We start from the raw sequence: 55,863 nt of genomic DNA on the forward strand, positions 1-55,863 counted from the left end.
CCACGTAATGCAGGACGTCCTCGTGCACCGTCACCTGCTCGACCGATTCCCGCATCGCCAGCAGGTCGTGCGCGTCCACCACCTCGTCGACGGTCGGCTCGGCCGAACCGCGTTCGAGGCGCCGGCGCAGCATCGAGGTCTCGTCGCGCTCGGAGAGGTAGCGCAGCTCCAGCCGGATCGCGAACCGATCCAGCTGCGCCTCCGGCAGTGGATAGGTGCCCTCGTACTCGATCGGGTTGTCGGTCGCCAGCACGATGAATGGTGTTGGCAGCTTATGGGTTTCGCCGTCGATGCTCACCTGGCCTTCGGCCATCGCCTCCAGCAGCGCCGCCTGGGTCTTGGGCGGAGTGCGGTTGATCTCGTCGGCGAGCAGCAGGTTGGTGAAGATGGGCCCGGCGCGGAACTCGAAGCGGCCGGACTGCATGTCGTAGATCGTCGATCCCAACAGGTCCGCGGGCAGCAGGTCCGGGGTGAACTGCACCCGGGTGAATCGCAGTCCCAGCGCCGCGGCGAAGGATCGGGCGATCAGCGTCTTGCCGAGGCCGGGCAGGTCCTCGATGAGCACGTGGCCGCGCGCCAGGACCGCGGTGAGGATCAGGGTGAGCGCGGAGCGCTTCCCCACCACCACCCGTTCGATTTCGTCGAGCACCGCCTCACAGTGCGCGGTGGTCGTGGCGGCCGGCATCGTTGTCATACTTGTTCCAACCTCTGCAGGATCTCTTCGAACGCCGCACGGCCGGGACCGGGCCGGTGGTCACCGCCGCGCGCGACGTTGTTGGGGTTCACCCATTCCCACAGTTGGTCGCCGAACAGCATTTGTCCGGTCGAGTGAAACGCCACGGGGTCCTTGGATTGCTTTTGGCCCGTTGCCATTTCGTATCGCCGCGCAAGCATCGGGCGCAGGTGCCGGTCCCAGTCGGATCGGGTGGACTCCGACCAGCGGATCGTGGTCTCGGTGGTGGCGAGCCAGCGGCGCAACGAATCCCCCAGATCGTCGGGGTCCGGCTCGCCGGTGGATCCCATCCCGTGTCCGAGGACGCGACGGACGCTGAGCAGGACCAGCGCCAGCGCGACACCCGATGCCACCAGCACGAACTTGCGATCGTGCACGATCAGCGTCAGCAGCTCGATCCCGACGATGAGGCAAACACCCAGGGAGATAAGCTTTTTCATACCGGGCTCCGCAGATCCGCGAGGACCAGCCGCAGCACCCGCACCGCCGTCTCGCGATGCCCCTCGTTCATCACGTGCGGACTGAATCGTGCCTCCTCGAACAGGTTCACCAGCTGCACCGCGTTATCGACCTGCAGCGCATGGTTTTCGACGGCCCGGCCCACCACCTCGGTCGGGGTGTCGAACTCCTGGGGGGCGGCGCCCGGAACGTGGGCGAGCTCCCGTTCCATCGCGGCATAGCACGCGATGATCGCCTCGCGAGGTTCGCGGTCGAGGTCACCGATCTCGGCCAGCCCGAGTTCGGCCGCCCGCGCAAGCGATTCCGAGGGTTTGGGCGGAGGCGCAGGCTCGACGTGGTCGTCGACGACGGTGACAGGTTTGGACGCCTTCCACCGCCGCAGCGCCATGGTTGCCGACCCCGCGACGATGATCAACAACAACGGAACCGTGGCGGCGAGCAGGATTCCGAGCATGTCCCCGTTGTCGTCTTGCGGGTGCGGCTGTTGCGGCGGCTGCGGGTTGACGCGCGCCGAGGGCGGCGCGCCGGCGGCCGGGTTCTGCGGCGGCGGGGTGACCTGGTGCGGGGCGAACACCCGGGACAGCAGCATCGCGACCAGCAGCCAGGCCACGATCACGCCGAGCCCGATCAGCAGCACCCGCCAATTCGGCCGTCCCCTGCCGGTGCCGAGCATTTCGGACAGGTCCCGGTTGTAGGGCGCAAGCGCACGCGGGTCGCGCAATCGGGCGATGACCGCGAAGCCCACCAGCGCGACCGCCACGCCGAGGGCCGCGGCGACGAACACCAGGGCCGCCCGGTTGGCGCCCGCCTCGGAGCGCGCCGCGTGTTCGTGAGCCGGAAGGTATCCCCGCAGCGCGGCCGCGACGACGATCAGCAGCACGATCAGCGCGACAACGCGCCCCGTGGGCTTGTCAATACCGGGCATCGGCACACCACTCGACCGGTTCGCCTGCCGCCGTTGCGGTACAGGCCTTTCCTCATACTTGCACGTCAGGCACGTGCAACGCCAGAAACGGCGCCGACGCGCCTGGGTTATCCACAGTCGCTGTTTCATCCACAGTGCGCGGTCGTATGCCGGGCGAACGTTGCGCAGTTCGTACACACGTTCGATAGATTTGGGGCATGGGTCTCCCGATCGGTGGTGAGCAGGCACGTGAGCGGATCCGCGCCGCTCTCGATGCGATCGACGCTGCCCAGCTGGTGCTGCGCGAGACCCCCTCGGATGTCGTCGGCAACGATTTCCGCGTCGGGGTCGCCGAGCGGTTGGAAACCCAGGATCGCACCAATCGCGGGCTGATGTATCGGTTCTTCGGCGAGATCGCCGACCCGCCCGACGGGACCGGATTCGTGCCCGCGGTGCGCGACCTGCTTTGGGCGCGGCTGCGCATCACTCCACAAGAGATCACGCGCCGGTTCAAACTGGCCGCCCGGATTCGGCCGCGGCGTTCGCTGACCGGCCCGCCGCTGCCACCCGACTTGCCCGAGTTGGCGGCCGCGGCGGAGGCCGGCGCGGTCGGCGAGGACCACATCCGCGTCGTGTGCCGCGCGGTCGATGTCCTGCCGGGCAGTGTATCGCCCACCGACGTGGCCGAGGCCGAGCGCACGCTCGTCGAGCATGCCAGAAAGCTCGACGCCCGCGTCGTGACCAGGCTGGGCCAGCGCATCGCCGACTACCTCAATCCCGACGGGCTGTTCACCGACGAGGACCGGGCGCGGCGGCGCGGGCTACAGCTGGGCCCGCAGGGGCCGGATGGGATGTCGCGGCTGTCGGGATTGCTGGACCCCGAGGCCCGCGCCTACTTCGAAGCGATCGAGGCCGCGGTGCGGCCCGGGCGCCACCAGCCCGAGGCCGCCGGGCCCGAGCAGCGCGATCAGCGCAGCGCCGCCCAACGCTGCCACGACGCGCTCAAACTCGCCCTGCAGACCGCCATCGGCTCGGGTGAGCTCGGAACCCACCGCGGTCACCCGGTCACCGTCGTCGCCACCACCACCCTGGCCGAACTCGACCGCGCCGCCCACGCCGCGCTCGACCCGTCGATCCCGACGCCCGCACCGGCGAGCACCGGCGGCGGGTCCAGGCTGCCGATGCCGGACCTGATCCGCATGGCCGCCAAGGCCATTCACTACCTCGCGGTGTTCGACGACCACACCGGCCGGCCGCTGTATCTGGGTCGCCAAAAACGCATCGCCACCGCCGACCAGAGGCTGATCTGCTACGCCCGCGACCGCGGCTGCACCCGCCCCAACTGCCTGCAACCCGGCTACCGCTGCGAGGTGCACCACGCCCCCGACTGGATAGCGGGCGGCCGCACCGATGCGGACAAGCTGTTTTTCGCCTGCGGCTGCGACCACGGCGCGGCCAGCCGCGGCGAATATCACACCGAGGTCACCGAGAACGGGCGCCTCGGGTGGACCGACGGCAGTGGGCCACCACAAATCAACCACGCCCACCACCCCGAGGAACTTCTCCGCGGCGACCCCGACCCACCGGATCCGCACGAAGGTTGAGCACCGGGTTGCTTCCACGATCGCAGCTGCCGAGACTTGATTCGTGCCGCCCTACCGTGACCTGGCGGCGTTCGATGATCGAGCGCCCCAATACGACCGCGGCTGGCGTGGCCGGCTGCACCATGAGATTTCGGATCGAACCGCCGCTCTCGCCGTTGCGACCGCCTCCTCTCCCAGACACGTGCTGGACGTGGGGTGCGGCACGGGTTACCTGCTGCGCACCCTCGCTGGCCGTTATCCGGACGCGAGACAGCTCTGCGGAATCGATGCCGCGCCTCAAATGATCGCGACAGCAAGTGCTTTCACTCCCGATGATCGATTGACCTTCACCGTCGGGGTGGCCGAAGAGATTCCCTACCCCGACGCCACTTTCGACCTCATCGTCAGCACCACATCGTTCGACCACTGGACCGATCAGCAGGCGGGACTCGTGGAATGCGCGCGAGTCCTGCGCCCCGGAGGCCGATTGGTGCTCGTCGACCAGTTCTCGCGGTGGCTGCTGCCGACCTTGGCTACCAGCCGTCGCGGCAAGGCCCGCACCAAGGCCCGCGCCGGCAACCTCGTCCTGCACGCGGGGTTCCGTTCCCTGCAATGGCACACGGTGTACGCCACGATCATCAGAGCAGTGACCGCGACCAAGCCGAGCCCTAACCGAGCGTGAAGGGCCGGAAGCTGCCGTCGAGGACGTCGAGATGGCCGATCGTGCGACCGGTGACCACGCCCGGGTCCACCAGTGCCAATTGCACTGCGGCACGGGCGAATTCATCCGCGGGGGCGGTGTCGACGAACTCGCGGGCGTAGTACGCCAGCCCCGGGGTGAGGATCGGTTTCGACGGCGACAGCGCGTTGACCGCGATGTTGTGGTCGGCCAGGTCGTACGCCGCGCACTGGGTGAGATGCTCGAGTGCCGCCTTGGACCCGCCGTACCCGGGCAGGACCCCGCCGCTGCGGTCGGGGTAGGGCCCGTTGCCGGGCATCCGGGACGCGACCGAGGTGATGTTGACGATCGAGCCGCCGCCCGCCTCGATCATGTCCGGGCACACCAGTTGCATCAGCTCGTAGGCGGCGAAGACCGCGATGTCGAAGTGCCGCCGATACGCGTGCAGCGGGGTGCTGACGAAACCCGGCCAGCCGGGCTTGGCACCCGAGACGGACTCGGGCTTGGCTTGCTTGGGGCGCGGCTGCGCGCCGGGCGCCGGCGGGCGGCCGGGCGCCGTGAAGGCGGCGTTGTTGACCAGAATGGTGATGGGGCCCAACGCTTCTCGCGCCTCGTTCACCAAGCGCGCGACGTCCTCGCGGTCGGTCAGGTCGGCGCGGACCGGCACCGCGCGCCCGCCGGCCGCCTCGATGTCGGCGACCGTCTCCCCGATGGTTCCCGGCAACCGGTCGTCCCACACCCGCTCGGTGCGCCCCGCGACGGCCACCGCCGCGCCGTCGGCCGCCAGCGCCAGCGCGATCGCCCGGCCCAGGCCGCGGCTGCCGCCGGTGACGATCGCGGTCCGGCCCGCGAGCCGCCCGGTCATCCCGTCACCCCGTGCACCACGATCGCGGTGGTTTGATCCACCCACGCATCGTCCAGCTTTTCGTCCGGGCGCAGCAGCATCCGAAGCATCGTCGCTCCCCCGATCAACTCGATCAACCGGTCCGGATCCACCTCGGGATGGGCCTCACCGCGGTCGATGGCCTCGCGCAGCCGCACCCGCACCGCCAGGAACACGTCGGCGAAGCGCGACATCACCCGGGCGTTCAGGGCGGGATCGGCCGTCATGTCCGCCAACAGCCCGGGCAATGCGGCCCGCACCACCGGGGTGGTGAACACGTCGCGGGTGGCCTCGATCATCATCCGGACGTCGGCCGCGATGTCGCCGGCCGGGGCCTCCAGCGCGGTGGGCGCCGTCGGGAACGCCGCCTCGTGCACCAATTCGGCCTTGCTCGACCACCGCCGGTACAGCGCCGATTTCGTGGTCCCGGCGCGCTCGGCCACCGCGGCCAGGCTGAGGTTCGAATAGCCGATCTCCACAAGCAGTTCCGCGGTCGCCGCTAGGATGGCCGCGTCGATGCGCGGATCCCGGGGCCGCCCGGCGCCCGGGGCCTTGTCAAGGTAGGACGGGTCTGCTTTCATAACGCTACCTACCGTATCGTAATTGCCGCGAGAACGTGTCGAAGAATGGAGGCACCAGTGGCAAGTGAACCGGCGCTCGACAACGTCGACCGACTTCAGCGCTCCAGCCGCGACGTCACCACCCTGCCCGCCGTCATGTCGCAATGGCTGTCCACGGTCCTGCCCGGCGGCGCCAAGCCCGAGGTCATCGTGGAAAGCGGCGTGGACTCGACGGGCATGTCGTCGGAAACCATCATCCTGACCGCCCGCTGGCGGCATGACGGGCAACCGGTCGAGCAGAAACTCGTGGCCCGGGTCGCGCCCAGCGCCGAGGACGTCCAGGTCTTCCCGACCTATCGCCTGGACCACCAATTCGAGGTCATCCGCAAGGTCGGCGAGCTCACCGACGTGCCCGTCCCCCGGGTGCGCTGGCTGGAGAACACCGGCGAGGTGCTGGGGACGCCCTTCTTCCTCATGGACTACGTCGACGGCGTGGTTCCCCCCGATGTCATGCCCTACACCTTCGGCGGCAACTGGTTCGCCGACGCACCCGCCGAGCGCCAGCGTCAACTGCAGGATGCCACCGTGGCGGTGCTGGCGAAGCTGCACTCGATTCCCAACGCGGCGAACACGTTTGGCTTCCTCACGCAGGGGCAGACCGGCGACACCGCGCTGCGCCGGCACTTCAACTGGGTGCGCTCCTGGTACGACTTCGCGGTGCCCGACATCGGCCCCTCGCCACTGCTGGAGCGGACCTTCGGCTGGCTGGAAGACAATTGGCCGCACGAGGTGGCCGCGCAAGAGCCCGTGCTGCTGTGGGGCGACGCCCGGGTGGGCAACGTGCTGTACCGCGACTTCGCCCCGGTGGCGGTGCTGGACTGGGAGATGGTGACACTGGGGCCGCGTGAGCTCGATGTCGCGTGGATGATCTTCGCGCACATGGTGTTTCAAGAGCTCGCCGGTTTGGCGACGCTGCCGGGCCTGCCCGAGGTGATGCGTGAGGACGACGTCCGCGCCACCTACCGACGGCTCACCGGCGTCGAGGTGGGCGACCTGCACTGGTTCTACGTCTACTCGGGTGTGATGTGGGCTTGCGTCTTCATGCGCACGGGTGCGCGGCGGGTGCACTTCGGCGAGGTGGAGAAACCCGACGACGTCGAATCGCTGTTCTACCACGCCGGATTGATGAGGCGTCTCATCGGAGAGGAACGCTGATGCTTGGCCCGCTCGACGAGTTCCCGGTCCATCAAATCCCCCAGCCGATCGCGTGGCCGGGCTCCTCGGACCGCAACTTCTACGACCGCTCCTACTTCAACGCCCACGACCGCACCGGGGACATCTTCGTGATCAGCGGCATCGGCTACTACCCCAACCTCGGGGTCAAGGACGCGTTCCTGCTGGTGCGGCGCGGGGACACGCAGACCGCGGTGCACCTGTCCGACGCCATCGATCAGGACCGGCTGAACCAGAACGTCAACGGCTATCGGATCGAGGTGATCGATCCGCTGCGCAAACTCCGGCTGGTCCTCGACGAAACCGAAGGCATCGCAGCCGATCTCACCTGGGAAGGCCTGTTCGACGTGGTGCAGGAGCAGCCGCACATCCTGCGGTCCGGCAACCGGGTGACGCTGGACGCGCAGCGGTTCGCCCAGCTCGGCAGCTGGAGCGGCCGCATCGCCATCGACGGCGAGGAGATCGCCGTCGACCCCGCGACCTGGCTGGGCAGCCGCGACCGGTCCTGGGGCATCCGGCCGATCGGTGAGCCCGAGCCGGCGGGCCGGCCCGCCGACCCGCCGTTCGAGGGCATGTGGTGGCTGTATGTGCCGATGGCGTTCGATGAGTTCGCGATCGTGCTGATCATCCAGGAGGAGCCCAACGGGTTCCGCTCGCTCAACGACTGCACCCGGATCTGGCGCGACGGCCGCGTCGAGCAACTGGGCTGGCCGCGCGTCAAGATCCACTACCGCTCCGGCACCCGCATCCCGACCGGCGCCACGATCGACGCGACCGCCCCCGACGGCACCCCGGTCCGCTTCGACGTGGAGTCCAAGCTGCCGGTTCCCATCCACGTCGGCGGTGGCTACGGCGGCGACTCGGACTGGCTGCACGGCATGTGGAAGGGCGAGAAGTTCGTCGAGCGCCTGACCTACGACATGACCGACCCGGCGATCGTCGCGCGATCCGGTTTCGGCGTGATCGACCATGTGGGCCGCGCGGTGTGCCGCGACGGCGATGCAGATCCGGTAGAGGGCTGGGGCCTGTACGAGCACGGCGCGCTGGGCCGCCACGACCCGTCCGGGTTCAAAGACTGGTTGACGGTGGCGCCGTAGCTAATTCAGCTCGTCGACGATCGCGGCCAGGGTCTCCAGTCCGATGGGCGTGGGCTGATACAGGAACACGGTGTCGCCGACGCCGTCGACCCGGTCCCGGATGTGCGCGGCGATCTGCGCGGGGGTACCGCAGCCGGCCAGCGTGTGCAGGATCTCGTCGTCGATCAGGCTGGCCATCTCCTGCCAGCGGCCCTGTTTGGACATCGCGTTGAGCTCGGGCTGCAGGTCCTGCCAGCCGTGGGCGGCCAACACCGGCCGATACGCCGGCGTGGACCCGTAGAACGCCAACAGCTTTCGCGTGCTCGCGTGCCCGTCCTCCTCGCTCGCCGACACGATGATTTCGGGAATGACGGCGAACTCGTCGGGCCGCCGGCCACCGGCCCGCAGCCCGTCGCGCACCGCGGGCATCGTGCTGTCGTGCAGAAAACGCTTGGACCCGAACGGCATCACCAGCAGGCCGTCGGCGTGCTCGGCGGTGGCCCGGGTCAGCTTCGGCCCGAGGGCGCCGACGTAGATGGGCGGCGGACCGTACGGGTTCGGGCCGGGATCGAACGTCGGCGTCATCAGCGTGTGCCGGTAGTACTCGCCCCGAAAGTCCAGGCGGGCACCGGAATTCCACGCGTCGAAAATCGCGCGCAGGGCGGCGATCATCTCCGTCATGCGGACCACCGGATGGTCGAACTGCGCCCCGAACCGCTTCTCGATCTGCGGGCGCACCTGCGTGCCGAGACCGAGGATGAATCGGCCGCCGCTGAGCAGCTGGTGATCGTTGGCCTGATGCGCCAGGTGGATCGGGTTCCGCGGAAACGCGATCGCCACGTTCGTCATCAGGTCCAGTCCGCCCACCGCCGCGGCCAGCGTCAGCGGGGCGAACACGTCGTGCGGTCCCTCGAAGGTGGCGACACCGCTGGCTCCGGCGTCCCGCAGGGCCCGCGCGCGCTCGGCCGCGTCGGTGAGTCCGTAGAGCGCGGTGAAGACTTTCAAAACACCTGCCTGAGCACTGCTGACGACCGCCCGGGGAGGCCGGGCAACGGAATTTACCCTACGAGTCGGTGAAATGCGGTTGACTAGGGGACGTGACAGACCCGCCGCGGATTGTCGACGTCGTCGTGGTGGGCGCTGGCTTTGCCGGGTTGACCGCGGCCCGCGAGCTCACGCGACAGGGCCATGACGTGGTGGTCTTCGAGGGCCGCGACCGCGTCGGCGGGCGCTCGTTCACCGGGAGCGTCGCCGGACTGCCCGCAGACCTGGGCGGCACGTTCGTCGGCCCGACCCAGGACGCGGTCCTGGCGCTGGCGTCCGAGCTCGACGTCGCGACCACCCCGACCCACCACGACGGCAAGAACGTCATCCACTGGCGCGGCTGGGCAAAGTCCTACCGCGGCACCATCCCCAAGCTTTCGCTGACCGGGCTGGTCGACATCGGCCGGTTGCGTTGGCAATTCGACCGAATCGCCCGCAGCATCCCGCTGGCGGCCCCCTGGGACGCGCGCCGCGCCCGCGAACTCGACGGCCTGTCGCTCGGCGACTGGTTGCGCTCGGTGCGCGCCACCGCCTCGTCCCGCGACCTGCTGGCCATCGTGTCCCGGGTGACCTGGGGGTGCGAGCCCGACGACGTGTCGATGCTGCACGCGGCGCGCTACACGCACGCGGCCGGCGGCCTGGACCGGCTGCTCGACGTCGAAAACGGCGCCCAGCAGGATCGTTTCCCCGGCGGCACCCAGCAGATCGCCGAGGCGGCGGCCGCCGAACTGGGCACCCGGGTGGTGCTCAACGCGCCGGTGTGGCGGATCGATCGGCACGGTGGGGGCGTGACCGTCTTCTCCGATCGCGGCCAGACCGAGGCCGGGTTCGTCATCGTCGCCATCCCCCCGGCCCATCGCGCTTCCATCGAATTCGCTCCCCCGCTGCCGGCCGAGTACACCGAACTCGCCAAGCATTGGCCCCAGGGCCGGCTCAGCAAGGCCTACGCGGCCTACTCCACGCCGTTCTGGCGCAACGACGGGTTCTCGGGTCAGGCGCTGTCCGACGAGGGCCCGGTGTTCATCACCTTCGACGTCAGCCCGGACGCCGACGGGCCGGGCATCCTGATGGGTTTCGTCGACGCCCGCGCGTTCGACTCGCTGCCCACCGACCAGCGCCGCCGCGACGCGTTGCGCTGCTTCGCCCAGCTGTTTGGTGACGACGCGCTCAAGCCCCTCGACTATGTCGACCACCGTTGGGGCACAGAGGATTTCGCTCCGGGAGGCCCGACGGCCGCGGTGCCGCCGGGGTCGTGGACGCGATACGGGCCGTGGTTGCGCGAGCCGGTCGGGCCGATTCACTGGGCCGGCACCGAGACCGCGGACGAGTGGACCGGGTTTCTCGACGGCGCGGTGCGGTCCGGCCAGCGGGCGGCCGCCGAGATCGCCGCCCGGTTGCTGTGAGCTGAACTGCTAGGAGCTGATCCGCCGGATCCCGACGTCGGCCGCCGATTCGGCAAGTGCCCGCAGCCGGCCGTTGACCTCTTGGGGATGTTCCAGCATCGAGCAGTGGCCGCCGGGCAGTTCGACGAGGCCGACGACGTTGGGCGCCGTGCGAGCGATCCTGCGGGACTGGCCGATCGGCGTCAGCCGATCGCGTTCGCTGCCGATGACCAGGGTGGGCACGGTCAAACCGTCCAGATCGAGGTACCGCGACCCCAGCGCGTCGACGAGCATCTTCGCGCAGCCGCCGCGCCCGGCCGGCGCCGTCTGGGCGAACAGCTCGTGGATCAGCCGCGCGGCGCTCGGGTCGGCGTCCCTGCCGACCGCCAGCATCGCGATGATGTAGCGGCTGGGCATCCGGGTCACCTTCGGCAGCGGAAACCCGCCGAACGCGCCGATCAGTCCCCGCGCGGCCAGGACCCGGGCCTCGGAGAACCGGCGCAACTCGCTCGGCACCGACAGCAGCTTCACCTCGCGCACCAGGTCGCCGGTGGTGGTGTTGATCAGCGCGACCGCGTCGGCGCGCCGATGGACCTTGTGCCGGTAGCGCGCCGACCACGCGGCGATGGTGATGCCGCCCATCGAGTGCCCGGCCAACACCGCCCGTTCGTGCGGCGCCAACGTCGCCTCCAGCACCGAATCCAGGTCGGACGCAAGGTGTTTGAGGCTATAGCCGCCACGCCGCGGGACGCCGCTTCGGCCGTGACCGCGATGGTCGAACGCGATCACCCGATAGTCGGTGGACAGGTCCGCGATCTGGTACGACCACGCGCGAATGGCGCAGGTGATGCCGTGCGTCAAAACGATGGGATAGCCGTCGGGCGGCCCGAACACCTCCGCGTGCAGCGGGGTGCCGTCGGCCGCGCGGACGGTCAGCGTGCGGCTCGGGGGCAGTGCGTCGGGCAGCCGCTGGGCCATGCGGGTCGATCGCCGAGCGCTCATCGCTGCACCCCCCTCGAACACGGCACCGTCGCCGCACGCTGGATGTGGCGAGTTTACCCGCGGTCAACGACGAAGCGGGCCGAATCGGCCCAATACACGCCGCTAATTTCCGGACGGCCGTCCAACAATCGCGGCGCCAAAGCGGGCCCCGCCCGACGGGGTGTGAGACGCTGGCCATCGTGGCCCCGATGTCGCGTCGGGAGTTTTTCGCGGCCACGACGGGCGTGGTCGGCGCGGGGCTGGCGGCCGCCTGCGCGCCGGACACGGGACCACCATCGTCGGCGCCGGCGGACACCAAATCGGTCCTCGTCGTCGGCGCGGGGATGGCCGGCCTGGCCGCCGCGCGCAGCCTCGCCGACGCGGGGTGGCCGGTGCGCGTGATCGAGGCCCGCGCCCGCATCGGCGGCAGGGTGGCCACCAACCGCGATTGGGGCACCCCGCTCGAGATGGGCGCGTCCTGGATCCACGGCACCACCGACAACCCGCTGATGGATCTGGCGCAACGGGCGCGGGCACAGCTTGTCCCGACCGACTATCACGGGTGGGCGAAGCTCGCGGTCGACCCGCGACTGCCGCCCCTGGACTATCGCCCGGGGCGCTGGAGCGAGTTCGTCGAACGGGCCCGCGACCGCGCCGACGGCGGGAGTCTGCGCGCCGCCGTCGACGCCGCGGCCGCCGGCCTTTCGGATTCCGACCGCGCCCAGCTGAACTTCTACATCGCCAGCGAGATCGAGGACGAGTACGCCGCGGGCGCGGATCAACTGTCCGCCAAGACATTTGACATGGGCGAGTACGCCGGCGGCGACCAGGACGTGATCACCAGCGGCTACGATGCGCTGCCGCGGTTGCTGGCCGACGGGCTCCAGATCGTGCTGAACGCCCCGGTGACCGCGATCGCGCGACGGGACGGCTCCGTCGTCGTGCGGACGAAGGACCGCTCCTTCGAGGGGCCCGCGGCGATCGTCACCGTTTCGCTCGGCGTGCTGAAATCCGGTGCCATCGCGTTCGACCCGCCGCTTCCCGACGGACACACCCGCGCGGTGAACGCGCTCGGATTCGGCGTGCTGTCCAAGAGCTATTTCCGCTTCGCCCGGCGCAGCTGGGACGCGGAGAACGCCTTCTACCTGTTCCTCGGGACCGACGCCGGCGCGTGGTCGCAGTGGTTCACCCTGCCGCGCGCCGCGGGCCCGATTGCGTTGGCGTTCAACGCCGGTGACCGCGGCCGCTGGGTGGAGTCGTCCTCGCCGAGGGACGTGATGGTCAGCGCGCTGCCCGTCGCGCGACAACTGTTCGGCGACGACGCCGCGCCGGTCGAGGTCGCGACGTCGGCCTGGGCCGCCGACCCCTACGCCCGTGGCGCCTACTCGTTCCACGCGCCCGGCTCCGGCCTCGAGGACCGGCGGCGGCTGCAGGAGCCGGTCGGCGACCGGCTGTACCTGGCGGGTGAGGCCGTCGGCGTCAGCAATCCGGCCACCGTGACCGGCGCCGTGCTCAGCGGCCGTCACGCCGCGGCCCAATTGATGCGCCGGCTGGGCGGTTAGCGCTCCAGCGCCCTCGCGCAGCCGTCGAGGACCGCGAGGAAGCTGGAACGCAGCACCCGATAGCTGATCGCCTCCAGCACCCTGCCCCCGGCCCGGGCCGGATGGGTGTAGTGGCTCAGCCAGTCGACGTGGGTGCCGCCGTCGGCGGCGGTGAACGTCAGCGTCCCGCCCTCGTGGTTGAACGGGGGGAACGACCGGACGATGAGGTAGGAGTAGCTGTGCGGCCGATCGTAGGCGGTGATCTCCTCGCGAAACCACGTGCCGGCGCCGACCACCTCGCGCACCGCGCCCGCGCCGGGCGGAGGCGAGTCCTTCGCCCAACCGGCCCGCAGCGCCAGGGGGGCGGCGGTCAGGTTGACCGGATCGGCCAGCCAATCGAAGACCCGGTCCACGGGCGCCGCGATCGTCCGTTCCAAGTGAATCTCGACCATCAACACATGGTAGCCGGGCGCTCGCCGAGGAGCCAACTCGCCTGTGCCCCAGGGGATTTCCGGCGGTTTAGGGGCGGGCGCCGACCGCGTCCTCGACGAGCTGCAAAGCCTCCGGAATCGAATCGACGATCGGCAGTCCGTGGTCGGCCACCACCCGAGTGAGCCGGCGCAGCGTCGGGCCGCCGACCACCTCGCAGAGCCGCTCGGCTTCCTGGTTCTCGCGGTTGACGGCGATCAGTGCCCGAAGACCCGTCACATCGAGGAAGTCCAGGTGACACAGGTCGAGGATCAGCGGGGCCTGCTGCCGCGAGATGCGCCGGATCGCCCGGGCCACCAGGGCGGCGTTGGCAGCGTCGATTTCACCTTCGATGCGCACGACGGTGGCCAGGCTGCGCGCGTGAATGCACAGTTGCGCACCGGCGCAATCGATCGGACAGCGCAAGCGCGCTGGTAAGGCTGCCATGGGCCGCGCCCCATCAACTCAACGTGAGGTACAGCGTACGCCGGGCGGGCACGGCGAGCGGCCCAACCGGGGCCGCGCACGCCATCGGATGGTCGCAAATGACCAGTCGCACAGGCGATTTCGGGGCGTGCCGCGGCGACCGGGCTGCGATGGGGGATTTCGTTTCGCGGCTCAACCGCTTCGCTTGTCGCCGGTATTGTCCCGGGGGCGAAGCGATCTGCGCGGAAGCTCACTGTTTGAGCGTGGTGTGCGGGCTCTGGCCGTAGGCCTGCCGGTACAGCACCGCGAACCGGCCCGTGTGGGCGAAGCCCCAGCGCTGCGCGACCTCGGTGACGGTGGTCGCGGTCCGGTCGCCGTTCGTCAGCTCCTGATGCGCGCGGTGCAGCCGGACCCGCCGCAGGTACTCCGTCGGAGTCGTATCGAGCCGCTGGCGGAACAGGTATTGCACGGCCCTGGGCGTGAGATGCACCGCGGCCGCGACATCGGCGACACCGACGTCGGCGGCGGCATTGCGGTGGATGAACTTCACCGCGTCCTTGAGTGTGTCCGGCACCGCGGGATCGCTCAGCAGGTCCTGCTGCGCGGTCACGTTCGACGGGTAGCACTCGAGCAGCGCCGTGGCCAGCAGGGGGGCCGCCGCGGCGGCGAGCAGCGGTTGCTGGGCGGTGTCCGCGGACGCGAAGGTGGCGGTCACGTAGTCCAGCGCCCGGTGCCAGGCGCGCACCGCGGCGCGCGAGCGCGGGCGCCAGCTGAGGAACTGAATGTGCTGCGGCAACGGGGTGAGGCGGTCCGCGGCGACCTTGTGCAGCACGTCCGCCCCGATGCCGACGACGTCGAACCGGGCCGCGTTCACCTGCATCACGCAGGACATGCCGTGGGCCACCAGCAGCGGGCAGTCGGCAATCGGCAACGGCCCTCCCGTCACGGTCAGCGATCCCGCGCGCGGCTGGATCACCAGGACGGAGTCCGCGGGCGGGACCTCGCACACCATTCGGCCCTGGATCATCACCTCGTCGAAGGTCATCGAGCCCGTTTCGCACCGGCGGTGCACGACGGCCGAGCCCCTCGCGAGACCGGTGACCTGCCAACCCGGCCGGTAGGCGTCGGCGAAGAAACGACGCGCGGCGTCCGGCTCGCTGGTGCGGAATTGCTCGTAGCGGATCGCGGCGGGGCCATGCATCCCGCCGGGATCGCGGGCGCGAGCATGGTTCACGGCGTGGAGGTCGACGTGGATCGCGTTGAGGTCACCGGCGGGGCTCATGGCGGGGCCGGGGGCTGGGGTTTCGGTGATGCTCGTCATCGTGGGGGTCGGCATCGGGGCCTAGTAAAGCCTACAACGCCAAAGGCTACGCCGCTGATGCTCGCCCCGCCCACGCGGCTACCGTGCACCTTGCAGCGACGGCGCCGGCGAGCGTTGCGAATCGACCTGCCGGTAGATGTTCACCGCGTCAAGGGCGATCCGGTCCCAGGTGAAGCGTGACAGCGCCCGGCTGCGCCCCGCCGAGCCCATGCTCTGGCACTGAAATTGTTGCGCCAGAAGGCTTCTCAATGACGTCGCGAATTCGTGCGGGTTACCCGCCAGGACTCCGGTCACCGAATCTATGACGACGTCGGCCAGGACGCCCACGGGCAGCGCGACCACCGCCACGCCACTGGCCATGGCCGCCAGCGCCGGGGCGGGGCGCGGTGGGCGGCGCGGCGTGCACGCGAGGATGTCGGCGGATCGCAACAGCATCGACAATTCGTCGCCGCCGAGGGTGCCGGCGAAGCGCACCCGGTCGGCCACGCCCAATTCCGCGGCGAGGCGTTTGAGGCCGTTGCGCGCCTTGCTGCGGTTGCGATCGGTCGCGTCGGTTTCCGCGATGACGAGCTCCGCGTCCGGGACCTTGGGCATCACCCGGATCGCGATGTCGAAGCCGTTGCCCGGCAAGGGATTCGGCGCCAGGCACAGCACGCGGTGGCGGTCGGTGCGCTCGAGCGCCGGCCCCACGGAAGTGAATTGCTCGACGTCGACCCCGCTCGCCAGGACGGACACCCGCGCGCGGCCGTGACGCAACCTGGCCAGCGGGTCCACGTCGGCACTGCTCTCGACGGTCACCCAGTCCGCGTTGCGGGCCAACAGCGGCTCGAGGCGCTCGCGTTCGGTGACTTTGCGCCGGCGGGCGGCGTTTCGGGGCGGCGACGCCAGGGCCAGGTCCTGGAACGTCTGGACCGTCGGTAGCTGCTGCCGCCGCGCGGCCAGCTGGGCCGCCAGGCCGCCCAGCCACCCGTACGCGTGCACGATGTCCGGCCGGTCCGACGACCAGAGGCGCTCGAGGGTGGCCGCCCACTCGCCGACGAACGGCAACAGCTCGGCATCCTTGCGGGCGCCGGGGGGACCGACCCGGATCCCGACGGCCCGGCAGTCCCCGTGGGGAGCGCCTTCCGGGGGCGGCTGATCGGTTTGCCGGACGTAGGCGGTGACGTCCTGCCCTTGGGCGGCGAGCGCGGCGCCCAGCCGGATCGGGTCCTCACGGACGACGTCGTCGCCGCTGACGAGCGCGAGCTTCATCTCAGCTCCCCTCGGATCTCTTGGAAGCCCCCTTCGGGTATTGCGTTATCGCATGGAGAGTTTATCCATGCAAACTCGTATATACCCGGGCTCGTGCCGGCCAAAACGGCGACGCTTCCGCGTTTCGTCAGGCGTCCCCGGCGCTTCGCATGGTGGACATCCGCGCGGCCCGCGCGGGAGCGGTTCGCTGCCGGGACTGCGGCACAGCCGCCGCCGGGTGGACACTGAAGGAATGGCGGCCCAAGCGCGGCGCCCACGAGTTGAGCTGGTGGTCCTGCTCGCGTCGGCGGGCGGCCTGGACGCGCTGTCGATCGTCCTGCACGACCTGCCGAGGGAGTTTCCCGCCGCCGTCGTCGTGCAGCAACACCTGGGCGGCCATTCCAGCGTGCTGCCCACGATCCTGGGCAGGTGCACCAACCATCGGGTCGCATGGGCCCTCGACGGGCAGGTCGTCGAGCCCGGCCAGGTGATCGTATGTCCGCCGGAAATGCACCTGGAACTGGGGCCGGACGGTTCCTGCCACCTGCACAAGGTGTCGGAGCGCGTCGATCGCCCGTTCGACGCGCTGCTGAAATCGGTGGCCGGCTCGTATGGACCGCGGGCGGTGGCCGTGGTGTTGTCGGGGTCGGGCCGGGACGGGGCCAAGGGCACGGCGGCGATGAGCCGGGCCGGCGCGATCGTGATCGCGCAGAGCGCCGACACCGCCGACTATCCCTCGATGCCGCTCGCGGCGGCGGAGGCCGGCGCCGATATGGTGCTGCCGATTTACGAGATCGGCCGCACCCTGGGCGAAATCGTCGCGGGTCGGCCCGCGGTTGGGCCCGAGCCGCAAACGCATCGCGAGGAACGGGCCGCGGGCGTCGTGTCGGGCACACCGACGGCGCCGACGGGAGGGGGGCCGATGGAGCAGGGCGACGTAGCCGAAGAGCAGCTCGACGGCCGGACCCGGCTGTCGGCCAACCGCACCCCGAACGACCCGGCCGGCCGCGCCGAAATCGCCCGGCTGCGCGCGGCCGAACTGCGGCGCAGGCGCCAGGACCTGGCAGCGGGAATCGGCGCCAGCGAGCAAACCGTGGCGATCGCGCGACGCAGGGCCCAGGAGTCGTTGCGCCGCGCGCAGCTGGCCCACCAGGCGGCCTCGCGCGCGGCCGCGGAATGGGGACACTGACCTTCAGGCCCGGGCGGCGCCTTAGGCCAAAACCTCCATCAGCAGCAACGCCCCGCCGATGGTTCCGTCGCCCGAACGAAACGATGTGCACGTCACCCGCACCCGGGCGGAGCGGCCACGCCGGTTGACCGCCTCCACCACGGCTTCCCCGGAGCCGTCCGCATCGACGAACGCGTTGCCGATCAACGGCCGCACGTCGTCCAGCGGCAGCCCGATGTCCAGGTCGGTCAGCCTGGTGCCCGCCGTCTCGTCGGCCCGCAGCCCCCAGAGGTCTTCGCACCCCCGGTTCCACACCACCACCCGCATTTCCCGGTCCACCACGACCATCCCCAGCCGCACCGAGTTGATCAGCGAATCAAGAAAGTTCTTGGCGTCGTCGAGTTCCACGCTGCGCTCGCGCAGCGTCTCGTTGATGGTGTGCAGCTCGTCGTTGGTGGACTGCAGCTCCTCGTTCATCGTCTCGAGTTCTTCGTTGGTGGACTGCAATTCCTCGTTGGTGGTCTCGAGTTCCTCGACCGTGGACTGCAATTCCTCGTTGGTGGTCTCGAGTTCCTCGTTGGTGGACTGCAGCTCCTCGTAGGCCGCCTCGAGCTGCCGGTTGGTCTGCACCACCTTGTCCAGCAGGGCGCGCGTCGCGGTGACGTCGAAGAACACGATCGACACGCCGAGCAGGCCGTTTTCGGCGTCGATCAGAGGATTTATGTGGATCTCGAACCACACCGTCTCGGCACCGGGCCGCTGCCACTTGACGTCCGGGATCCGCGCCGAACGCCGCTCCACCTTGGCCTGTTCCAGGTAGGCGCGCAGTTCGACCGGGCGATAGGACACCTCCAGGTCGCGCAGCAGCCGGCCGATGTCGCGCGCCGAGAGACCGAAGATGCTCTCGGCCTGCTGGTTGATCATCGCGACGGTGTCCTCGCCGGTGACCACGATCTGGGCCACCGGGCTGGCGCGAAAAGCCAACTCGCGCACCGTCGTCAGGCCCGGCATCTCACCGTGCCGATCGTAGAACGCCGCGGCCGGGTCGTAACGCTGCACGCCGCCGTGGCTTCCGACCGCCTTGCGGAAAATCCGGTTCTTCAGGCTCAGCGGTGTGAACCGGTCCCCGTGGCTGAGCAGCATCTCGGCGTGGCCGAGGAACAGCGTGCCCTGCGGTCCGAGCGCGAAATGCAAGCGGCCCAACACGTTTCGCTGAGTCTCCGCGTTCAGGTACATCAGGGTATTGCGGCACACCAGCAGGTCGACGCGGGATATCGGCGCATCCTTGACCAGGTCGTTGCGGCCGAAGATGACCGCACGACGCAGGTCCTTGTGAAAGACATAGCGGCCGTTGACGTGTTCGAAATAGCGCTGCAACAGCTCCTGCGGCACCGACTCGACGGCCTTGGCGTCGTAGGAGGCGGTGCGCGCCTCGGCGAGCGCATCCTCGTCGATGTCGGTGGCGTAGATCTTGACTCGCTGCCGGAAAGCGTCCGGTCCCAGCGCCTCGGCCAGCAGCATGGCCAGCGTGTAGGCCTCCTGCCCGGACGCGCATCCCGCGCTCCACACCCGGATCGGGTCGTCGGGGCCGCGCTCGGCGAGCATCCGCGGAATGACCTCCGCGCTGATGAATTCCCACGCTTCGGGGTCGCGGAAGAACGAGGTGACGTTGATGAGAATGGTGTTGAACAGGGCCGTGAATTCGTCGGAGCTGGCCTGCAGGTGGTCGAGATATTCGTCGAATGAGGTGTATCCGGCCTGATCCATCCGGTGCCGGACGCGGCGCATCAGCGACGTGCGTTTGTAGCCGGTGAAGTCGAAGCCGCGGGAATCCCGCATATAGCGCAGGAGAGCCTCGAAGGACTCCTCGGTGGTGTCGTCCATGCAGGTCCGCTCGTGCCTCGAATAGTGCTTTGCCGAACGACTTGCACACTACCCGCGCTGCTAAAGCCGGTTTTCGCGACCGACCAACGCCCACACCGTCTTACCCGACGACGTCGGGGTGCTCCCCCACACCCGGCACAGCGCGGCCACGATGGCCAGGCCCGACACGATGTCGGCGCCACGGTCGGGATCTTCGTGCAGGGCCGGCTGCCGGTCGCTGTCGTCCTCGACCGCGACGGTGACGGTGTCGTCGTAGTTCTCGACGATCAGCACGGGCGCGCTGTCGGTGTGCTCGAGGACGTTTTCGACGAAGACGGTCGCCACCGTGGTTGCCGTCGGAATCAACTCGCCCTTGTCCCACTTGGTGAGCCAGTCGGTGACCATGGCGCGGGCGAGGCCGACGCTGACCCGGGTGTCCGAAAGCTGCGCGCGCGCCCGCCGCCGGAGCGGCAGCGACCGGTCGGCGGCGGCGTCGAGCGCCGCTCCGCGGGTGGCATACACCGGCACGTACCGGGAGACCCCGCGGGCGGTGATGGCCCGCAACGAGCGCCCCGGCTCGCACACCAGCAGGATCGGCACGTCCGGCCAGGTGCTGACGTGCCAGCGGGCGCTGGTGAACACCGACCATGCCGAATCGGACGGCACCCGCAGCCGGTTGACGTCGACGATCACGGCGCGTGGCTCGTCCAGCGCGGCCTTGATGACGGTGTCGCGCAGGCCGCGATACGTGCCCGCGTCGAGTTCGCCGGTGACCGTCAGGAACGTGATGTCATGGCGGCGCTCCACGGCGATATGGATGGAGCGGCCGGCTTCAGTCATCGGTCTTACCCCGGCGGGGGGGGCCGACGCCCGACAACCTGTCGCTGAGCACCGCCAACGCCTGTTCGGTTTCCTCGGCCAGGGCGTTGTAGCGGCGATGCATCAGGCCGGGGCCCGTTCTGTCGGCCAGGCGACGGGCCAGCTTGGCCTTCTCCTGGAGGCTGCGCAGGGCGACCCACAGCGCGCCCTCCACCTCCTCGTCCCTCGCGGCGAGCAGGGCATCGGCCGTCCAGGCGTGACCGACGTGGCAACGAAAGTGGCCCTCGCCGATCGACACCAGCGACCCGTTGCAGTCCGGGCACGTGTAGCCGGATGCGGCGCCGAGTTGATCGGTTTCGAAGTCGGTGGAGAAACGCGACTTCATGGCGATACGGTTTTCGAACTCCATCGCGGCGTCCGGCTCCATGTCCAGCTCCTCGATCTCGCGGTGCGACAGCTCCTTGAGGGCCGCGCCGATGTTGGCCGCCGGGACCTCCCGATCCAGCAGGCCGGCGCTGCGCGCGTTGCCCGGCAGCACCGGGAACATTGCGTCCTCGGCCGACTGCCCGATGGTGGCGCCGCCGCGCGCGCGGATCGCGGCCAGGCCCAGGACGCCGTCGTCGAGCACGCCCGAGAGCAGCACCCCGATCGCGTGCGGCCCGAAAGCCAGGGCCACCGAACGAAACAACGCGTTGATCGCGGGCCGGTGTCCGTTCTCGGTGGGCCCCTGCGAGAGCACCACGTGATGGTCGGCGACGAGCAGATGGCGGTCGGGTCGACAGACGTAGATGTGTGCCGGATGCAGTCGCGCGCCGTGTTGGGCGGTGACGGCGGGCAGCGGGCCGCTGCGATCGATGATGCGCGCCAGCAGGCTTGGTGCGCCGGGAGGGATGTGCAGCGTCACCACGTAGGCGTAGGGCACGTCCGGCGACAACCCGCCGGCCAGCTTCGACAGTGCCTCGACGCCCCCCGCCGATGCACCGATCGCCACCACGCCCCGAAGGTCGCCGTCTTTGTCGGTCGCCTCGATCACCACTTTCGACTACCCCTCTCAAGGGTAGGTAACCGCTCAGCCGCTGGATAGGGCGCGCAGCAGTTTGCGCCGGTTTGTCCGGTGGTACCCCACCCGACCGGACGACCCGCGCCGCGATGCCGGGCCAGTGATGCAGGAGGGAACCCATGGGAAGCGACCACACGTCGGATCGCAAGCAGCGGAGCCTGGAGCCGTCCCGGGTTCGTCGCGACACCGGATACCTGACCACCCAACAGGGGGTCCGCGTCGATCACACCGACGATTCGCTGACGGCCGGTGAGCGGGGGCCGACGCTGCTGGAAGATTTCCATGCCCGCGAGAAGATCACCCATTTCGACCACGAGCGCATCCCGGAGCGGGTGGTTCACGCGCGCGGTGCCGGCGCCTACGGCTTCTTCGAACCGTACGACGACTGGCTGGCCGAGTACACCGCGGCGAAGTTCCTGACCACCCCCGGTACCCGAACCCCGGTGTTCGTCCGCTTCTCCACGGTGGCCGGGTCGCGCGGGTCGGCCGACACGGTGCGCGACGTGCGCGGCTTCGCCACCAAATTCTATACGGCACAAGGCAATTACGATCTGGTGGGAAACAATTTCCCGGTGTTCTTCATCCAGGACGGGATCAAGTTTCCCGACTTCGTGCACGCCGTCAAGCCCGAGCCGCACAACGAGATCCCGCAGGCGGCATCGGCGCACGACACGCTGTGGGATTTCGTCTCGCTGCAGCCCGAGACGCTGCACGCGATCATGTGGCTGATGTCGGACCGCGCGTTGCCGCGCAGCTACCGGATGATGCAGGGGTTCGGCGTGCACACGTTCCGGCTGGTGAACGAGCGCGGTGAGGGCACTTTCGTGAAGTTCCACTGGAAGCCGCGCCTCGGGGTGCACTCGCTGATCTGGGACGAATGCCAGAAGATCGCCGGCAAGGACCCCGACTACAACCGCCGCGACCTGTGGGAGGCGATCGAGTCGGGCCAGTACCCGGAATGGGAGCTCGGGGTCCAGCTCGTCGCCGAGGCCGACGAGTTCAAGTTCGACTTCGACCTGCTGGACGCCACGAAAATCATTCCCGAGGAACAGGTTCCGGTCCGGCCCGTGGGCAAGATGGTGCTGAACCGCAACCCGGACAACTTCTTCGCCGAGACCGAGCAGGTGGCGTTTCACACCGCGAACGTGGTTCCGGGGATCGACTTCACCAACGACCCGCTCTTGCAGTTCCGCAACTTCTCCTACCTGGACACCCAGCTGATCCGCCTCGGCGGTCCCAACTTCGCGCAGCTGCCGGTCAACCGTCCGGTCGCCGAGGTGCGCAACAACCAGCAGGACGGCTACGGCCAGCACGCGATCCCGCAGGGGCGGTCCAGCTACTACAAGAACAGCCTCGGCGGCGGGTGTCCGGCGCTGGCGGGCGAGGACGTTTTCCGTCACTACACCCAGCGGATCGACGGCGCCGCGATGCGCAAGCGCGCCAAGTCTTTTGAAAACCACTACAGCCAGGCGCGGATGTTCTGGAAGAGCATGTCGGCGGTCGAGGCCGAACACATCGTCGCCGCGTTCGCCTTCGAGCTCGGCAAGGTCGAGGTGCCCGACATCCGTTCGGCGGTGGTGGGCCAGCTCGCCCGCGTCGACCACGACCTGGCCGGGCAGGTGGCGGCAAAGCTGGGGCTGCCCGAGCCGCCCAGTCAGCCGCTCGACGACGTGCCGGAGTCGCCGGCGCTCTCCCAACTGGCCGACGTCCCCGACACGATCGCGTCCCGCAAGGTGGCGGTGCTGGCCGCCGACGGCGTGGATGTCGCAGGGACGCAGCGCTTCACCGAGCTCATGCGGCGGCGCGGAGCGCTGGTCGAGGTCCTGGCCCCGGTCGCCGGTGGCACCCTGCGCGGCGGATCCGGCGGCGAACTGCCCGTCGACCGCGCGTTCACCACCATGGCCTCGGTGCTCTACGACGCGGTGGTGGTGGCCTGCGGGCCGGATTCCGTGTCGACGCTTTCCGGCGACGGCTACGCGGTGCATTTCGTGGTCGAGGCCTACAAGCACCTCAAACCGATCGGCGCGTACGGCGCCGGCATCGACCTACTGCGCGCGGCGCACATCGACGCGCGCCTTGCCGATGACACCGGCGTCGTCAGCGACCGATCCGTCGTCACCACGACGGCGGCCGCCGACGAGCTTCCGGAGGAGTTCGTCGACGAATTCGCCGCCGCCCTGGCCCAACACCGTTGCTGGCAGCGCCAGACCGACCCGGTTCCGGCCTGACGCTTGCGGGTTTGACCGTCGTCGTGCGGGGCATTCTGCCAACGGCATCCGTCCATGCACAGGAGGTTTATCGTGCCCAGGTCGTCGATCAAGAACGAGAAGATGTACCAGGATCTGCGCAAGAAGGGTGAGTCCAAGGAGAAGGCCGCGCGGATCTCCAACGCGGCCGCCGGCAGGGGCAAGTCCTCGGTGGGCCGCAAGGGCGGCAAGTCCGGGTCCTACGCCGACTGGACGGTCCCGGAATTGAAGAAGAGGGCCAAAGAGCTTGGCATCTCCGGGTATTCGGGCCTGACGAAGGACAAGCTGGTCGCCAAGCTGCGTAACCACTGACCGATCGAGGACTGAGGCGACCTCAGTCGGTGAGCCCCAGCCGCTCGGCCAACACCAGGAACGCGACCGCGTAGTCGTTGTCGGCGGTCTGCGCCCGGATCTCGTCCCAGTCCAGTCGCTCGCGAATCGCCCGCACGGCCGGCAGCAGTTTCGCAAAATCGCAATGATGCTCGCCCAGCGCGCGCAGCTTCTGGACGACCACCATGGTCGGCGGCAGCACCGGCATCGCTATCGCCAGCACGTCGCGCTGCTCGGCGCGGTCCAGGACGGCCGGCCCCACGGGCGCGCCGTTCAGCCGGTGCAGAATGTCCACGACCGTGTCCCCGACGCGGGCCTTGAACAGCCAGTCCTCCGGCGGATGTTCGACGGCGAACCCGGCGTCCCGCAGCGTGGCGGCCGCCGCCGCCGCGTCCTCCTCGGTCACCACCAGGTCCACATCGTGGCTGGGTTCGGGCGCGCCGTAGGCCCACAGGGCGTAGCTGCCCGCCAACGCGAAACGCGGCCCCTTCTCCTTGAGCGCCGAGGCCGCCTCGCGTAGCGCCTCCCGCAACCGCGCGTTTGCGTCCGCGGCCACGTTCGCGTCCGTCTCAGAGGGTTTCATCGTGGACAGGCTGAATACCCGGTGGACGGGATTGCAACCTCCGTTCAGCTCCGTTTAGGGGTCGGCGAAACGGGCAATCGACGAGGTATGTTCTCGCCCGCGCTGCGCGCCTACGACCGGGTCGTCGTGGTCGTTCCCGCGCACAACGAAATAGCCAATCTCCCGGCATGCCTGCGCGCGGTGTTGACCGCGGCGCTGTGCGTGCCGATCTCGGTCTCGATAGTGGTGGTTCTCGATGACAGCGACGACGACAGCGCCAAGTTGGCGGGCGAATACGGGCCCGACGTCCACTTCGTCACCGTCGACGCGCACAACGTCGGTGCCGCGCGGGCGGCGGGTTTCGCTTACGCCCGTTCGTTGTTTGCCGACGACACCAGGTGCTGGTACGCGACCACCGATGCGGACAGCCGAGTCGATCCCGGGTGGTTGATCCATCAGCTCGAGATCGGCACCGACATGGTCCTGGGCAAGGTGCGGGTTGCCAACTGGCGGAACCATTCCGACGATTTTTCCGACGATGTGGACGATGCGGCGGCCCGTCACGTCCACGGGGCGAACATGGGGTTCAGCGCGCGGGCGTACTGGCGCGTTGGCGGGTTTCATGCGCTGGAGTCCGGCGAGGACGCCGATCTGGTGGAGCGCTTCGAGGCCGCCGGCTATTGCGTTCAGCAGGACGCCGAATTGTCGGTCGCCACATCGGCGCGGACCAGTGGCCGCGCGCCGCACGGATTCGCCTCTTACCTCGGGCAACTGGGGAGATCGGCGGCGGGTGACTGCGCGTGACGGCGGGCTTGGTTGCGCACTGGCTGGAGTCGGGACGGCTCGAGTTGCCGTTGCCGGCGTCGGGCCGCACCGCCGAGCGCTGGCAGGGCCTGGCGCGCCTGGCGGAGGAGGACATCGTGGCGGCGCGGATCGCCGAGGCGCACGTCGACGCCGTCGCGATAATGCACGAATTGGGCGGCAAGCCACCGGAATCCGGCCAGCTGTGGGGCGTCTGGGCGGCCGAATCCTCCGACTCGGTGCTGACGGCCACCGACGTCAACGGCGCGTTCACGCTGAACGGCACCAAGGTGTGGTGCTCGGGCGCCGGGTTCTGCACCAATGCGCTCGTCACCGCGCGGCTCGAAGACGGAAGCCGGGGCCTGTTCGCGGTGGCGGTCGTCGACCCCGCGGTCAAACCGTTGCCGACCACGTGGTGGAACGCCGGGATGGCCGGCAGCGACACCCGGCCGGTGCAGTTCACCAACGCCCACGCCATCGCGGTGGGCGAGCCCGGTGACTACCTGAGCCGCCCCGGGTTCTGGCACGGCGCGATCGGCGTGGCCGCGTGCTGGCTCGGCGGCGCGCGCCGGGTCGCCGAGCCGTTATACCGTTGCGCCCGCAGCAAATCGGCGGACGCGTACGCCCTGGCCCATCTCGGCGCGGTGGACGCCGCGCTGGCCGCCGGCGATGCGATGCTGGCCACCGCGGCGGCCGCGATCGACGCCGATCCGTTCGACCGGGCCGACGCCGCCCAGCTGCAGGCGCGCCGGGTCCGCAGCGTCGTGGAGCACGCGGCCGACGAGGCCATCACCCGCACCGGGCGCGCCCTGGGGCCGGGCCCGCTGTGCCAGGACGGCCGGCACGCGCAGCGGGTGGCGGACTTGAGCATCTACATACGGCAGAGCCACGCCGAGCGGGACCTGGCCGAGCTCGGGCGGCTCGCGGGCGATCAGCGCTGAGGACGACCCGTGCGGACCATAACGACAAGCAATTGCGCCAGGTTTGCGGCCAAGCCGCTGACCCGCGGCGGCACCCCGGTCCCGATCTGGCTGGCCGCCCTCGACCGGGGCGCCCCGCCGCCCCTGGACCTGAGCGGCTGCCCGGGCCTGGTCGTCGTCGCGCCCCATCCCGAAGACGAGACCCTCGGCCTGGGCGCGACGATCGCGCAACTGGTCGCCGCGGGCACCGACGTCCGGGTGGTGTCGGTCAGCGACGGCGGGGCCGCCCGGCCCGGCGCCTCGCCGTCCGAACGGCTTCGCCTGGAGGCCACCCGGAGGCACGAAATACGCAGGGCGACAGGGATTTTGGGCATCCCACCGCCGATGTCGCTTGGCCTGCCCGACGGCCGCCTGGCCGACCACGAGGGTGAGCTCGCCGACGCGCTGACCCGCATCCTGGACGGCGCGCCGCCCGGGACCTGGTGCGCGGCGACCTGGCGGGGCGACGGGCATCCCGACCACGAGGCCGTCGGCCGTGCGGCGGCCGACGCGTGCGCGCGCACGGGTGCCGCGCTGCTGGAGTATCCGGTCTGGATGTGGCACTGGGCCCGCCCGGCCGACTCGGAGGTGCCGTGGCAGCGGGCGCATTCGGCGCCGCTGCCCGCGTGGGCGCTGAGCCGCAAACGGCTTGCGGCGCAGTGCTTTCGCAGCCAGCTCGAGCCCGGGCCCGCCGACTCGGCACCCGTGTTGCCGGCGTTCGTGCTGCAGCGACTGCTGGCGGTCGGGGAGCTGGTTTTCCGGTGAGGACGCGGAGCCTGACCCCGCGGAATGGGTAACCGGGAACCCATGCGCGTGGCGACCTTCAACATCCTGCACGGTCGCATCGTCGGCGACGGCGTGGACCCGCAGCGGCTGCGCGAGTGCGTGCGCCGCCTCGACCCCGACGTGCTGGCCCTGCAGGAGGTCGACTTCGAGCAGCCACGCTCGGATCGGGCCGACCTCACCGCGGCGGCGGCCGAGGCCATGGGCGCCGTGGAGCACCGGTTCGTGGCCGCGATCTCGGGCACCCCGGGCGCGACTTGGATGGCCGCCACCGGCCGCGAACAGCCCGGGACCGCCGCGTACGGAATCGCGCTGCTGTCAAGGTATCCCGTGGCCAGTTGGCAGGTAGTGCGACTACCCCGGATCCCGATGCGGTTTCCGATGTACCTGCCGGGACCCAACCGGGTGATGGTCGTCGACGAGGAGCCGCGGGCGGCGGTCATCGCGCAGCTGCACACCCCGCAGGGCGCGATGACGGTTGCCAACACCCACCTGTCCTTCGTGCCCGGCTGGAACCGGCGCCAGCTGCGTCGGCTGATCAACGACCTGCGCGGATTCCCGGGCCCGCGGCTGCTGATGGGAGACCTGAACATGACCCCCAAGGCGGTGCGCCGCTGGTCGGGGATGCGGACCCTGGCCGTGGCCGCGACGTTCCCCGCGGACGCCCCCGGCCGCCAGCTCGACCACATCCTGACCGACGACGCTCACCTGCGCGGCGGCGACACCCAGGCCGAGCTGATGCCGATCTCCGATCACCGCCCGCTCGTGGTCGAGCTCGAACGCGTGTAGCTCCACGGCGGGCGTCAACGAAAATGGTCCGGTCCGACAGCCGGACCGGACCACCTCGGGCTACTGATTTTCCTTTTGCCGTTCTTCGGCGGCCTTCGCGCCGGCGCGGGCGGATTCGGCTTCGGCCTCCTTCTTGCCGGCGTCACGCTGGGCGTCGGCCTTGTCCTGCTGCGCCTGGCCCTCTTCGACGATGTCGTCGCGGCCGGCCAGGGTTCCGCCAACCTCTTTGGCCTTGCCCTTGATGCCTTCGACGACGCCCTGGACCGCTTCTTGTGGTCCGCTCTTCTGATCGCTCATGAGTCGACCTCCCTAGTGGTTGCGAGCTTGCGCTCATCTGGATGCGGATCGGCCGGGCCCGTTGGCTGACCGGGCTAATCAACGCGTCCGCATCTACCGGCTTCCCGCGGCGCGACGTGCCAAACGGGCCCACACCGTCGCGGCTGCTTTCGCCTGGTGGAGCGGCGCGTGTGCTTGATCACGTCGAATCAGGTTGGGTTGCTTCCCAGTCCGGCCGGCGCATGTTTGGACACCGTTTCGGTGGGTATAGCAGCGTTCCCGAGGGCCCAGGACACACAGACCGAAGGCAACCAGCGAAGGGAGCGCGAGACGACCGTCGTCGCTGTCGTCGGGGCAACCGGCACCGCCGGGTCCCGCGTCATTGCCAGGCTGAAGGGCCGCGGTGTCTCCGTGGTCGGGGTGGCCCGCGCGCACGGCGTCGATCTGGTCTCCGGACGCGGCCTGACCGAGGCGCTGGACGGGGTCGACGTCGTCATCGACGCGTCCAACCCGATGCCGCCCGACGGCCGCGCCGACATCGCCGACACCGTCGCGACCGCGACCCACAACCTGGTGGGCGCGTGCGCCGCGCACGAGGTGCAGCAGCTGGTGGTGTTGACGCCGTCCGGCGCGGAGGACCCGACGCTCGACGGACTTCCCTACTACGCGGCCAAACGCGCGGCGAAGGAGATCGTGCTGGACGGCCCGGTGCCGGCGACCATCGTAAAGTCCACGCAGTGGCACGAATTCGCCACCAACCCGGCCGCGGTGACCTGTGACGGCGACGAGGTGGTGGCCGAGGACTGGCTGATTCAACCCATCGCCGCCGACACCGTCGCCGACGTGCTGGTCGAGGCGGCCCTGTGCCAGACTCGCGCCCCGCGCACCATCGCCGGCCCGCAGGACATCCGGCTGCCCGAGCTCACGTCGAAACTGCTCGCATCGCAGGGCGATGGCCGCCGCGTGCGCGCGGTGCAACCGGCCGTGACCGCACTCGCCGGGGGCGCGCTGCTGGCCCCGACCAACGCCACGGTCCTCGGCCCGGATGTCGACACGTGGCTGGAAACGGTGGCAACGGACGGCGCAAACGAGCTGTCGGCCGAGGAAACCAAATGCTGACCGACCGAAATTCGGGTCACGGCTTTATTACGATCGCGATCACGATTTCCTAAGAGGAAGTCGGATTGTCTGAGAGTTCTCAGTATTGCCGCGTTTGTTTGGCCGTTCGCTCAGCACACCAGCCTCACTTTGCGCATCTGATCACGGGGCCGACTGCACGGGTTATTCGCGTTCGTTTTGCGCGCGCGTCGGCGCTGTTCGCCTCGGCTACTTTGGATTTCGGGCCTCGGGAGCCTCGGCGAATCACTTGATCGAAGGACAATCACTGAAATGAAAATCAGCAGTATCGCCGCGCGTCGGCGAATGGCCGGTATCGGCGCCGGCTGCCTGCTCGGGGGAATGGCCGTGGGCATCGTCGCCGCTCCGTCGGCGGCCGCGGCACCCGACTGCAGCCCCGCCGGCGTCAACGCCACCGTTTCCTCGGTGACCGGCTCGGCCCAGCAGTACCTGGCCGGGCATCCGGATGCCAACCAGGTGGTCACGGCGGCCTACGGGCAGCCGCGCGCGCAGGCCGCATCCAACCTGCGCGACTATTTCACCGCGCACCCGCAGGAGTACTACGACCTGCGCGGCATCCTGGCACCCATCGGCGACACCGAGCGTCAGTGCAACGTGACGGCGCTGCCGCCGAACCTGGAGTCGGCCTACCAGGAGTTCATGGCCGGCTGACACCCGGCTGACACCGACGAGAAGCGACCCGCCACACCGCCGTGGCGGGTCGTTTCCGTGTGAACGGCTCGCCGGGCGGGTAGATGTCCAGCCAGACAACGGGACTGGGAAGGGCTGGGAGGCGAGGATGCGGCTGCGTCGCAGCGTGCTCGGCGCGCCGGGGATCACCCGCAAGCGCCGGGGCAAGGGTTTCGCCTACTACGGCCCCGACGGCGAGCGACTGGACGACGAGCGCACGCTGCAGCGGATCAAGGAGCTGGTGATCCCGCCGGCGTGGAAGAAAGTATGGATCTCACCGCATCCCGCGGGCCACATTCAGGCCGTGGGCACCGACGCGGCCGGCCGGCGCCAGTATCTCTACCACGAGGCCTGGCACCAGGAGCGCGCCGAGGAGAAGTTCGACCGCGTGCTGGAACTGTCCACGCGACTGCCGGCGTGGCGCGACCGCATCGCCGCGGACCTCGCGGGGCGGGGCCTGACGCGCGAGCGCGTGCTGGCGCTGGCGCTGCGCCTGCTCGATCGAGGTTACTTTCGCGCGGGCGGCGAGCAGTACGCCGAGGAAAACGAGTCCTATGGCATCGCCACCCTGCTGTGTGAGCACGTGACGGTGCGCCGGGACGCGGTCGAATTCGACTATCCGGCCAAGAGCGGGGTGCGGCGAACCCTTGAGGTCGAGGATCCCGCGGTGGTGCGCGCGGTGCGCGCACTGATGCGGCGAACCGGGCGCACCGAACGATTGCTGGTGTGCCGCACCGCATCCGGTTGGGTCGACATCCGGGCGGACGATCTCAATGCCCGGTTCAAGGAGCTCGTGGGCGACGAGTACACCGTCAAGGACCTGCGGACCTGGCACGGGACGGTGCTGGCCGCCGCGGCGTTCGCCGATGCGGACCCCGCCGTCTCGCAGCGGGTGGCGAAGCGCGTCGAGGCGGCGGTCATGCGCGAGGTCGCCGAGGAGCTGGGCAACACCCCGGCCGTCGCCCGCGGCTCCTACGTGGATCCGCGGGTCGTCACCGGCTACCGGCAGGGGCAGACGATCGCCGCGGCGGCACGTCGCGCCGGGCGCACCCGCCGGCCCGAGACCGCTCAGGAAATCCTGGAGAAGGCCACCCGCCTGCTGATCCGACGCGTGGCCAAGGACGACAGCGCATCCGGCTTGGCCACGCTGGCCAAGAGCGCGTGACCCATCTCGGCTTGGCGATTCCACAACGACGGTCGTAAGAAATCGTCCCGGTGACGAATAGCCGCCGAAAATGCGGGTATCACGTCAGCTTGTGGGGAGCGGAGAGGGCGCGCGCGCGAGTCAGACGGTGGTGGTCACCGGTGCCAGCGGCGGCATCGGGCGCGCGACGGCCACCGCGTTCGGGGCGCGGGGCGCCCACGTCGGCCTGCTGGCCCGCGGCGAGGAGGGGCTGCGCGCCGCGGCCCGCGACGTCGAGGCCGCCGGGGGCAAGGCCTGCGTGATACCCACCGACGTGGCCGACGCCGACCAGTGCGAGGCCGCCGCCGAGGAGGTCGAACGGACCTTCGGGCCCATAGACGTGTGGGTGAACGTCGCGTTCACTTCGGTTTTCGCCCCGTTCTGGGAAATCACGCCCGCGGAGTTCCGACGCGTCACCGAGGTCAGCTACCTCGGCTTCGTGTACGGCACCATGGCGGCGCTGCGCCGGATGAGGCCCCGCAACGCCGGCACCGTCGTGCAGGTCGGGTCCGCGCTCGCCTACCGGGGCATCCCGCTGCAAAGCGCCTACTGCGGTGCCAAGCACGCGATCCAGGGTTTCAACGAGGCCCTGCGCTGCGAGCTGCTGCACGAACGCAGCAAGGTCCGCGTCACCATGGTGCAGCTGCCGGCGGTCAACACCCCGCAGTTCTCCTGGGTGCTGTCGCGCCTGCCCAGGCAGGCCCAGCCGGTCCCGCCGATCTACCAGCCCGAGGTCTGTGCGCGGGCGGTGCTGCACGCCGCGGATCACCCACGGCGACGCGAGTATTGGGTGGGCGGCTCCACCGTGGGAACCCTGGCCGCCAACGCGATAGCGCCCGGCGTGCTGGATCGCTATCTCGCCCGCACCGGCTTCGACTCACAGCAGACCGACGACCCCCGCCCGCCCGACCAGCCGGTGAACCTGTGGGAACCCGCCGACGCGAGCCGGGATTACGGCGCCCACGGCATCTTCGACGACCGGTCCACGAGCAGCAGCATCCAACTCTGGGGCTCCCAGCACCACGGCGTGCTGGGCGGCGCGGCGACGGCGGCCCTGGCCACCGCGGCCGGGGCGGCGGCGCGGCGGCTACGACGATGGCGCCGGTAACCGGGCGCACGCGACTTCCGAATCTTTCGAACCCTGTTGTCTAGGAGGGAAATTAATGTCCAAACAAGAGGTCGGCGACTACCTGCTGGAGCGGTTGCGGGCATGGGACGTCAAGCACGTCTTCGCCTATCCCGGCGACGGGATCAACGGCATCCTCGCGGCCTGGGGCCGGGCGGACAACCAGCCGAAGTTCATCCAGTCGCGCCACGAGGAGATGAGCGCGTTCGAAGCGGTCGGTTATGCGAAATTCACCGGGCGCGTCGGGGTCTGCATGGCCACGTCGGGGCCCGGAGCGATTCACCTGCTCAACGGCCTGTACGACGCCAAACTCGACCACGTGCCGGTGGTGGCGATCGTCGGGCAGACCAACCGCAGCGCCATGGGCGGGTCCTACCAACAGGAGGTCGACCTGCTCAGCCTGTACAAGGACGTCGCCAGTGACTACGTCCAAATGGTCACCGTCCCAGAGCAATTGCCCAACTGCCTGGACCGCGCCATCCGGGTGGCGGTGAGCCAGCGCGCCCCGACCGCGCTGATCATCCCGTCCGATGTGCAGGAACTGGAGTACTCGCCGCCCACCCACGCCTTCAAGATGGTGCCCTCCAGTCTGGGCATCGAATGGCCGGCCGTCTCCCCCGACGACGAGGCGATCGCGCGCGCGGCGCAGATCCTCAACGAGGGCACCAGGGTCGCGATGCTGGTGGGCCAGGGCGCGCGGGAGGCGCGCGACGAGCTCATCGAGGTTGCCGACCTACTCGGCGCCGGCGCCGCCAAAGCGCTGCTGGGTAAGGACGTGCTGCCCGACGAATTGCCTTGGGTCACAGGCGCTATCGGGCTGCTGGGCACGCGGCCGAGTTACGAGCTGATGCGCGACTGCGACACCCTGCTCACGGTGGGGTCCAGCTTCCCCTACACCCAATTCATGCCCGAATTCGGGCAAGCCAAGGCCGTGCAGATCGACATCGACGGCCGGATGATCGGGATGCGCTACCCCTACGCGATTAACGTGGTCGCCGACGCGAAATCCGCACTGCGGGCGCTGATCCCGCACCTGCGCCGCAAGGAGGACCGGTCCTGGCGCGAGGGCATCGAGGCCAACGTGGCCCGGTGGTGGGAAACCATGGAGATGGAGGCGCACGTCGCCGCCCACCCGATCAACCCGCTGCGGCTGTTCTCCGAGCTGTCCCCGCAGCTGCCCGACGACGCGATCGTCACCGCCGATTCCGGCTCGTCCGCCAACTGGTACGCCCGAAACCTGCGGTTTCGCGGAAACATCCGCGGTTCGCTGTCGGGCAACCTCGCCACGATGGGCCCCGGCGTCCCGTACGCCATCGGGGCGAAATTCGCCCACCCGGGGCGGCCGGTCATCGCGTTCGCCGGCGACGGCGCCATGCAGATGAACGGCATGGCCGAACTGATCACGATCAAACGGTACTGGCAGGAGTGGGACGATCCCCGACTGATCGTCGCGGTCCTGCACAACCACGACCTCAACCAGGTCACCTGGGAAATGCGCGCCATGGCTGGTGCACCCAAATTCGTTGAGTCCCAAGCGCTTCCCGACGTCGACTTCGCGGCGTTCGCGGCCAGCCTTGGCCTCAACGCGTTGTCCATCAAGGACCCGGAGGAACTCGGAGACGCCTGGCGGGAGGCGCTATCGGCCGACCGCCCGACCGTGATGGACGTCTTCACCGACCCGGATATGCCCCCGATCCCGCCGCACGCCGAATGGGACCAGTTCAAGTCCCTCACCGCGGCCGTGCTGGGCGGCGACGAAAACCGCACCGGCTTCGCCAAGGTCGGCCTCAAGACCAAGATGCAAGAGTTCCTGCCCCACAAGAAGAGCTGACATGACCGCGACGCGGGACCGAACGCCCAAATTGTTCGAAGCGGCGGCCGATGAGCTGCGCGCCAGCGTCGACGGGGAGATCCGATTCGATCCCGGCTCGCGGGCGACCTACTCCACCGACGCCTCCAACTACCGGCAGGTGCCCATCGGCGTGGTCGTGCCGCGCACCCCGGACGCCGGGGCCAGGGCCATCGACGTGTGCCGCCGGCACGACCTGCCCGTGCTGTCCCGGGGCGGCGGCACCAGCCTGGCCGGGCAGTGCTGCAACGCGGCGGTGGTGATCGACTGGAGCAAGTACTGCACCCGGATCGGCTCCGTCGACACCGACGCGGGAATCGCGGTGGTGGAGACGGGAATCAAGCTCGACGCGCTCAACGACCAGCTGAAGTCGTCGGGCTGGATGGTGGGCCCCAAGCCGTCCACCCACGTCAGCTGCGCGATCGGCGGCATGATCGGCAACAACTCCTGCGGTTCCACCGCGCAGGCGTACGGCAAGATGGTCGACTCGGTGCGCCGCCTCGAGGTGGTGACCTACGACGGGCTGCGCATGTGGGTCGGCCAAACCGACGACGACGAATTCCAGCGGATCGTCGACGAGGGCGGCCGGCGCGCCGAGATCTACCGCGGCCTGAAGGCGCTGATCGAAAGATACGCCGACGACATCCGGTCGCGATACCCGAGCATCCCGCGGCGGGTCTCCGGCTACAACCTCGATTCGTTGTTGCCGGAGAACGGTTTTCACGTCGCCAAGGCGCTGGTCGGCTCGGAGAGCACCCTGGTCACGGTGCTGCGGGCGGAGCTGCAGCTGGTTCGCATACCGCCGGCCAACGCGCTGGTGGTCATGGGATTCGACGACGTCGCCTCCGCGGCCGACGCCGTGCCGGCCGTGCTCGAGCACGACCCCGCGGCGCTGGAGGGCCTGGATCACCGGCTGGTCGAACTCGAGCATTCGCAGCGGCTGGCCGAGCAGGCGCTGCGCCAGCTGCCCGACGGCAACGCCTGGCTGATGGTGCAGATCAACGGGGACAACCAGGACGACGCCGACCGCAAGGCCAAGTCGATGATCGACGCGCTGCACAAGCTGTCGAACGGCGTCACCGTGCTGGACGACCCGACCCGCAAGGAGGAGGTCTGGTCGGCCCGCGAGGCCGGGCTGGGCGCCACCGCGTATCCGCCCAACGAGCCCGAGACCCACGAGGGGTGGGAGGACGCCGCCGTGCCGCCGGACCGGCTGGGCGACTACCTGCGCGATTTCCGCGAGCTGCTGGAGCGCTACGACTACGGAACCGCCTCGCTGTACGGGCATTTCGGCCAGGGCTGCGTGCACACGCGCATCCCCTTCGTGTTGCGCACCGCCGAGGGTGTGGCCAATTACCGTTCCTTCGTGGAGGAGTCGGCGCGGCTGGTGGTGAAGTACGGCGGCTCGCTGTCCGGCGAGCACGGCGACGGCCAATCCCGCGGCGAGCTGCTGCCGATCATGTTCGGCGAGCGCGTGGTGAAGGCGTTCGAGGAGACCAAGGCGCTGTTCGATCCCGACAACCGGATGAATCCCGGCAAGGTCGTGCACCCGTACAAACTCGACGAGAACCTGCGTTTCGGGGTCGACTACCGCCCCGCCGAGCCGGACGTCATGTTCGCCTATCCCGACGACGATCACCGCTTCTCGCGCGCGGCCGCGCGCTGCGTCGGGGTGGGCAAGTGCCGCGGCCACGAGTCGGGCGTGATGTGCCCCAGCTACCGCGCGACCCAGGAGGAGGAGCACTCCACCCGCGGGCGGGCCCGGCTGCTGTTCGAGATGGTGCAGGGGATGTCGGGAAGGGGGGTGATCACCGACGGCTGGCGGTCCACGGCCGTGCACGACGCGCTGGATCTCTGCCTGGCCTGCAAGGGTTGTCGCAGCGACTGCCCGGTGGACGTCGACATGGCCACCTACAAGGCGGAGTTCCTGTTCCATCACTATCGGCGCCGGCTGCGACCGATGGCGCACTACTCGATGGGCTGGATCCCGCTGTGGGCCCGGCTGGCCGCGACCGCGCCGCACCTGCTGAACTCCGCCACGCATGCGCGCGGTTTGTCGAAGGTGGTCAAGAAGGTCGGCGGGATCGACCCGCGCCGCGAGCTGCCCCGCTTCGCCGACGACAGGTTCACCAGCTGGTTCTCCCACCGCCCGTCCGCCGCGGACGCGGCACCGCGCGGGCGCGTTGTGCTCTGGCCGGACAGCTTCGTCAACAACTTCGAGCCCGAGGTGGGGCGGGCCGCCGTCGCGGTGCTGGAATCGGCGGGCTTCGACGTCGAGGTGCCGCGGCGCACCGTGTGCTGCGGGCTGACCTGGATCTCCACCGGACAGTTGAAGGTCGCGAAACGCGTTCTGCGGCGCACCCTTACGGCGCTGCGCCCAGCGCTGCGGGCGAGCACCCCGGTGGTGGTGCTGGAACCCAGCTGCGCCGCGGTGTTTCGCTCCGATCTGCCCGAGCTCCTTTTCGGCGACGAGGACGCGCACCGGCTGGCCAAGCAGACCTTCACGCTCGGCGAGCTGTTGGCGCGCAAGGCGCCGGACTGGGAGCCCCCGCAGATCGGCGCCCGCGCCGTCATCCAGCCGCACTGCCACCAGCACGCGATCATGGGCTACGGCGACGACAAGCGGCTGCTCGTCGACGCCGGCGTGGACACCGACGTCCTCGACGCCGGATGCTGCGGCCTGGCCGGCAATTTCGGCTTCGAAAACGGTCACTACGAGGTGTCGGTCGCCTGCGCCGAGGACAAGCTGATGCCCGCGCTGCGCGACGCCGATCCCGACGCCCTGGTGCTGGCCGACGGGTTCAGCTGCCGCACCCAGATTCGCGAGCTCTCCGCCGACCACAAGCCGATGCACCTCGCGCAGGTGATCGCCGCGGCGCTATCCGCGCGCGAGAGCGGCGCGCGCGCTGCGCAAATCGCCGACGAATAGCTTGTAGGCCTCCTCGCGCCCGTCGCTGCGGTCACGCAGCACAGCCGACGGGTGCACGGTGGCAACCAGGCTCGGCTCGGGGTCGAACTCGAGATCCGACGGCAGCGCCACCACCTTGCCGCGCTCGGTGGAGACCCGGAACGACGGTCCCATCAGCGCCTGCGCGGCGGTCGCGCCGAGGCACAGGATCACCTGCGGGGCCACGGCCTCGATCTCCGCGATGAGCCACGGCCGGCACGCGACGACCTCGGTGCGGCTGGGCTTTTGGTGTATCCGCCGCTTGCCTTGCTTGCGGGTGAACTTGAAATGCTTGACGGCGTTGGTCTGGTACGTCAGTCCGGGATCCAGGCCGGCATCGTCGAGCGCCCGGGCCAGCAACCGCCCCGCGGGGCCGACGAACGGCAGGCCGGCGCGGTCCTCCTGGTCGCCCGGTTGCTCGCCGACCAGCATGATCGGCGCCCCGGCGGGTCCATGGCCGAAGACCGTTTGGGTGGCGTCCTGGAAAAGCGTGCAGCCCCGGCATCTTTCGGCCGCCGACCTCAGCGAGTCGAGCCGGCGATCCTCGGGCAGGTACCGCGCCGCGCCGGTCGTCCTCGTGGGGCTCATGCGCCGCAGGACAGGAAGCAGCCCAGTAACGTCATGGGACCGGGCGTACCCCGGCGGGCCCGCACGAAACAAAACTTCCCCCAGGTCATGGGGTGTAGCGGGGCGGGGCGGGGGTACTGCTAGAACATGGGCGATCGCGCGTGCCTGCTCCGGCGCTTGGGCATGGTCTCTGGCACAGTCGGCGCGGTCCTGGCGGTGGGCGGTTGTGCGGCCCCGGGAACGTCGCTGGAGAGCGCCCCGGAGGTTGCGCTGTGGTCGGTCGGCGCGATGTTGCACAAGCCGGTGTGGTCGTATCGCCTCAACGCCCTCGTCGCGCTCACCGACGACAACCGGGTGGCCGAGGTCACCGGCGGCGCCCACGACCAGAATGCCAAGACGCGGCTGTCCGCCCCGATGGCGGTGGGACGCAATCTGCAGATCAGCCAGAAGGACGACCGGATCGTGTTCGTGCCGCAGCCGGAGCGCGGCCGCGTTGCCGAGATCGACCTCGAAAGCCTGCGCCAGGTCGGCGATTTCGACGCCGGCCCGGCGCCGGCCTACCTCGCCGAGGACGCGGGAATGCGGATCTTGCTCGCCCTGTCGGCGGACGGCCGGTCGGTCACGCCGGTGGACCAATACGGCCCGCGCAAATTGCCGAGCGCACCGATCCGCGGCGAGCCCGCGGACAGCATCGACGGGGCCAATCGTGGCCGCGAGATCGACTACCACCTCTACGGGCCCTCGGGAATCCGCTACTACGAGGGACCCTCGTCGCCCCCCGAGGAACAAGGTTCATTGGACATGGACGTCGCGGTCTCGGCGGGCGACGGCGCCACGGTCGAACGCAGCTACGTCGCCGGCCACGACGACGAAATGCTGTATGCCGTCGACGCACGTCATGGCGAGAACGGATTGCAGGTGCTGGCCAGCGCCCGGTTGCCGTCGCCGATCCGCGAACTCGGCACCGACGACACCCGCATCTACGCCGCCACCGACCACGAGGTGGTGGTGCTCGAGACGAACAGCTTCACCGGCTTCCCGGACCGCAAGATTCCGGTGATCCGCGTCATCGACTACCGGGCCGCGCTGCCCCCGGGCGCGGCCCGATCCGCCGGGCTGACGGGCATGGCCATCGGGCCCCACCGCGTCTACCTCACCCTGGCCGGCACGGCCCATGTGGTCAGCGTCGCCAAACCGCACCTGTGACAGCGTGGAGGAGATGACAATGAGCACAACACAAGATCCCGTTCGCACGGCGATCCAGATCGACGACGACGTCGAATTGATCACCGCACAGATCAATGCACTCAAGGAACTCGCGAAAAAGGACGACGCGGAGGCGATCAGCGAGGGCCAACGGTACGACTTCAGCATCAGGTGGGGCACGGTGCTGGCCGGACGGCTGCGCCGGCTGGTGCACTACAGCTCGCTCGGCCGGCTCGCGGCCGCGGACGAGCGCAGGTTCCGTGCGCTGTGCGACGAGCTGCGCGGGCTATCGCACCTGATCGATCGATTCCGGCTCGCTCACCCGAATTTCACTGACGCCGCGCCCGCAAGGGCCAAGCGGTTCCGTCGTCGCGCAGGGTCTCGCTGAGAAAGTCCTTCTCGGGCAGGACGATTCCGGTCCGCGGTTTGGGGCACTGCGGGTTGCGACAGGTCAGCGCGACCATGTACGCGTCGGAATCCTCGTCGAGGAAGAGGAAGCCGAGATACAACGCGTGACCGACGTCGAAGTCCTTTTCGCCACACGATTCGCAGTAACCGCCCTTCGCCGCGATCTGCTCGAGCACCCGCTCGCGCGACGGGGCATCCAGGGCGAACAGCTCGGGGCGCACCGTTGCTTTGTCGGCGACGTTGTCGGTGGGGGCACCCATGTCAGATCTCCACGTCCTTGTCGTAGTGGATGTTGTCCTCGCGCCAACCGCCCAGGCCGTAGCCGATGCCGCGATAGTCGTCGACGAACTCGATCTGGTAGATCCATTTCGCCATCTTGAAGCCCACCTGCGTCTCCACCCGAAGGCGCAGCGGCGCACCGTGCTTGATGGGCAACGGCTTTCCGTTCATCGCGTACGCCAGGATCGTCTGCGGCTTGTAGGCCAGCTCGAGATCCATCACCTCGTAGAACTGTCCCTCCCCCTGCGAGCTCGGTTCGTCGCGGCTGTTGTCCTGCATGGTCAGGAAGCACACGTAGCGCGCCTGGGGAAGCGGGCGCACCAGGTCCGCCAGCGCGGCAAGCGAAAGCCCCTCCCACTCACCGATGCTCGACCAACCCTGGACACAGTTGTGCAGGACCCGTTGCCGTTCCGGCTCGGCCAGCGCCCGCAGCCCGGCAAGGTCCAGGGTCACCGGCCGCTCGACGAGCCCGCCGACCCGCAGCCGCCAGTCGACGAAGTTGTGCACCGCCATCACCTTGTACTCGGCCGAACACGGCGGCTTGCCGTTGACGCGGTGTTCGGCCGACAGCATGCTTTCCGGATAGTTCTGCCGCGAGTTCAGCGGGCGCAGCAGGATGAGCTTGGCCCGCGTGTTGATGGCACCGAGTATGCGGTGCACCTGGCGGGGCCGGCGCAGGCTCCACACCGTGGCCGCGACGTGGACGGCGACGATCGCGCCGATGATCACGAACGACAACACGATCGCGAGGGTGAGGTTGCGCACGGAGCCGAAGATCATCGAGGCGTTGAGTTGACCCCAGCCCCAGAAGAAGACCATCGACAGGTGGATCGCGATGAAGACCACGAACGCGACCAAGCCGAGGAAATGCAGGCTGCGCGCACGTTGCCGCCCGCCCCACAGCCGCACATACCAGGGGAACCGGGCCTCGATCGCCGGGGATTGCGCCGCGCCGGTCAGGATCTGGAATGGGGCGAGCAGGAAGATGACCCCGGCGTAGGTCAGCTTCTGGATGGCGTCGAGCGGTTCGTCGGGCAGCAGCGGCGGCAGGTTGAACGTCATGTAGGCGACGATGTCGTTCCATGCCTCCCCGAATATCTCCCACGAGTACGGCCAGTAACGGTGCCATTGCCCGGTGGCGAACAGCAGGACGTAGTAGGAAAGCCCCACCAGGATCCAGCCGATCACCGAGAAGAAGTGCCAGTGGCGGCCCATGCCGAGCTTCTTGTGGCCGGGCAGGGCGATCAGCGGGCTGTAGTCCTCCTCCTCGTCGAGGGTGTCGTAGAGCTTGTCGGTCGGCATTTTCTTGGTGGTGAATCGCGCCCATTCGGTGCCGGGCTTGCTGTCGTCGTGCCAGTACAGCTTGGGATGGGTGCCGAGGATCTCGATGCCGCTGCGCAACAACAACGTCAGGAACAGGACGTTGAGCCAATGGTCGATGCGCAGCCACGCGGGGTAGTCGAGCACCATCTCAGTCCATCCAGTGCTGCCGTTGCGGATAGGCGACGTTGATACCCAGCAGCACCGACCCGTGCAACCCGATGAAGGCGCCCGAGAAGGCGAGCGCAAACGTCGCCGGCGCGAAGTCCCACCTGCCGGTCACGGCCGCCAGGCCGGGCAGGCTGACCACGCGGGTGACCACGTCGACGGCCAGCACGGCGGCGGCGAGCAGGCTACCGCAATACCAACCCGCCTGTGCCACACGCGGTTTCCGGCCGAACCCCAAACAGCCGGCAAACACCAGGCACAGCGCGATCACCGCGGCGGCGTAAACCTCGAAATAGCGGGGCACCGCATCTTGGCTGGCCCACACGTAAAGGTGCGTTGCCGCGATGCCGATCAGCAACGACGCACCCAACCCGGTTACGGCCCTGGGCAAATCGAAGGCGACGTACCCGCCAAGGGTGAGCACTCGAAACACCCGGCTGCGATGCCAGGTTTCTGGCCATGTCTCGACAAGAAAGCCCACGGTTCGCGCATACCCCGCGGCATCCCGGCCAAACGGCGGTTTCCCCGCGTGAGCTGCACCGCGCGCCGCCCGGAGCGGGCAGATCGCCGGACCCGCGCCCCGGAGAACGCGGTTGACCTTAGGGTGATCTGCATGCTGAGGGTGGGGTCCGTGGTGGGCGGTTACCGCATCGAGCGGGTGCTGGGCACCGGCGGCATGGGGGCCGTCTATCTGGCCGCCGACCCGGCCCTGCCCCGCCACATCGCGCTCAAGGTGCTCTCGGCCGAGCTGTCGCGCGACCCCGACTTCCGCGCGCGGTTCATCCGTGAGGCCGACATGGCGGCGGCCCTCGACCATCCCCAGATCGTGTCGGTCTACAACCGCGGGCAGACCGAGGAAGGCCAGCTATGGATCGCGATGCAGTTCGTCGACGGCACCGACGCCGACGCCGCGCTGCACGCCGGAACCATGAGCCCCCAGCGCGTGGTGCACATCCTCGTCGAGGTGGCCAAGGCGCTCGACTTCGCGCACGCCCACCACGTGGTGCACCGCGACGTCAAGCCCGCGAACTTCCTGCTTTCGGGGCCCGTCGGACCGCACGAACGGGTGCTGCTCGGCGACTTCGGCATCGCCCGGGCCCTCGACGACGTCGGCCTGACCGCGACGAATTCGGTGCTGGCGACCGTCGCCTACGCCGCCCCCGAGGTGCTGTCGAATTCGCCGATCGACGGCCGGATCGACATCTACTCGCTGGGCTGCACGATGTTTCGGTTGCTGACCGGCAAGACGCCGTACCCGGACACCAACGGCGTGGCGGGAGTCATGGCCGCGCACCTGTTCGCCCCGCCGCCGCGGGTCACCGACCTGGCGCCCTGGCTGCCCGCCGCGTTCGACCGGGTCGTCGCCGTCGCCATGGCCAAGGATCCCGCCGCCCGCTTCCCGTCGGCCACGGCGCTGGCCCACGCGGCCGCCGCGGCGCTGCACGATCGCACGGTTGCCGTGCCGGTTGGTCTGCCGTCGCCACCCGTGCGGCGGCGCCGGCGCACGGCGATCGCCGCCGCCCTGTCCGCGGTCGTGCTGCTCGTCGCCGGCACCGTCACCGTCCTGGCCTGGCGGGGCGACACGACCGAAAGCCTCAGCGCGGCAGCGGGATCCGGGCCCGGGACGCCGGTGCCCGCCGAGGCGCAGGGACCGCCGGCCACCGATATCACCGCCGCGCAGCTACGGCCCATCCTGCTCACCGCCGCCGAGATCGCCAACGCCGCACACGGCGACACCGTCCTGCTCGAGCGCGACGGCTCCAGCCTGCTCGACGACGGCCCGACGATCGACAACCCGCAATGCCTGTCCGCGTGGGCGCCCGCGCAGCAAGCGGTCTACGCGGGCAGCGCCTACACCGGCGTGGCCGCGCAGCAGTTGCGCGCCATGAACCAGAAGGCGTGGCAGGACGGCGTCACCCAGGCCGTCATCGCCTTCGGATCCCAGGACGGGGCCGGGCTGTCGTACGTGCCGCAACGCGGGCAGTGGGCGTTGTGCGGCGGCAAGACCGTCACCGTCACCCCGCCGGGCGAGGCCCCCCAGACGTGGGAGTTCGGCCAGCCGGTCACGACCGCCGGCGTCCTGACGATCTCGGCCGGCCTGCGCGGCGGCAACGCGTCCTGCCAGCACGGAATGCTGCAGCGCGGCAACGTGATCATCGACATCCGCCAGTGCCGCGCCGGCGGCGGGGCCGACGTCGCCGCCCTGGCCACCGCGACGGCCGGAAAGGTGCCCCGGCAATGAACCGATCGGTACTCGCCACCGCCGCGGCCACGGTTGCGGTCGCCGCGGTCACCGCTTCCTGCTCGACCGTGACCGGCGGCTCCCCGGTGGCCCAGCACAGCGGCGCCGCGGCCACCGTGTCCGCCCGGGCCACCGCACCCGCCCCGACCGGCGCGCCCGTCGCGCCGCCCTCCGCGGAAGACCAGATACGCCAGACCGTCATGGCCTTCCAGGACGCCTACAACACCCAGAATTGGGGCGCCTACACCGATTTGATGTGCTCGGCGATGCGGGCCCAATTCACCGGACCGGTAATGAATTACGTGAAGAAGGGCCGCGCCGAAACGGGCCTCACCACCATCAAGGCCATCACGTCCGTCACGATCACCGGCGACACCGCCACGGCGACGATGGACGCCCAGAACGAGGCCCTGGGGAGCCGCTCGGTCAGCCTGCCGCTGAAACTGGAAGACGGCTGGAAGATCTGCAAGACGTGACGAGCCCGACGTTGAGGAGCCTAGTGCTGGCGGCGCTGCTCGCCGCGGTGCTGCTGGGCTGCGGCCACACCACCGGGGGCACCGCGCGCCCGGCGCCCCAAACCCCTTCGGGCCCTTCGGCATCGGTCAACGCCGCGGCCCTCGACCCGGGCGGTTACCCGACCGTCCCGCAGCCGCCGCTGGGCAACGCCGGCAACGAGCACGACGGCCGGCTGATCGAGGGCAGGCGCATGGCCGACTACGTGGTCGGGCCGTGGCAGGCCGACGCCGGGCTGGCCGCCCAGGGCTCCAGCAGCGCCGCCGAGGTCATCGAGGACTTCCGGCAGTTCGCCCACGTCATGTGGGCACCGATTGCGGGCGGCGCCTACGGCTTGCCGTTCGTGGTCGGCTTCATGTCCGAACGGCAAACCCCCGGCCCGGATTCGCAAACCTCGCTGCGCAACGCCGTGCTGCGCTTCGCCGACCCCGCCGCCGCGTCGGCCGGCGCCCAGGGCATGCACGCCAAGACGATGGCCATGCCCCGGGTTCCCAGCGCCACGCCGATCGTGACGGAACCCGAACGCGCGGTGCCCATCCCGGGTCATCCCGACGCCGCCGCCGCGCTGCTGACGTTCCAGGAGGGCAGCCAGACGGTGCGCGAGCTGTCCGTCTTCACCGCGCACGGGCCCTACGTCCTGGTCCAGGTCGCCCGGTGCGCCGGCGGCGCCGACTGCGAAACCCCTTTGGCCGCACGCACTCTCGATCTCCAGGTTCCGCTGATCGACAAGTTCTCCCCCACCGCCCCCGACGGGTTCGCGGCGCTTCCCCGCGACCCCACCGGTTTGGTCGCCCGCACCGTGCCGCTGCCGCCCGATCAGGCCACCTCCACGTCGGGAGGCGCCTACGGGCCGGCGGGTGCGTTGCATCTGGAGGCCAACCCGGTGCAGGTCGGCGCCGACCTGACCGCGGCGGGTGTCGACGTCGTGTCGACCAACCTCACCACCGTGTATCAGGCCAGGGACGACGCGGGCGCGCGGACCCTGGCGCAGGCCTACAGCGACACCGCGGCCGCGACGACGGCGGCACAGGGCGCCGCACCGACGCCGGGGCTGCCGCAGAGCCGCTGCACCCGGGTCGCCGGGGCCAGCGGGCTGGTGCCCCGCTACTGGTGCCTGGCGACCGCGGGTCGCTACGTGATCAAAGCCGTTGCCCGCCAACTCGACACCGCACACCAGCAGATCGCGGCCCAATACCGCATGCTGCGCGGATAGCCGGGCCACAAGGAGGCCATAGGAGACCTTGCCGTGACCGACCCTCAGAATCCGTTCGGGGACAACCCCTTTACGGACAACCCCTATACGTACGACCCGCTCGGCCGCGTCCCGTTTCCTCCGCCGTCGCCGCCGCCACCGCCGATCCCCGCACCACCGCCCACGGGCTACCGCCCGCCCGTCAACACCTTGGCGACGCTGTCGCTGGTGTTCGCGTTCGTGTTCGCTCCGGTGGGCGCGATCCTGGGGCATCTGGGGCTGGCGCAGATCCGGCGCACCGGTGAGCTCGGCCGGGACCGCGCCCTGGTTGGGGTGGCGCTGTCGTATTCGTTCATCGCGTTCGCGGTGCTCGCGCTGGTCGCGTGGGCCACCCTGACCGCCTTCCCGTCGCGGCAGGCGGCGGCGCCCGCGACCACCACCACCGCCACCACCACCGAGGCGGCGCCGGCGCCGACGGTGGCGCCGGACAACATCGTCACGCTCCTGCCCGGGCTCGACGCCCTGAAAAAGATCACGTCCGACGAAAACCTGCAGCCCGGCCAGACCTGGGACCGCCCGGCCAGGTCGGACACGACCGCCGGCATCGACCGCGCGCAGTGCTGGGGAAGCGTCATTCCCGGGGCGCCGGAGGCGTACACCCTCAACGCCGTCCTGCGCTACCACGCGGCCGAATTCGACGACACGCGTAGCTTTCTCAAATCGACCCAGGTCATGCAGGCGGTCACCGCGTTCGCCGACCCGCCGGCCGCCCAGTCGCAACTGGCGAAACTGCTCGACGGCTGGCGCCAGTGCGGCGGCTCGACCGTGACGGTGACGGATCGCAGCGGGCCGTCGTACCCGCTCGCCCTGAGCGCGCCCGCCGACGCCGGCAACGGCATCACCACAATGGATCTGGTGCCCAAGGACCTGAAGGTGCGCTTCGTCCGTGCCGTCGCGGCCAAATCCAACGTCGTCGTCGACCTCGAGGTGAACCAGCTCGGCACCACCGACGCCGACGCCCCCCGCCAGATGGTGGTGAGCATCGCCCGCTACATCCTCGACAAGATCCCCGGCTGACGCGTTCCGGGTGGCACCGCCGAGCGTGTGGCCTATGGACGAATCCGCGGCGGTTCCCGTGCATAGAGCCCACGCTCGGCGCCGCCCGGTACGGTGGGCGCCATGAAGTATCTCGACGTCGACGGAGTGGGACGGGTCAGCCGGATCGGGTTGGGCACCTGGCAATTCGGCTCGCGCGAGTGGGGTTACGGGGACAGCTACGCCTCCGGCGCCGCGCGGGACATCGTGCGGCGGGCCCGCGCGCTGGGGGTCACGCTGTTCGACACCGCCGAGGTGTACGGCCTGGGCAGGAGTGAACGGATCCTCGGCGAGGCGCTCGGCGACGAGCGCGCCGAGGTCGCGGTGGCCAGCAAGGTCTTCCCGGTCGCCCCCTTCCCCGCGGTGATCAAGCAGCGCGAGCGCGCCAGCGCGCGCCGACTGGGCCTGGACCGCATCCCGCTCTACCAGATCCACCAACCCAACCCGGTGGTGCCCGATTCGGTGATCATGCCGGGCATGCGCGACCTGCTCGACGACGGGAAGATCGGCGCGGCCGGTGTGTCGAACTATTCGCTCGCGCGCTGGCGCAAAGCCGATGCGGCGCTGGGGCGCCCGGTCGTCAGCAACCAGGTGCACTTCTCGCTCGCCCACGCCGACGCGCTGCGGGACCTGGTGCCGTTCGCCGAGCGCGAGAACCGGATCGTGATCGCCTACAGCCCGCTGGCGCAGGGGCTGCTGGGCGGCAAGTACGGCCTGGACAACCGCCCCGGCGGCGTGCGCGCGGTCAACCCGCTGTTCGGCACCGAAAACCTGCGGCGCATCGAGCCGCTGCTGCAGACGCTGCGCGACGTCGCCACGGAGGTCGGTGCCAAGCCGGCCCAGGTGGCGCTGGCCTGGCTGGTCAGCCTGCCCGGCGTGGTCGCCATTCCCGGCGCGTCCAGCGTCGAGCAGCTCGAGTTCAACGTCGCCGCCGCCGACATCGAGCTGCGCTCGGATTCCCGTGACGCGCTCACCGAGGCGGCCCGCGCGTTCCGGCCGACCTCGAGCGCGCGCTTCCTGACCGACCTGGTCCGCGAGCGGCTGGGGCGCTAGGACGGGGAGGCGTCCGCGAACGCCGGCGACCCGGCCGGCGCGCCCCGGGCCACCACCACCGGCATCGACGTCGCCGCGTCGGTGCGCAGGATCGTGTGCACCACCTCGATGAGGTCCTCGACCGGCATCAACTTGCCCGGCATGCAGCCACGCGACATCCACAGCGGATGGGCCTTCATGGCGAGGTCCATGTCCCAGCCGACGGCCATCCCCGTTTGCGCGTCGCCCTCGCCGCCCGCGCACTCCCCGACGATCAGGCAGGTGAAACCGATGTCGGGGTGCTCGGCCCGCCACGCCTCGACGAGCCGCTCGAGTGCGGCCTTGCTGACGCCGTACGCGCCGAGGCCGGGCCAGGGCGGGCCGAAACTGCCCGCGTCGGACGACAGGTAGACCGCCTTGCCCGCCGAAGCGGTCAGGTGCGGCACCGCCGCGGCCGTCACCAGCGACGCGCCGATGACGTTGGTGTCGAAGATGCGCCGCCACGTTTCGGCGTCCGTGTCGACCATCCGGACCAGCGGCCCGACCGCGGGCGTGTAGATCAGGTTGTCGATGCCGCCCAGCGCGTCGGCGGCCTCGGCGACGGCCGACCGGCACGACGCCTCGTCGGTGACGTCGCATTCGACGGCGATCGCGCCCGGTCCCGCCTCCTTGGCGGCGGCCTCGATGCGCTCACGACGCCGGGCCAGCAGGGCCACCCGCTCGCCGCGCTGCCCGAGCCCCACACCGATGCAGCGGCCGAGCCCGCTCGACGCGCCAACCACCACTGTCCGTGACATATTTGCCCTCTCCTGTAAAGCCGGCTGCAGGCACGAACCTACCGGATCTACCCGGTTGGCGGTCGCACGGTGCGCTTGAATCAGCGACAGGGCCGTCGGATCGCAGGACCGCTCAGATCCGGACGACGGTGTTCCGCTCGCCCAGCTTGGCGCGGTACATGGCCGCGTCCGCCCGGGCCGTAATCGACGAAACAGGCTCGCCGGGAAGCGCAATGGTGGCGCCGATGCTCAGCGTCGCGCGGATCGCCTTCCCGGAGACATGGACGGGTGCGGCGGCACGACAACGTATCTTCTCGGCGATCGCCGCGACCTCGTCGCTACTGTGGACGCCGGGCAACACGACGAGTATCTCGTCGCCTCCGGTCCGCCCAACCGTGTCCCCGTGCCGGACGCTGGTGCGGATCCGCACCGCCAGGGTGGCCAGCACGCGATCGCCGACGGCATGTCCCCACATGTCGTTGATTTGCTTGAAGCGGTCGACATCGCAGAACAGGACGCCGACATATGTGCCGAGCGGTCGGGGCTGCCGTAACGCCGATTCGAGTCGACCCAGGGCTTCGGCCCGGTTGACCAGGCCGGTGAGGGTGTCGTATCGGGCCAACCGTTCGAGTCGCTGCTCGGCCTCGACCTGGTCGTCGACGATGCGCAGCGCCGCGATCAGCCCATCGGTGTTGCCCTCGGCATCGACGTAGGGCTTTCCGTGGCCATCGACCCAGTGGTAACTGCCATCGACGTCACGGACCCGGAACCGTTGGAGTACCGATTCGCCGCCGCCGATCCGCTCCAGGGCCGTTGCGACCGCGTCGCGGTCGTCATCATGGATGCGGCGGCCGAAGTGGGAACCGGTCCACCGCTCAATTGGTCCCCCCAACGCGGCCGCCACGGACGGCGAGATCCAGGCAACGTCGCCGCCGCGCAGGTGAACGATGATGTCCACCGCGTTGTCGGCGAGGATGCGATAGCGCATCTCGGCGTCGGCGCGTTCCTTGCTGAGCAGCTCCTTGGCGATCAGCAGTTTCTGCTCGCGCTGGATGAAGAAGAACGCGATCGCCCCGACGATGATGGTGCCCAACAGGATCGAGAAGGTCCACTCCGCGTGCTCGCCCAAACCCAGCTCGAGAAAAATCGGCCTCGATAACGCTACGACGATCGGAAAGCCGGCGAGGATGGCCACCACCCGAAGCAGCGACGTCCGGTCGGATCGGGCGAGCAGCCAGGCCACCGGAATCCGGTCGGGCCGGGCCAGCGACGTCGCGGCGACGAGCAGCAGCAGAGCCAAGGCCGATGCGAGCGCCTGGCCGGTCGACGGCGAGAAGCCCACCAGCGCCAAGGCGTTGAACAAGTAAGCCCCGACCGTGACGAACGGGATAATCCCGCCGGCTGCCATGCATGCGGGCCAGACGACCCTGGTCCCCCGATCCACTCGTATCAAGGCCGCAGCGGCAGCCAGGAGCAGCGCGGACGCCGCCGTCTGCGGACTCGGACGCCCCGGCCAGGTCTGTTGCGACGCGCGCACGGACCCGCCGAACCACATCCGGTCCAGGCCGGGCACCCGACCGGTCGCGTACTCCAGGAGCGTTATGACGGCAAGGGCACCCACCATCAGGGCCAGTCCACGCCCGGCGTATACCCGCCACCGCGAGGGGTGGCCCGACTGCGCCTGGATCGCCACACCGAGCGCTGCCAGCCACAGACTGGTCCACGGCATCATTTGCGGCCAGCGTGGATAGATCCGGGTCAGCAGATCGATGCCGGCCGCCCATCCGATCCACGTCATGGCGGCCAGCACCAAAACCACCAGCACGGCAATCCGTCTGCACCAGACGATGTCGTTCAGGCACGCGTCGGGAGTCGGCCTATCCATCGGCGGCCCCTTCCTCCCTGGCGCCATGGACAGTATGCGCGGATAGGGAACCGATGCATGGGGCACAAGGTCATCAAATCTTGGGGCGCAAGGTAACTCGTGTCAAGCGATGGGTGCGAGACGACGCGATCGACCGCGCCGCTCCACGGCCGGCCGGCCGGGCGCGTCAGCCCCCGTCGCGGGCCTGCAGCACCACCGCGGTGTGGGCCTGGACGGTGAGCGCGCCTCCCCCGGGCACTTCGTCGGCGGGCGTCTCATCCCCGGGCCCGGTGAACACCACGACCTGCCAGGCGGCGCCGAATTCCTTTGGCGGGAGCGTGAATTCGATGGACTCGTGGTGGGCGTTGAAGCACAGGAAGAACGAGTCGTCGACCACGCGCTGTCCCCGGGTGTCGCGGTCGGGAATGCCCTGGCCGTTGAGGAACACCGCGACGGACTTGGCGAAACTGGTGCCCCAGTCCTCGTCGGTCATCTCGGCGCCGTCGGGGGTGAACCAGGCGATGTCGGGCAGGCCGCCCTGGCCGCGGCGGCCCACCGGCTTGCCGGAGAAGAACCGGCGGCGGCGGAACACCGGGTGCCCCGCGCGCAGAGCCGACACCGCGCGGGTGAACTCCAGCAGGCCGGCGTCGGCGGCGGCCCAATCGATCCAGGTCAACTCGTTGTCCTGGCAGTAGCCGTTGTTGTTGCCGCGCTGGGTGCGGCCGAGCTCGTCGCCGTGGCAGACCATCGGCACGCCCTGCGACAGCAGCAGGGTGGTGACGAAGTTGCGCTGCTGACGGGCGCGCAGCTCGTTGACCCGCGCGTCCTCCGTCGGCCCCTCCGCGCCGCAATTCCACGACCGGTTGTGGCTTTCGCCGTCGCTGTTGTCCTCGCCGTTGGCCTCGTTGTGCTTCTCGTTGTAGGACACCAGGTCCCGCAGCGTGAAGCCGTCGTGGCAGGTGACGAAGTTGATCGACGCGACGGGCCGGCGCCCGGTGTGCTCGTAGAGGTCGGCCGACCCGGACAGGCGGTAGGCGAACTCGTCGAGGGTCGCGGGCTCACCGCGCCAGAAGTCCCGCACCGTGTCTCGGTACTTTCCGTTCCACTCCGTCCACTGCGGCGGGAAGTTGCCCACCTGGTAGCCGCCCGGCCCGACGTCCCACGGTTCGGCGATGAGCTTGACCTGGCTGACCGTCGGATCCTGTTGCACGAGTTCGAAGAACGTCGCCAGCCGGTCCACGTCGTAGAACTCCCGGGCCAGCGTCGAGGCCAGGTCGAAACGGAAGCCGTCTACGTGCATCTCGGTCACCCAGTAGCGCAGCGAGTCCATGATCAGCTGCAGCGTGTGCGGGTGCCCGACGTTGAGGCTGTTGCCGGTGCCGGTGTAGTCCATGTAGTAGCGCTTGTCGTCGTCGACCAGCCGGTAGTACGCGGCGTTGTCGATGCCGCGCATCGACAGGGTCGGTCCCAGGTGGTTGCCCTCGGCGGTGTGGTTGTAGACCACGTCGAGGATGACTTCGATTCCCGCCTCGTGCAGGTCGCGCACCATCGCCTTGAACTCCTGCACCTGCCCACCCGGCGTGGTGGAGCTGGAGTACTTCGTGTCCGGCGCGAAGAAGCCGATCGTGTTGTAGCCCCAGTAGTTGTTCAGGCCCTTGTCGATCAGGGTGGAGTCGTTGGCGAAATGGTGCACCGGCATCAGCTCGATCGCGGTCACGCCGATGCCCGCAAGGTGCTCGACGATCACCGGGTGCGCCACCGCGGCGTAGGTCCCGCGGATCTGTTCGGGGATGTCCGGGTGGGTCTTGGTCAGGCCCTTGACGTGCGCCTCGTAGATGACGGTGTCGGCGTACTCGCGGTCCGGCGGGCGGTCATAGCCCCAGTCGAAGAAAGGGTTGATCACCACCGACTTGGGCATGCTGGACGCGGAGTCGTCGTCGTTGCGGCTGTCGGGGTCGCCGAAGTTGTAGCTGAACAGCGACTGGTTCCAGTCGAAGGTGCCGTCGATGGCCTTCGAATACGGGTCCAGCAGCAGCTTGTTCGGATTGCACCGCAGCCCCGCCCCGGGTTCGTACGGGCCGTGCACGCGGTAGCCGTAGCGCTGCCCCGGCTCGATCCCCGGCAGGTAACCGTGCCAGACGAACGAGTCAACCTCGGGCAGCGTGATCCGCGCCTCGGCGCCCCCGTCTTCAGAGTCGTCGAACAGGCACAGCTCGACCCGCTCGGCCGCCTCGCTGAACACGGCGAAGTTGGTCCCCGCGCCGTCGTAGGTGGCGCCGAGCGGATAGGCCTTGCCCGGCCACAATTCACCGGTGGGCGTGGGCGCGGGCGCTGCGGTCATGGCGCACTCCATACCCCGCCGGCGCGGTGGTCAAACCACCGCGCGAACAGCCCTGGCGGACAACGCGTTTGCGGCCGGGGCGGCCGCGCCTGCCGCGCTCAGTTGTGGCGGCACTTGATCGGGTGTTCGTTCTCGATCAGCGCGCGGGCCACGTCGAACAGCTTCGTGTTGGATTTCTGCGACAGCCGAGCGAGCAGGTCGAACGCCTCCACGGCATCGAGGTTGAAGCGCTCCATGATGACGCCCTTGGCCTGACCGATGATGTCGCGCGACGCCAGGGCGCTGCGGAACTGGTCGTGGCGGCGCATCATCGACCACGCCAGGGCGACGTGCGTGGCGAAAATGCCGCCCACTTCGAAGGATTCCTCGTTGAACACGTGGGGATGGTGGCCGAAGAAGCTCAGCGCGGCCGTCGTGTCGCGATCGACGAACAACTCGAACGACAGGATCGACCGAATCGGGGTGTTCGCCAGCGCGTACTCCTGATAGCGCGGCCAGCGCCGGTCGACGGCCAGGTCCTCGACATGCATGATGTGGTGCTGCCACGCCGCCGCGACGCAGGGCCCTTCCCCGTATTCGTTCTGGATCACGTCCAGCACCATCGGATAGCGATGCGTGGCGACCACGTTGGTGATCTCTTTGCCCTTCTCGGCCAGCGTGATCCCCGCGTATTCGGAGCCCGTCACGTGCCGGTTGCCGCTGTCGATGAGCTCGTGCAGGCCGGTCTTGGTATCCGTGCCCTGCCGGTCGAGGCCGGCGATCAGGTCGGCCAGCTGAGCGGCGATCGTGTTGTTGTTCTCGGGCATGGCCTCACCCCCGCGGGAGCGTCGTGAGCGGCACTGCCCCGCCCGGCGCGACGACCACAGGACGCATCCGGGCAGGTTCGACCCCCGCATAAACCAGGCTCACCGTGTCATCGTGACCCCGATGGGTGACAGTGGCTAGGGCAGGAAACGAAATCCGTGGTCCAGAAAACGAAGTGGCGGGCCGGGGCGCGGGCCTTCCCCGGCGGTCTGGGCGCGGGCCTTCTGGAAGGATCACGCGACTCGGCGAAATATGCCCGCGGCCAACGATTTTCGTCATGGCGGCCCAGCCGCGGACTGCGCTGTCAACTCCGCTGTTTAGATGTGCCAAGTCTCGGGCAACCGGCAGTCGTGCCAAACGACTTCGACGACGACATGCTGGAGCCCTCCGAGAGCCTGGACTCCGACGAGGTCCGCAACGACGACGGCGACGCGGTGGTCGATCCCCCCGACAGGTGGCTCAGGGCCGACGACAACGCGACGCTCGACGAGAAGCTGGCGGCGGAGACCTCGGACGACCCCGGCGACGACGGGCCGTCGATGCAGGCGCACGACGCCGAGGCGGGCGGCGCCCTCGACGTGGTCGCCGACGACGACCTGGACGACATCGATCCCGATGTGCACGGTCGCGAACGCGGCCAGATCGACGGGACACCGGAGGACGGCGAGTCGTTCTTCGACGTCGAGGAGTGACGGCCCCGCATAACGAAAGGCGCTGTGCCGCCTAGCCTTCCGCCGATTGCTGCGCGATCGCGTAGGCGAGCTGAAGAAAGTCGGCCCCGGCCAAAGCGGTGAAGCTGCCCGCGATCAGCCGGGTGAACCGGGGCGCGAAGACCAGCCCGATGACGAACGCGGTGGCCACCCACATGTCCAGGCAGAATGGGCAGGTCAACAGCTCCCCCAGGCTGTGCCGCAACTGGCTGTCCTCCCGGACCTCCTCCTTGACCTCCGCCGGGCCGCCGGTGCCCGCGTACTGGGTGAACGGCGCCCGCAACGGGCTCGTCACCGCGTCCTTGGACAACGTCCGGGACAGCTTGTGGGTGCCCAGCGTCACCGTGACCAGGTCCTGCGCGCGCCAACGCTTCGGCAAGGTGCGCCCGGTGAGCGCCGCGAGCACCGTCGCCACGACCACCACGGCGCTGTAGATGCCCAAGACGGCCAGATACCCGCCCAGCGGCCGGGGATTGTCGCCGCGGTAGACGTCGGCCTCGCGGCTGGCGGCGCGGGCCACGTCGTCGGCGCCGGCCTGCACTTCTCTCATTGCGACTACTCCTTTGGGTCCTTCGGCCCGCTCACGGGCGGCTCCCGCAGGGCGGGGTACCCGCCGGCGGCTCGATCAACCGGCGCGGCCCGGTCCACGACCGGGCAGGCGATGCGCCGCTTCGAACAACAACGCGTGCACGAAGGCCTGCGGCAGGTTCCCGCGCAGCTGACGCTGTTCGACGTCGAACTCCTCGGCGAACAACCCGGGCGGGCCGCAAGCCGTCCGGCTGCGCTCGAACCAGCGAACCGCCGCCAGGTCGTTGCCCTGCTGGTGGTCCGCCAGCGCCATCAGGAACCCGCACAACAGAAAGGCGCCCTCGTCGTCTCCGAGTGCCCGCTGGTCCGGACGGAACCGGTACACGAAGCCCTGGTCGGACAGCTCCGAGCGCACCGCCTCGAGGGTGGCGACGGTGCGCGGGTCGTCCGCCGGGATCGCGCCCCGGATCGCGGGCAGCACCAGGGCCGCGTCGATCCGCGAATCCCCCGGCGCCCGTTGCCATCTTCCGGTCGGATGCAGGCAGTCGGCGTCGGCGTCGGCGACCAGTTGATCGGCCAGCCGCTGCCACTCCGCGCCCAGCCGCGGCGGCGCCACCGCGCCGATGCTGCGCAGCCCCGCCGCACACGTCAGCCGGGAATGGGCCCAACGCCGGTCGTCGAGTTCCCAGATGCCGGCATCGGGTTCGCACCAACGCTGTTCGATGCTGCGCACCAGCGTGTGGACGGCCTGCCAATGCATGCTGTCGAGGCGGTCCAGCCGCGCCGCGGCCGCCAACAGCAGCAGGGCCTCGCCGTGCGCGTCGAGCTGGAACTGGTCCGACACCCAGTTGCCGACGCGCGCCGCGGCGCCGGGATACCCGGGCAGGTCGAGGTCGCGTTCGCTCGGGGGCGGATTGCCGTCGACCGAATACGCCGGCCGCAACGCCGGACCGTCGGCGAGGACGCGCTCGCTGACGAAGCGAACGGCGTCGTCGAGCAGCGGGTAGCCGCCGGCGGCGGCCATCGCCTGCCCCGCGTAGCACTGGTCGCGGATCCAGCAGTACCGGTAGTCGTAGTTGCGGCCCTGTTCGGCGCGCTCCGGCAACGACGTCGTCGCGGCGGCGACCATCCCGCCGTCGGCGCTCGTCAAACCGCGCAGCACCGCGTACGCAACCTGGCTGTCACGATCGGCCAGGGTGTCCGTGATGGCCGGAACCGCCTGCGCCCACGCGTATTCGGTGGCCTGCCAGGCGTCCTCGGCCCGCGTCGGCGCCGAATCCAGTTCCCGGTCGGAGATTTCGAGAACCAGGTCGTGGTCACGCCCGGCGACGACCTCCAGCACCGCCTCCAGCGAGCCGTCGTCGCGCAGTTCGGCGTCATCGGCTCCCGCCCAACGGAATCGGCAGGGTCCCGACCTGCCGGTCCACACCCGGCCCCGATCGGTTTCGCCGCGCGAGATGTCCGACATCGCGTGTGCGCCGAAGTCGGCGCGGGCGTCGAGCGCGATGCGCATTCGGTGTCGCCCGTCGACGACATGGATGCGGCGCAACAACACCGCGGTATGCGGGTCGGCGGGCAGCGTCAGGGCCTCGCGGCACTCGACGATCCCGCCGGTGGTGACCCAGCGGGAACGCCAGATCAACGACCGCGGCTCGTAGTATCCGCCCCACACGAATCGCGGCAGATCGGGCGCGACCGCGTACACGCCGGCGCCACCGAGCAGCGAGTTGAAGACCGCGCCGTCGTGC

53 protein-coding genes (2 of these 53 only partly in view) are annotated in these 55,863 nt (G+C 69.7%); 27 read left to right on the forward strand and 26 right to left on the reverse strand.

Annotation, left to right across the window (positions count from 1 at the left end):
• The 3 genes in view from AC5Y6X_RS21670 to AC5Y6X_RS21680 are tightly spaced (each overlapping or abutting the next) and all read right to left on the reverse strand, a layout consistent with a single transcriptional unit that may run on beyond the window.
• Positions 1–694, reverse strand: the 5' portion of a protein-coding gene (locus AC5Y6X_RS21670) for an AAA family ATPase (protein WP_499989067.1). It extends 278 nt beyond the left edge of the window; only the first 694 of its 972 coding nucleotides appear in the window; it begins with the start codon at positions 692–694; its stop codon lies off the left edge, out of view.
• Positions 691–1,173 carry a hypothetical protein gene (locus AC5Y6X_RS21675; protein ID WP_499989069.1) on the reverse strand — a complete coding sequence of 161 codons (483 nt, stop codon included), beginning with the start codon at positions 1,171–1,173 and terminating at the stop codon, positions 691–693. Before AC5Y6X_RS21675 ends, AC5Y6X_RS21670 begins: the two co-directional genes overlap by 4 nt.
• Positions 1,170–2,117 (reverse strand): DUF4129 domain-containing protein, encoded by a 948-nt coding sequence (locus AC5Y6X_RS21680; RefSeq protein ID WP_499989070.1) that lies wholly within the window; start codon positions 2,115–2,117, stop codon positions 1,170–1,172. Before AC5Y6X_RS21680 ends, AC5Y6X_RS21675 begins: the two co-directional genes overlap by 4 nt.
• Positions 2,118–2,314: 197 nt before the next feature.
• Between AC5Y6X_RS21680 and AC5Y6X_RS21685 the strand changes: the two genes are divergently transcribed.
• Positions 2,315–3,700 carry a 13E12 repeat family protein gene (locus tag AC5Y6X_RS21685; RefSeq protein ID WP_499989072.1) on the forward strand — a complete coding sequence of 462 codons (1,386 nt, stop codon included), beginning with the start codon at positions 2,315–2,317 and terminating at the stop codon, positions 3,698–3,700.
• A gap of 43 nt (positions 3,701–3,743) precedes the next feature.
• On the forward strand, positions 3,744–4,361 hold the full coding sequence (locus tag AC5Y6X_RS21690) for a class I SAM-dependent methyltransferase (RefSeq protein WP_499989073.1): 618 nt from the start codon (positions 3,744–3,746) through the stop codon (positions 4,359–4,361).
• On the opposite strand, the gene AC5Y6X_RS21695 is transcribed toward AC5Y6X_RS21690, so the two are convergent.
• Together AC5Y6X_RS21695 and AC5Y6X_RS21700 are read right to left on the reverse strand one after the other, a co-directional pair.
• The gene (locus tag AC5Y6X_RS21695; protein WP_499989074.1) at positions 4,348–5,223 is read right to left on the reverse strand and encodes an SDR family NAD(P)-dependent oxidoreductase; all 876 of its coding nucleotides are present in this window, start codon (positions 5,221–5,223) and stop codon (positions 4,348–4,350) included. The two genes, AC5Y6X_RS21690 and AC5Y6X_RS21695, sit on opposite strands and share 14 nt — an antisense overlap.
• Positions 5,220–5,822, reverse strand: a complete 603-nt coding sequence (locus tag AC5Y6X_RS21700; RefSeq protein WP_499989076.1) for a TetR/AcrR family transcriptional regulator — start codon at positions 5,820–5,822, stop codon at positions 5,220–5,222. The genes AC5Y6X_RS21695 and AC5Y6X_RS21700 overlap by 4 nt, the downstream gene beginning before the upstream one ends.
• Positions 5,823–5,879: 57 nt before the next feature.
• Between AC5Y6X_RS21700 and AC5Y6X_RS21705 the strand changes: the two genes are divergently transcribed.
• Both AC5Y6X_RS21705 and AC5Y6X_RS21710 read left to right on the forward strand, forming a co-directional pair.
• A complete protein-coding gene (locus tag AC5Y6X_RS21705; protein ID WP_499989077.1) occupies positions 5,880–7,016 on the forward strand; it encodes a phosphotransferase family protein in 1,137 nt (378 codons plus the stop codon).
• Positions 7,016–8,131, forward strand: coding sequence for an Rv3169 family protein (locus tag AC5Y6X_RS21710; protein ID WP_499989078.1), 1,116 nt, complete (start codon positions 7,016–7,018; stop codon positions 8,129–8,131). The genes AC5Y6X_RS21705 and AC5Y6X_RS21710 overlap by 1 nt, the downstream gene beginning before the upstream one ends.
• Here the strand turns inward: AC5Y6X_RS21710 and AC5Y6X_RS21715 are convergent, their stop codons facing one another.
• A complete protein-coding gene (locus tag AC5Y6X_RS21715) occupies positions 8,132–9,115 on the reverse strand; it encodes a TIGR03617 family F420-dependent LLM class oxidoreductase (protein WP_499989080.1) in 984 nt (327 codons plus the stop codon).
• 92 nt (positions 9,116–9,207) lie between these two features.
• Between AC5Y6X_RS21715 and AC5Y6X_RS21720 the strand changes: the two genes are divergently transcribed.
• A complete protein-coding gene (locus AC5Y6X_RS21720; RefSeq protein ID WP_499989082.1) occupies positions 9,208–10,557 on the forward strand; it encodes a flavin monoamine oxidase family protein in 1,350 nt (449 codons plus the stop codon).
• 9 nt (positions 10,558–10,566) lie between these two features.
• Here the strand turns inward: AC5Y6X_RS21720 and AC5Y6X_RS21725 are convergent, their stop codons facing one another.
• The gene (locus AC5Y6X_RS21725; protein ID WP_499989083.1) at positions 10,567–11,538 is read right to left on the reverse strand and encodes an alpha/beta fold hydrolase; all 972 of its coding nucleotides are present in this window, start codon (positions 11,536–11,538) and stop codon (positions 10,567–10,569) included.
• A 188-nt stretch (positions 11,539–11,726) separates the two neighbouring features.
• Here AC5Y6X_RS21725 and AC5Y6X_RS21730 point away from each other — a divergent pair, with 188 nt between their 5' ends.
• On the forward strand, positions 11,727–13,079 hold the full coding sequence (locus AC5Y6X_RS21730; RefSeq protein WP_499989084.1) for a flavin monoamine oxidase family protein: 1,353 nt from the start codon (positions 11,727–11,729) through the stop codon (positions 13,077–13,079).
• Here the strand turns inward: AC5Y6X_RS21730 and AC5Y6X_RS21735 are convergent.
• The 4 genes from AC5Y6X_RS21735 to AC5Y6X_RS21750 all read right to left on the reverse strand — a co-directional run bounded on the left by AC5Y6X_RS21735 (position 13,076) and on the right by AC5Y6X_RS21750 (position 16,524).
• Positions 13,076–13,510: an SRPBCC family protein gene (locus AC5Y6X_RS21735; protein ID WP_499989085.1), complete on the reverse strand. Its 435-nt coding sequence runs from the start codon at positions 13,508–13,510 to the stop codon at positions 13,076–13,078. The two genes, AC5Y6X_RS21730 and AC5Y6X_RS21735, sit on opposite strands and share 4 nt — an antisense overlap.
• A gap of 67 nt (positions 13,511–13,577) precedes the next feature.
• Positions 13,578–13,886, reverse strand: a complete 309-nt coding sequence (locus AC5Y6X_RS21740; protein WP_499989087.1) for an STAS domain-containing protein — start codon at positions 13,884–13,886, stop codon at positions 13,578–13,580.
• Between the two features lie 316 nt (positions 13,887–14,202).
• Positions 14,203–15,288, reverse strand: coding sequence for a helix-turn-helix domain-containing protein (locus AC5Y6X_RS21745; RefSeq protein WP_499989088.1), 1,086 nt, complete (start codon positions 15,286–15,288; stop codon positions 14,203–14,205).
• Positions 15,289–15,351: 63 nt separating this feature from the next.
• Positions 15,352–16,524, reverse strand: a complete 1,173-nt coding sequence (locus AC5Y6X_RS21750; protein WP_499989089.1) for a glycosyltransferase — start codon at positions 16,522–16,524, stop codon at positions 15,352–15,354.
• Between the two features lie 232 nt (positions 16,525–16,756).
• On the opposite strand from AC5Y6X_RS21750, the gene AC5Y6X_RS21755 reads away from it, so the two are divergent.
• Positions 16,757–17,692 (forward strand): chemotaxis protein CheB, encoded by a 936-nt coding sequence (locus AC5Y6X_RS21755; RefSeq protein WP_499989090.1) that lies wholly within the window; start codon positions 16,757–16,759, stop codon positions 17,690–17,692.
• A gap of 21 nt (positions 17,693–17,713) precedes the next feature.
• Here AC5Y6X_RS21755 and AC5Y6X_RS21760 read toward each other — a convergent pair whose 3' ends face one another.
• From AC5Y6X_RS21760 to AC5Y6X_RS21770, 3 genes are read right to left on the reverse strand one after another with little or no spacing between them, the layout of a single operon-like run.
• Positions 17,714–19,555, reverse strand: coding sequence for a CheR family methyltransferase (locus AC5Y6X_RS21760; RefSeq protein ID WP_499989091.1), 1,842 nt, complete (start codon positions 19,553–19,555; stop codon positions 17,714–17,716).
• Positions 19,556–19,615: 60 nt separating this feature from the next.
• A complete protein-coding gene (locus AC5Y6X_RS21765; RefSeq protein ID WP_499989093.1) occupies positions 19,616–20,374 on the reverse strand; it encodes an STAS domain-containing protein in 759 nt (252 codons plus the stop codon).
• Positions 20,367–21,389: a chemotaxis protein CheB gene (locus AC5Y6X_RS21770; RefSeq protein WP_499989095.1), complete on the reverse strand. Its 1,023-nt coding sequence runs from the start codon at positions 21,387–21,389 to the stop codon at positions 20,367–20,369. The genes AC5Y6X_RS21765 and AC5Y6X_RS21770 overlap by 8 nt, the downstream gene beginning before the upstream one ends.
• A gap of 143 nt (positions 21,390–21,532) precedes the next feature.
• On the opposite strand from AC5Y6X_RS21770, the gene AC5Y6X_RS21775 reads away from it, so the two are divergent.
• Complete coding sequence (locus tag AC5Y6X_RS21775) at positions 21,533–23,641, forward strand: catalase (protein ID WP_499989097.1); 2,109 nt, start codon at positions 21,533–21,535, stop codon at positions 23,639–23,641.
• 72 nt (positions 23,642–23,713) lie between these two features.
• Positions 23,714–23,971 (forward strand): DUF7218 family protein, encoded by a 258-nt coding sequence (locus AC5Y6X_RS21780; RefSeq protein ID WP_499989099.1) that lies wholly within the window; start codon positions 23,714–23,716, stop codon positions 23,969–23,971.
• A gap of 22 nt (positions 23,972–23,993) precedes the next feature.
• On the opposite strand, the gene AC5Y6X_RS21785 is transcribed toward AC5Y6X_RS21780, so the two are convergent.
• Positions 23,994–24,572, reverse strand: a complete 579-nt coding sequence (locus AC5Y6X_RS21785) for a nucleotidyltransferase (protein WP_499989101.1) — start codon at positions 24,570–24,572, stop codon at positions 23,994–23,996.
• An 87-nt stretch (positions 24,573–24,659) separates the two neighbouring features.
• On the opposite strand from AC5Y6X_RS21785, the gene AC5Y6X_RS21790 reads away from it, so the two are divergent.
• The 4 genes from AC5Y6X_RS21790 to AC5Y6X_RS21805 are packed head-to-tail and all read left to right on the forward strand — an operon-like array spanning position 24,660 to position 27,883.
• Positions 24,660–25,355, forward strand: a complete 696-nt coding sequence (locus AC5Y6X_RS21790; protein WP_499989102.1) for a glycosyltransferase family 2 protein — start codon at positions 24,660–24,662, stop codon at positions 25,353–25,355.
• A complete protein-coding gene (locus AC5Y6X_RS21795) occupies positions 25,352–26,293 on the forward strand; it encodes an acyl-CoA dehydrogenase family protein (RefSeq protein ID WP_499989104.1) in 942 nt (313 codons plus the stop codon). The genes AC5Y6X_RS21790 and AC5Y6X_RS21795 overlap by 4 nt, the downstream gene beginning before the upstream one ends.
• Positions 26,294–26,302: 9 nt before the next feature.
• Positions 26,303–27,076 (forward strand): PIG-L deacetylase family protein, encoded by a 774-nt coding sequence (locus tag AC5Y6X_RS21800; protein WP_499989106.1) that lies wholly within the window; start codon positions 26,303–26,305, stop codon positions 27,074–27,076.
• 42 nt (positions 27,077–27,118) lie between these two features.
• Positions 27,119–27,883 (forward strand): endonuclease/exonuclease/phosphatase family protein, encoded by a 765-nt coding sequence (locus AC5Y6X_RS21805; RefSeq protein ID WP_499989108.1) that lies wholly within the window; start codon positions 27,119–27,121, stop codon positions 27,881–27,883.
• Positions 27,884–27,943: 60 nt separating this feature from the next.
• Here the strand turns inward: AC5Y6X_RS21805 and mbp1 are convergent, their stop codons facing one another.
• Positions 27,944–28,180, reverse strand: coding sequence for a microaggregate-binding protein 1 (gene mbp1 / locus AC5Y6X_RS21810; protein WP_324678278.1), 237 nt, complete (start codon positions 28,178–28,180; stop codon positions 27,944–27,946).
• 246 nt (positions 28,181–28,426) lie between these two features.
• Here mbp1 and AC5Y6X_RS21815 point away from each other — a divergent pair, with 246 nt between their 5' ends.
• The 6 genes from AC5Y6X_RS21815 (at position 28,427) to AC5Y6X_RS21840 (ending at position 37,052) form a co-directional block, all read left to right on the forward strand.
• Positions 28,427–29,278, forward strand: coding sequence for an SDR family oxidoreductase (locus tag AC5Y6X_RS21815; protein ID WP_499989407.1), 852 nt, complete (start codon positions 28,427–28,429; stop codon positions 29,276–29,278).
• Positions 29,279–29,548: 270 nt separating this feature from the next.
• On the forward strand, positions 29,549–29,947 hold the full coding sequence (locus tag AC5Y6X_RS21820) for a heme-binding protein (protein WP_499989109.1): 399 nt from the start codon (positions 29,549–29,551) through the stop codon (positions 29,945–29,947).
• Positions 29,948–30,074: 127 nt separating this feature from the next.
• Positions 30,075–31,130 carry a DNA topoisomerase IB gene (locus AC5Y6X_RS21825; protein ID WP_499989111.1) on the forward strand — a complete coding sequence of 352 codons (1,056 nt, stop codon included), beginning with the start codon at positions 30,075–30,077 and terminating at the stop codon, positions 31,128–31,130.
• Between the two features lie 127 nt (positions 31,131–31,257).
• Positions 31,258–32,256 (forward strand): SDR family oxidoreductase, encoded by a 999-nt coding sequence (locus tag AC5Y6X_RS21830; protein ID WP_499989409.1) that lies wholly within the window; start codon positions 31,258–31,260, stop codon positions 32,254–32,256.
• A gap of 55 nt (positions 32,257–32,311) precedes the next feature.
• Positions 32,312–34,105, forward strand: coding sequence for a thiamine pyrophosphate-requiring protein (locus AC5Y6X_RS21835; protein WP_499989113.1), 1,794 nt, complete (start codon positions 32,312–32,314; stop codon positions 34,103–34,105).
• Position 34,106: 1 nt separating this feature from the next.
• A complete protein-coding gene (locus tag AC5Y6X_RS21840) occupies positions 34,107–37,052 on the forward strand; it encodes an FAD-binding and (Fe-S)-binding domain-containing protein (RefSeq protein ID WP_499989115.1) in 2,946 nt (981 codons plus the stop codon).
• Here the strand turns inward: AC5Y6X_RS21840 and AC5Y6X_RS21845 are convergent.
• Positions 37,002–37,658 (reverse strand): UdgX family uracil-DNA binding protein, encoded by a 657-nt coding sequence (locus AC5Y6X_RS21845; RefSeq protein WP_499989117.1) that lies wholly within the window; start codon positions 37,656–37,658, stop codon positions 37,002–37,004. The two genes, AC5Y6X_RS21840 and AC5Y6X_RS21845, sit on opposite strands and share 51 nt — an antisense overlap.
• A 162-nt stretch (positions 37,659–37,820) precedes the next feature.
• Between AC5Y6X_RS21845 and AC5Y6X_RS21850 the strand changes: the two genes are divergently transcribed.
• Both AC5Y6X_RS21850 and AC5Y6X_RS21855 read left to right on the forward strand, forming a co-directional pair.
• Positions 37,821–38,843, forward strand: coding sequence for a hypothetical protein (locus AC5Y6X_RS21850; RefSeq protein WP_499989118.1), 1,023 nt, complete (start codon positions 37,821–37,823; stop codon positions 38,841–38,843).
• 19 nt (positions 38,844–38,862) lie between these two features.
• The gene (locus AC5Y6X_RS21855) at positions 38,863–39,231 is read left to right on the forward strand and encodes a hypothetical protein (protein WP_499989120.1); all 369 of its coding nucleotides are present in this window, start codon (positions 38,863–38,865) and stop codon (positions 39,229–39,231) included.
• Here the strand turns inward: AC5Y6X_RS21855 and AC5Y6X_RS21860 are convergent.
• The 3 genes from AC5Y6X_RS21860 to AC5Y6X_RS21870 are packed head-to-tail and all read right to left on the reverse strand — an operon-like array spanning position 39,173 to position 41,442.
• A complete protein-coding gene (locus tag AC5Y6X_RS21860) occupies positions 39,173–39,511 on the reverse strand; it encodes a hypothetical protein (protein WP_499989122.1) in 339 nt (112 codons plus the stop codon). The two genes, AC5Y6X_RS21855 and AC5Y6X_RS21860, sit on opposite strands and share 59 nt — an antisense overlap.
• 1 nt (position 39,512) lies before the next feature.
• The gene (locus AC5Y6X_RS21865; protein ID WP_499989124.1) at positions 39,513–41,000 is read right to left on the reverse strand and encodes a molybdopterin-dependent oxidoreductase; all 1,488 of its coding nucleotides are present in this window, start codon (positions 40,998–41,000) and stop codon (positions 39,513–39,515) included.
• A 1-nt stretch (position 41,001) separates the two neighbouring features.
• On the reverse strand, positions 41,002–41,442 hold the full coding sequence (locus tag AC5Y6X_RS21870; RefSeq protein ID WP_499989126.1) for an oxidoreductase: 441 nt from the start codon (positions 41,440–41,442) through the stop codon (positions 41,002–41,004).
• 189 nt (positions 41,443–41,631) lie between these two features.
• Here AC5Y6X_RS21870 and AC5Y6X_RS21875 point away from each other — a divergent pair, with 189 nt between their 5' ends.
• The 5 genes from AC5Y6X_RS21875 to AC5Y6X_RS21895 all read left to right on the forward strand — a co-directional run bounded on the left by AC5Y6X_RS21875 (position 41,632) and on the right by AC5Y6X_RS21895 (position 47,113).
• The gene (locus AC5Y6X_RS21875; RefSeq protein WP_499989127.1) at positions 41,632–43,260 is read left to right on the forward strand and encodes a serine/threonine-protein kinase PknH/PknJ; all 1,629 of its coding nucleotides are present in this window, start codon (positions 41,632–41,634) and stop codon (positions 43,258–43,260) included.
• Positions 43,257–43,736 carry an Rv0361 family membrane protein gene (locus tag AC5Y6X_RS21880; protein WP_499989129.1) on the forward strand — a complete coding sequence of 160 codons (480 nt, stop codon included), beginning with the start codon at positions 43,257–43,259 and terminating at the stop codon, positions 43,734–43,736. Before AC5Y6X_RS21875 ends, AC5Y6X_RS21880 begins: the two co-directional genes overlap by 4 nt.
• Before the next feature lie 11 nt (positions 43,737–43,747).
• The gene (locus AC5Y6X_RS21885; protein WP_499989130.1) at positions 43,748–44,986 is read left to right on the forward strand and encodes a DUF7373 family lipoprotein; all 1,239 of its coding nucleotides are present in this window, start codon (positions 43,748–43,750) and stop codon (positions 44,984–44,986) included.
• A gap of 33 nt (positions 44,987–45,019) precedes the next feature.
• Entirely contained in the window at positions 45,020–46,042 is a 1,023-nt protein-coding gene (locus AC5Y6X_RS21890; RefSeq protein WP_499989132.1) for a sensor domain-containing protein, read from the forward strand.
• A gap of 102 nt (positions 46,043–46,144) precedes the next feature.
• Positions 46,145–47,113, forward strand: a complete 969-nt coding sequence (locus AC5Y6X_RS21895) for an aldo/keto reductase (RefSeq protein ID WP_499989134.1) — start codon at positions 46,145–46,147, stop codon at positions 47,111–47,113.
• On the opposite strand, the gene AC5Y6X_RS21900 is transcribed toward AC5Y6X_RS21895, so the two are convergent.
• The 4 genes from AC5Y6X_RS21900 to AC5Y6X_RS21915 all read right to left on the reverse strand — a co-directional run bounded on the left by AC5Y6X_RS21900 (position 47,110) and on the right by AC5Y6X_RS21915 (position 52,879).
• A complete protein-coding gene (locus tag AC5Y6X_RS21900) occupies positions 47,110–47,877 on the reverse strand; it encodes an SDR family oxidoreductase (protein ID WP_499989410.1) in 768 nt (255 codons plus the stop codon). The two genes, AC5Y6X_RS21895 and AC5Y6X_RS21900, sit on opposite strands and share 4 nt — an antisense overlap.
• 124 nt (positions 47,878–48,001) lie before the next feature.
• Positions 48,002–49,753: a diguanylate cyclase domain-containing protein gene (locus tag AC5Y6X_RS21905; RefSeq protein ID WP_499989135.1), complete on the reverse strand. Its 1,752-nt coding sequence runs from the start codon at positions 49,751–49,753 to the stop codon at positions 48,002–48,004.
• Positions 49,754–49,919: 166 nt separating this feature from the next.
• A complete protein-coding gene (gene glgX / locus AC5Y6X_RS21910) occupies positions 49,920–52,073 on the reverse strand; it encodes a glycogen debranching protein GlgX (protein ID WP_499989137.1) in 2,154 nt (717 codons plus the stop codon).
• Positions 52,074–52,171: 98 nt separating this feature from the next.
• The gene (locus AC5Y6X_RS21915; RefSeq protein WP_499989138.1) at positions 52,172–52,879 is read right to left on the reverse strand and encodes a GAF and ANTAR domain-containing protein; all 708 of its coding nucleotides are present in this window, start codon (positions 52,877–52,879) and stop codon (positions 52,172–52,174) included.
• 372 nt (positions 52,880–53,251) lie between these two features.
• On the opposite strand from AC5Y6X_RS21915, the gene AC5Y6X_RS21920 reads away from it, so the two are divergent.
• Positions 53,252–53,569 carry a hypothetical protein gene (locus AC5Y6X_RS21920; protein ID WP_499989411.1) on the forward strand — a complete coding sequence of 106 codons (318 nt, stop codon included), beginning with the start codon at positions 53,252–53,254 and terminating at the stop codon, positions 53,567–53,569.
• A 31-nt stretch (positions 53,570–53,600) separates the two neighbouring features.
• Here AC5Y6X_RS21920 and AC5Y6X_RS21925 read toward each other — a convergent pair whose 3' ends face one another.
• Positions 53,601–54,137, reverse strand: coding sequence for a DUF1360 domain-containing protein (locus AC5Y6X_RS21925; RefSeq protein ID WP_499989140.1), 537 nt, complete (start codon positions 54,135–54,137; stop codon positions 53,601–53,603).
• Between the two features lie 75 nt (positions 54,138–54,212).
• Positions 54,213–55,863, reverse strand: the 3' portion of a protein-coding gene (locus tag AC5Y6X_RS21930; protein ID WP_499989141.1) for a glycoside hydrolase family 15 protein. It continues 92 nt past the right edge of the window; the window shows 1,651 of its 1,743 coding nt (coding positions 93–1,743); the start codon falls outside the window, past its right edge; its stop codon occupies positions 54,213–54,215.

It is taken from the genome of Mycobacterium sp. NGS26 (assembly GCF_059813025.1).

What these genes read in the sequence shown, in the direction of transcription:
- AC5Y6X_RS21820 (WP_499989109.1), top strand. Translation starts at nt 29,549, where the DNA reads ATGAAAATCAGCAGTATCGCCGCGCGTCGGCGAATGGCCGGTATCGGC.
- AC5Y6X_RS21750 (WP_499989089.1), bottom strand. Translation starts at nt 16,524, where the DNA reads ATGAAGCTCGCGCTCGTCAGCGGCGACGACGTCGTCCGTGAGGACCCG.
- AC5Y6X_RS21745 (WP_499989088.1), bottom strand. Translation starts at nt 15,288, where the DNA reads ATGCCGACCCCCACGATGACGAGCATCACCGAAACCCCAGCCCCCGGC.
- AC5Y6X_RS21915 (WP_499989138.1), bottom strand. Translation starts at nt 52,879, where the DNA reads ATGCCCGAGAACAACAACACGATCGCCGCTCAGCTGGCCGACCTGATC.
- AC5Y6X_RS21805 (WP_499989108.1), top strand. Translation starts at nt 27,119, where the DNA reads ATGCGCGTGGCGACCTTCAACATCCTGCACGGTCGCATCGTCGGCGAC.
- AC5Y6X_RS21755 (WP_499989090.1), top strand. Translation starts at nt 16,757, where the DNA reads ATGGCGGCCCAAGCGCGGCGCCCACGAGTTGAGCTGGTGGTCCTGCTC.
- AC5Y6X_RS21710 (WP_499989078.1), top strand. Translation starts at nt 7,016, where the DNA reads ATGCTTGGCCCGCTCGACGAGTTCCCGGTCCATCAAATCCCCCAGCCG.
- AC5Y6X_RS21765 (WP_499989093.1), bottom strand. Translation starts at nt 20,374, where the DNA reads ATGACTGAAGCCGGCCGCTCCATCCATATCGCCGTGGAGCGCCGCCAT.
- AC5Y6X_RS21860 (WP_499989122.1), bottom strand. Translation starts at nt 39,511, where the DNA reads ATGGGTGCCCCCACCGACAACGTCGCCGACAAAGCAACGGTGCGCCCC.
- AC5Y6X_RS21825 (WP_499989111.1), top strand. Translation starts at nt 30,075, where the DNA reads ATGCGGCTGCGTCGCAGCGTGCTCGGCGCGCCGGGGATCACCCGCAAG.
- AC5Y6X_RS21735 (WP_499989085.1), bottom strand. Translation starts at nt 13,510, where the DNA reads ATGGTCGAGATTCACTTGGAACGGACGATCGCGGCGCCCGTGGACCGG.
- AC5Y6X_RS21685 (WP_499989072.1), top strand. Translation starts at nt 2,315, where the DNA reads ATGGGTCTCCCGATCGGTGGTGAGCAGGCACGTGAGCGGATCCGCGCC.
- mbp1 (WP_324678278.1), bottom strand. Translation starts at nt 28,180, where the DNA reads ATGAGCGATCAGAAGAGCGGACCACAAGAAGCGGTCCAGGGCGTCGTC.
- AC5Y6X_RS21775 (WP_499989097.1), top strand. Translation starts at nt 21,533, where the DNA reads ATGGGAAGCGACCACACGTCGGATCGCAAGCAGCGGAGCCTGGAGCCG.
- AC5Y6X_RS21845 (WP_499989117.1), bottom strand. Translation starts at nt 37,658, where the DNA reads ATGAGCCCCACGAGGACGACCGGCGCGGCGCGGTACCTGCCCGAGGAT.
- glgX (WP_499989137.1), bottom strand. Translation starts at nt 52,073, where the DNA reads ATGACCGCAGCGCCCGCGCCCACGCCCACCGGTGAATTGTGGCCGGGC.
- AC5Y6X_RS21895 (WP_499989134.1), top strand. Translation starts at nt 46,145, where the DNA reads ATGAAGTATCTCGACGTCGACGGAGTGGGACGGGTCAGCCGGATCGGG.
- AC5Y6X_RS21865 (WP_499989124.1), bottom strand. Translation starts at nt 41,000, where the DNA reads ATGGTGCTCGACTACCCCGCGTGGCTGCGCATCGACCATTGGCTCAAC.
- AC5Y6X_RS21920 (WP_499989411.1), top strand. Translation starts at nt 53,252, where the DNA reads ATGCTGGAGCCCTCCGAGAGCCTGGACTCCGACGAGGTCCGCAACGAC.
- AC5Y6X_RS21700 (WP_499989076.1), bottom strand. Translation starts at nt 5,822, where the DNA reads ATGAAAGCAGACCCGTCCTACCTTGACAAGGCCCCGGGCGCCGGGCGG.
- AC5Y6X_RS21850 (WP_499989118.1), top strand. Translation starts at nt 37,821, where the DNA reads ATGGTCTCTGGCACAGTCGGCGCGGTCCTGGCGGTGGGCGGTTGTGCG.
- AC5Y6X_RS21855 (WP_499989120.1), top strand. Translation starts at nt 38,863, where the DNA reads ATGAGCACAACACAAGATCCCGTTCGCACGGCGATCCAGATCGACGAC.
- AC5Y6X_RS21760 (WP_499989091.1), bottom strand. Translation starts at nt 19,555, where the DNA reads ATGGACGACACCACCGAGGAGTCCTTCGAGGCTCTCCTGCGCTATATG.
- AC5Y6X_RS21680 (WP_499989070.1), bottom strand. Translation starts at nt 2,117, where the DNA reads ATGCCCGGTATTGACAAGCCCACGGGGCGCGTTGTCGCGCTGATCGTG.
- AC5Y6X_RS21730 (WP_499989084.1), top strand. Translation starts at nt 11,727, where the DNA reads ATGTCGCGTCGGGAGTTTTTCGCGGCCACGACGGGCGTGGTCGGCGCG.
- AC5Y6X_RS21905 (WP_499989135.1), bottom strand. Translation starts at nt 49,753, where the DNA reads ATGGATAGGCCGACTCCCGACGCGTGCCTGAACGACATCGTCTGGTGC.
- AC5Y6X_RS21835 (WP_499989113.1), top strand. Translation starts at nt 32,312, where the DNA reads ATGTCCAAACAAGAGGTCGGCGACTACCTGCTGGAGCGGTTGCGGGCA.
- AC5Y6X_RS21840 (WP_499989115.1), top strand. Translation starts at nt 34,107, where the DNA reads ATGACCGCGACGCGGGACCGAACGCCCAAATTGTTCGAAGCGGCGGCC.
- AC5Y6X_RS21925 (WP_499989140.1), bottom strand. Translation starts at nt 54,137, where the DNA reads ATGAGAGAAGTGCAGGCCGGCGCCGACGACGTGGCCCGCGCCGCCAGC.
- AC5Y6X_RS21725 (WP_499989083.1), bottom strand. Translation starts at nt 11,538, where the DNA reads ATGAGCGCTCGGCGATCGACCCGCATGGCCCAGCGGCTGCCCGACGCA.
- AC5Y6X_RS21790 (WP_499989102.1), top strand. Translation starts at nt 24,660, where the DNA reads ATGTTCTCGCCCGCGCTGCGCGCCTACGACCGGGTCGTCGTGGTCGTT.
- AC5Y6X_RS21875 (WP_499989127.1), top strand. Translation starts at nt 41,632, where the DNA reads ATGCTGAGGGTGGGGTCCGTGGTGGGCGGTTACCGCATCGAGCGGGTG.
- AC5Y6X_RS21695 (WP_499989074.1), bottom strand. Translation starts at nt 5,223, where the DNA reads ATGACCGGGCGGCTCGCGGGCCGGACCGCGATCGTCACCGGCGGCAGC.
- AC5Y6X_RS21880 (WP_499989129.1), top strand. Translation starts at nt 43,257, where the DNA reads ATGAACCGATCGGTACTCGCCACCGCCGCGGCCACGGTTGCGGTCGCC.
- AC5Y6X_RS21675 (WP_499989069.1), bottom strand. Translation starts at nt 1,173, where the DNA reads ATGAAAAAGCTTATCTCCCTGGGTGTTTGCCTCATCGTCGGGATCGAG.
- AC5Y6X_RS21785 (WP_499989101.1), bottom strand. Translation starts at nt 24,572, where the DNA reads ATGAAACCCTCTGAGACGGACGCGAACGTGGCCGCGGACGCAAACGCG.